Raw genomic sequence first — 57,106 nt, 5'->3', positions numbered from 1 at the left:
CATCGCCGAGGCGCAGGGGGCGCCGGTCGCCGCGGTCCGCGACGCCGTCATCGGGCAGAACGCGACGACGCTGGTCGAGCGCTTCCTCGACCCGACGGAGATCGCGTCGCTCGTCGCCTACCTCGCGAGCCCGCTGGCCTCGGCGACGAACGGCGCCGCCCTCCGCGCCGACGGCGGGGTGCTCACGACGACGACGTGACCCCGGGGCGGCCGCGCGGCCCCCGGCGGCGGCCACGGCGGCGGCCACGGCGGCGGACCGCGGCCGTCACGGTGCGGGCGTGATCGTGACCGGGGCCTCGGCGCTCGTCTCGTCGCCGCCCGTCGACGCGACCCGCAGCGTCGCAGGGCCGACCGCGAGGTCGTCGGGCAGGTCGAACGTGCCGCTGACCGTGGAGCGGGGGCCGGTCGGCTCGGGGCGCCCGAGGACGACCGACTCGCCGCCGGCGATGCTGACGAGGCTGACGGTGACGTCCTCGGCGGCGCGGTTCGTGCCCCCGGTGTCCTCACAGGTCTGCGTCATCCACTCGACCGAGAGCTGCACCTCTCCCCCGGGCTCGAGGAGCGAGTCGCCGAGCTCGATCGTCGGGGCCGCACACGACGCCGACGCGCCGCCCGTCGCCCCGCCCGCGCAGGCCGTGAGGGCGAGCCCGGCCACGAGCAGGCCGCCGAGGGCCGCGACCGCACGGTGCCACGTCGTCTCCATGCCCTCATCCGACCACGACCACGCCACCGCCGACGTCACGATCGCGTACCGACCTGCGGCCGCCGTCAGACGAGACCACGCCGCCTCGGCACGACGAGCGGCGTCCCCGTCACCGGGTCGGGCACGACGACGCACGGCAGGTCGAACACGCGCTCGACGAGCTCGGCCGTGAGCACCTCGGCCGGGCTGCCGGTGACGACGACCTCCCCGTCGCGCATGACGATGAGGTCGGTCGCGTAGCGCGCCGCCTGCGCGAGGTCGTGCAGCACCGCGACGACGGTCGTGCCACGGGCGTGCAGCCGGGCGAAGAGGTCGAGCAGGTCGTACTGGTGCGCGATGTCGAGGAACGTCGTCGGCTCGTCGAGCAGCAGCACCGACGTCTGCTGCGCGAGGGCCGTGGCGACCCAGACGCGCTGCCGCTGGCCGCCCGAGAGCTCGTCGACCGGCACGTCGACGAGGTCGGTGAGGTCGGTCTCGGCGAGGGCCGTCGCCACGGCGTCGCGGTCGGCCTCCGACCACTGGCGGAACAGCCCCTGGTGCGGGTACCGGCCCCGCGAGACGAGCTCGCCGACCGTGATGCCCTCGGGGGCCTGCGACGACTGGGGCAGCAGCCCGACCGTGCGCGCCGCCTCCTTCGCGGGCACGCGGGCCAGGTCGCGGCCGTCGAGCAGCACGCTGCCCGACCGGGGCGTGAGGAGGCGTGCGAACGCCCGCAGGAGGGTCGACTTGCCGCAGGCGTTCGGCCCGACGATCACGGTGAACGAGCCGTCGCGGACGCTCGCGTCGATCGACTCGGAGACCGTGCGGCGCTCGTAGGCGAGGTGGGCGCCCCGGGCCTCGAGGCGGGGCGCGCCCCCCTCGCCCGGGGTGGTCGGGTGGATGTCGGTCACGGTGCCCTCCGGCTCTCTCCGACGAGCAGGACGACGAGGTACGCCCCGCCGATGACCAGGGTGACGAGCCCCACCGGCACGGGGTTCGCGGCGACGTGCTGCGCGACGACGTCGGCGACGAGCAGCAGCAGGGCCCCGGTCGGCGCAGCGGCCGCGAGCGGCACCCCGGCCGACCGGGTCAGGCGGCGGGCCAGCTGCGGCGCGGCGAGCGCGACGAAGACGATCGGCCCGGTGCTCGCCGTCACGACCGCGGTCAGGGCGACCCCGACGACCACGAGCGCGAGGCGCGACCGTTCGGTGCGGAGGCCGTGCGACCGGGCCACGTCGTCGCCGAGCTCGAGCTGCCGCAGGGGCCGGGCGAGCAGCGCCGTCGCCGCGCCGAGCACGACGAGCAGCAGGGCGGCGGGCACGAGCTCCGACCAGCCGACGAGGGCGAGCGAGCCCGCGCCCCAGAACGAGGCGGTGATGGCGACCTCGGTCTGGGCGCGCAGCAGCAGCCAGGTGTTGACCGAGTGCAGCACGGCCGTGACGCCGATGCCGACGATGATGAGGCGGAGCCCCTCGACTCCCCCGCGGTACGCGAGCAGGTAGACGACGAACGCCGTGACGAGCCCGCCGAGCAGCGCGCCCCCGGCCGTGCCCACCGACGAGGTCGCGCCCGAGACGATGACGACGATCGCGCCCGTGTACGCCCCGGTCGAGAAGCCGATGACGTCGGGCGAGCCGAGCGGGTTGCGGGTCAGCGACTGGAAGACCGCGCCCGACGCCCCGAGCGCCGCCCCGAACGCGAGCGCGGCGAGCACGCGGGGCAGCCGCCAGCCGAGCACGATCGTCGAGGCGAAGCCGTCCTGGCCGGTGAGGGCGCGCACGACCTCGAGCGGCGACAGCGGGTAGTCGCCGAGCCCGAGCGCGACGACCGCGGCGACGACCGCCAGCACGGCGACCGCGATCGTCGCGAGGCGTCGACGGCGTCGCGGGCTCCGCACCCCCGACGAGGAGGCGCGCGTCGACACCGCGCTCACCGCGCGCTCCCGGGGCGGCGGCGCGCGATCGCGATCAGCACCGGTGCGCCGACGGCGGCCACCACGAGCCCGGCCGCCAGCTCGCCCGGGGGCGCGACCACGCGGCCGACGACGTCGGCGAGCAGGAGCAGCACCGGCCCGAGGACCGCCGACAGGCCGATGGTCCACGGCTGGCTCGCGCCCACGACGCCGCGGGCGAGGTGCGCGACCATGAGGCCCAGGAAGGCGACCGGGCCCATGACGGCGGTCGCGCCTCCGGCCAGCAGGGTGACGACGACGAGGGCGACGACGCGCACGGTCGGCACCGAGACGCCCACCGACGACGCGTGGTCGTCGCCGAGGGCGACCGCGTCGAGCGGCCGCGAGGCGACGAGCGCGACGACGACGCCGGCGACGACGAACGGCGCGACCGTGGCGACGGGCGCCCAGCCGCGGTCGGCGAGCGAGCCGACCTCCCACGCGCGGACGGCGTCGAAGCGGCGCGGGTCGGCGAGCACGATGGCCGAGGTGACGCCGCTCAGCACGGCGCCGAGCGCGAGCCCGGCCAGAGTGAGGCGTGCGGGGCTGCCGCCCGACCGCCCGGCCCCGCCGATCAGCGACACGGCGACCGTCGCGAGGGCGGCGCCGGCGAACGACGCCCAGACCCAGCCCGACGGCGCGGTGACGCCCGCGAAGCCGACGGCGAGCGACACGGCGAAGGCGCTGCCCGAGGTGACGCCGAGGATCCCGGGGTCGGCGAGCGGATTGCGGGTGACGGCCTGCGCGACCGCGCCGGCGACCCCGAGGCCGGCACCGGCGACCAGGGCGGCGGCCGTGCGCGGCAGGCGCAGGTCGAGCACGGCGGTGACGTCGGCCGCGGACGCGCCCGACCCGTCGGCGCCGCCGGTCACGATCCGCACCACGGCGTCGAGCGGCACGGGGCGCGCGCCGACCGCGAGGCTGAGCAGCACCGCCACGACGAGCAGCCCGAGCGCGGCGAGCAGCCAGGCGAGGCGGGCGGCGGCCCGACGACCGCCCGATGCCGACGCCCCGGCCCGGACGACGCCGGGTGGGGTGGAGGTCGCCATGCCCATTAGCTTAGGCTAACCTCACCTGGGTCTCCGCCTCGTGCGGACGGCCCCTCCCCCAGCACGACCGACGGCCGGCCCGGCCCCGTCGACCCTCCCTGCCCCCGACCCCTCGAGGACCTCATGCGCACCCCCGTCAAGCTCGCCGCCGTCCTGGCCGTGGCGACCCTCGCCCTCACCGGCTGCTCCGCCGGCGCCCCGTCCTCCGACGCCCCGTCGGGGTCGGCCGCCCCCGCCGCGACCGACTCCTTCCCGCTGACCGTCGACACGAAGTTCGGCGAGGTGACCGTCGACCAGCAGCCCGAGCGGGTCGTCGCGCTCGGCTGGGGCGACGCCGAGACCGCGCTGGCGCTGGGCGTGCAGCCGGTGGGCGCCTCCGACTGGCTGGCGTTCGGCGACGACGCGGACGGCGTCGGCCCCTGGGCGCAGGGCCTCTACGACCGGTCCCCCGAGATCATCGGCACGCTCGACCCGTCGTACGAGGCGATCGCGGCCCTCCAGCCCGACCTCATCCTCGACACCAAGGGCTCGGGCGACCAGGACCGCTACGACCGCCTCTCGAGCATCGCGACCACCGTCGGCGTGCCCGAGGGCGGCGACAACTACCTGACCGACTTCGAGGACCAGATGGAGCTCGTCTCCTCCGCGCTCGGCCTGTCGGCGGAGGGCGACCGCCTCGTCGACCAGAGCGAGGCCGAGGTCGAGGCCGCCGCCGACGCCCACCCCGAGTGGGACGGGAAGACGGTCACCGCCGCCACGAAGACCAGCGAGGGCTGGGGCGCCTACGTCGAGGGCTCGGAGCGCGTCGGGCTCCTCGAGGACCTCGGGTTCGAGCAGAACCCCGGCATCGCGGCCCTGCCGGCCAACTCGGGCGGCTTCTCGGTCACCATCTCGTCCGAGCAGCTCGACGTGATCGACGCCGACGTCATCGTCGCCTTCCCGATCTACATCGACACGACCGAGATCACGGACGACCCGCAGTGGCTCGCCCTGCCCGCCGTCGAGGCCGGGCACGACGTCGTCATCGACGGCGACGTCTCGTCGGCCTACTCGCTCGGCACCTCGCTCTCGCGCACCTATGCCCTCGAGGAGCTCGTGCCGCTGCTCGAGGCGGCGACGCAGAGCTGACCGTGACGACCCTGCCGACCGAGCCCGCCCGCCCCGAGCGCGCCCCGCGGGCCGCCCGCAGCCAGCACGTGTTCGTCGTCGACCGCACCGAGCGGCTCAGCCCGCACCTCATGCGCGTGCACCTCGGCGGCGAGGCCGTCGACGGGTTCCTCGAGGCGGGCGCCGAGCAGCTCGAGGCGACCGACGCGTACGTCAAGCTGCTGCTGCCGCGCCCCGGCTCGTCGCTCGTGCCGCCGTTCGACCTCGACGCGCTGCGCACGCGGGTCGCCGCCGACGAGCTGCCGGTGCGGCGCACCTACACGATCCGGTCGGTCGACCGAGCTGCCCGCACGATCGCGATCGACTTCGTCGTGCACGGCGACGTCGGGGTGGCGGGCCCCTGGGCCCTGGCCGCGCGGCCGGGCGACCTGCTCGCGACGTCGAGCCCGGGCGGGCTCTGGCGTCCGTCGGCCGACCCGGCCGTGCCCGACCTGCTGCTCGGTGACGACTCGGCCCTGCCGGCGATCGCCGCCGCCCTCGAGCGGATGCCCGCCGGGGCCACGGGGCTCGCCCTCGTCGAGGTCGAGGGCCCGGCCGACGAGCTCGCCCTCGAGCACCCGGAGGGCGTCGAGCTCCGCTGGCTGCACCGCGGCGACGCGGTGCCCGGGACGCTCCTGCTCGAGGCGCTCCGCGCCCTCGACGTGCCGACCGGGCCGGTCGTCGTCTTCGCGCACGGCGAGCGCGGGATGGTCAAGGAGGCGCGGGTCGTCCTCCACGACACGTGGCGCCTGGACCGCGCCTCCCTCTCGATCTCGGCGTACTGGGCGCTGGGGCGCGAGGAGGACCGCTTCCAGGCCGAGAAGCGCGAGCCGGTCGGGGCCATCTTCGCCGACTGACGCTCGGTAAGCTGTCGCGGTGAGGTTCTGCACGCGGTGGGAGGTCTCGGGCCGGTGGTTCGAGGTCTGTCTCTTCGACGACCACTTCCTCTACGCGACGAGACCGGTCTCCAGCGCCGACGAGCCCGAGTTCGTCCGGGTAGGGCACGACTGCATCGCCGGCATCGACACCGTCGATCGCGGCGCCCTGACCGAGGTCACGCTCACGACGACGTCGGGCACGAGCGAGACCGTGCCGTGCCCGCGGGCCGTCGCGGCGGCGCTGCTGACGCGATGGACGAACCGGCCGGGCGCGGAGGGCGCGCGCGGCGGCTCCGGGCCCGCCGACGCCTAGGCCGCGCCGACCTCGAGCTCGCCGACCTCGGCGCCCTCGACCCCAAACGCGATGCGCCGGTTCGCGACCTTCTCGCTGAAGAACCGGTCGTGCGACACGACGACCACCGCGCCCGGGAAGTGGACGAGCGCGCGCTCCATGACCTGCGTGCTCGCCATGTCGAGGTGGTTCGTCGGCTCGTCGAGCAGGAGCACGGACGCCCCCGACAGGAGGCACTGCGCCATCGCGACCCGAGCCCGCTGACCGCCGGAGAGCGCCCCGATTCGCTGCTGCAGCTCGGCGTCCGAGAACTGGAACATCGCCAGGAAGCGCCCGACCGACTTCCGCGTCGCGGCGAACGCGAGGCTGTCGGGCATCGCGTTCACCGAGTGGGTCACGGTGTCGGCGTCGTCGAGGTCGGCGAGCACCTGGTTGTACGAGACGACGCGGGCGCCGCCCGCCCAGTCGACACGGCCCCGGTCGGCGCGCTCGGTGCCCTCGAGCACGCGCAGCAGCGTGCTCTTGCCGCTGCCGTTGGCGCCGACGACCACGACGCGGTCGCGACGGCGCAGCTCGAGGGTGAGGTCGTCGAAGAGCGTCTTGTCGCCGTAGGCCTTGCCGAGCCCCTCGACGCGGCAGAGCACGTCCTTGACGTGCAGGCCGCCGTAGATCTCCGTGATGATCTGGTCGACCGGGCGCGGGGTGCGCTGCTTCTTGATCTTGGCGAGGTCCTTGGTGAGCCCGCTGCCGCCTCCGGCCTTCGCCGAGCGTGCGGCCTTGGCGGCCTCGCGGCGGTCGGAGATGCCCTCCGACTCGAACGCGAGCAGCTCGGACTCGTGGGCGAACTGCGACTCGAGCGTCTTGAGGCGGAACTGCTTCTGCACGACGTACTCGGCGAAGGCGCCCGGGTACTCGTGCAGGTGGTAGTTCTCGACCTCGACGATGCGCGTGACGACCGCGTCGAGGAACTGCCGGTCGTGCGACACGACGATCGCCGCGCCGCGGAAGTCGCGGAACCACTGCTCGAGCCACTCGACGCCGGCCACGTCGAGGAAGTTGGTGGGCTCGTCGAGCAGCAGCACGTCGGGCTCCTCGAGGAGGATCTTCGCGAGCGCCGCGCGGTTGCGCCAGCCGCCGCTCAGCGCCTCGATCGGGCTCGTGCGGTGGGCCTCGTCGAACCCGAGGACGGTGAGGGCGGTGTCGATGCGGCGCGGGTACTCCCAGCCGTCGAGGCGGTCCATCTCGCCGAACAGCTCGCTCTGCCGCTCGATGAGGCGCGTCAGCTCGTCGCCTTGGTCGGGGTCCACCGCCGCGACCGCGATGGCCCCGTCGATCTCGGCGAGCTCGCCCTCCATCGCGCGGACGTCGTCGAAGAGGCCCTGCAGCACCTCGGTGACGCTCATCGTGCCGTCGAGCTCGCTGAACTGGGAGAAGTAGCCGAGCCGCAGCCCGTCGTCGACGCTGACGATGCCCTCGTCGGGCTGCACCTGGTCGAGCACGAGCTTGAGCAGCGTCGACTTGCCCGAGCCGTTCCGCCCGATGAGGCCGACGCGGTCGCCCTGCTCGAGCCGGAAGAACGCCTCGCGGAGGACGGGGCGCTGCTCGAAGCGCACGGTGACGTCGTTCAGTCGGATCAGGCTCATGCCCACCAGTCTCGCAGCGACCCGGCGGAACACCGACCGGGCCTCGTGCGTTGCACCCCCCGGAGCCGGGGGCGCACCGCACCGGGTGCGTCGTCGCTCCGAAGAGGAGGCACCATGACAGACGATCTCGGCAGCACCCCCGACTACGAGGCGACCCCCGAGGCCCTCGCCCGGCTCACCGCCCTCCAGCGGCGCGTGACGCAGGGCGGAGGCACCGAGCCCGCGTTCCGCAACGAGTACTGGGACACGCACGAGCCCGGCATCTACGTCGACGTGGTCTCGGGCGAGCCCCTGTTCGCCTCGACCGACAAGTTCGACAGCCGCACCGGCTGGCCGAGCTTCACCCGTCCGATCGACGCCGACACCGTCGTCGAGACCCGCGAGGGCCTGTTCTTCGCGCGGCGCACCGAGGTGCGGTCGTCGGGCGCCGGCAGCCACCTCGGCCACGTCTTCCGCGACGGGCCGACCGCCACGGGCGGCCTCCGCTACTGCATCAACTCGGCGGCCCTCCGCTTCGTCCCCCACTCCGAACTCGAGACCGAAGGATACGGTTCCCTCATGACGCTCTTCTCCCCTGAGTCCACCCCCGCCCCCAGCGGAACGACCGAGACCGCGATCCTCGCGGGCGGCTGCTTCTGGGGCGCGCAGCAGCTCCTCCGCCGCCGTCCGGGCATCGTGTCGACGCGCGTCGGCTACTCCGGCGGCACGGTCGCGAACGCGACGTACCGCAACCACGCCGGCCACGCCGAGGCCGTCGAGATCGTCTTCGACCCCGGCCTGACCTCGTACCGCGAGATCCTCGAGTTCTTCTTCCAGATCCACGACCCGTCGACGAAGGACCGCCAGGGCAACGACATCGGCGACAGCTACCGCTCGGCGATCTTCTACACGAGCGACGAGCAGCGCGAGACGGCCCTCGACACCATCGCCGACGTCGACGCCTCCGGCCTGTGGCCCGGCAAGGTCGTCACCGAGGTCGCCCCCGCGGGCGACTTCTGGGAGGCGGAGGAGGAGCACCAGGACTACCTCGAGAAGCAGCCCGGCGGCTACACGTGCCACTTCGTCCGTCAGGGCTGGGTGCTGCCGAAGCGCGACCAGGTGGCGGCCGGCTGACGCCTCCCCGTACGACGCGACCCGCACCTCCTCCTCTCGATCGCTCGAGGCGGGGAGGCGCGGGTCGTCTGGCATCAGGACGCCTGCGCCGGGCAGGCGCCCGCGTCAGCGGCGCACGGGGACGACCTTCGACGTCGCCTCGGCCTGCGCGCGGCGCGACAGGGCGATGTCGACGACCGGTGCCAGCAGGAGCCACAGGATCGCGAGCGTGACGATGACGGAACCGAGGACGATGAGGGCGATGATGAAGGTCTCCACCCGACGATCCTCCCCGGTGGCGGGGCCGTGGCACAAGGCGACGCGGCGGACCCCCAGGCGGTCGTGACCTGGGGTGCTCGCGCCGCCGGGGCCCGGCCACGGGTCAGGCCTGCTGCAGCTTCTCGATCAGCTGGGCCTTCGTGAGGCGCGAGACGCCGGCGACGCCCTTGGTGCGCGCGAGGGAGCGCAGCGCGACGAGGGTCTGGGCGTGCAGGTCGAGGTGCTCCTCGTGGCCGGCGGCGTCCGTGACCGTGGTCTCGTCGGCGTGCGGCAGCGGGGGCGTGTAGGCGGCACGCGCCGGCGTCGGGGGCGTCGAGGTGGAGGTGACGACCGACTTCTGGGCCACCTCGGCCTGCACCTGCGAGGCCGACTTGGTGGGCTTCGGGGCCGAGGCCGCTGCGGGCGCCGGGGCCGCGCCTCCGGCGGTGGCGGTCTTGACGACCTTGCGGGTCGCCTTCTCGGCCTGCTTCACCCCGGAGCGGGCGGCGTCGACCGCGTCGTCGAGCGCGGCGCGAGCCTTCTTCGTCGACTTCGCGCCGTCGGCCTTGGCGAGCGACTTCGCGGCGGACGCGACGTCGTCGAGGGCCGCGGAGACCGCGTCGAGGGCCGAGTCGACGGCCTTGCGTCGCTTCTTCAGGTCGGCGGCGGTGCTCGCGGACTCGGTCTTCTTCGTGCTCTTCTTCTTGTCGGCCACGGGGACTCCTCTGCTCGGGTGGGCGGTGCGGGTCGCCTCAAGCCTGGCACCGGGGGCGCAGGGAGCTCGGAGGAGGCTCGCAGGCACCGCGCGGCCCGGACCCAGTCGCGCAGGGCTCGGCTGCGCCCGACCCTGCCTCGGCGCGACGGGGTCGGCTCAGCCTTGCCAGTAGGCCCGGATGGCGTCGATGACGCCCTCGGCCTGGCGACGACCGGCCTCGGCCGCGGCCTGCCGGGTCGCGCCCGACAGCGAGTTGGGGCCGAAGGCGGCGAGGCTCTCGGCGTCGGCCTCGACGACGAAGGCCGGGCGGCCGGCGTCCTGGCGGGTGGCGACGACGCCGGGCAGGGTGGGCCCGAGCGGCGACTGGGGCAGCTCGGGGCCGCACGAGAGCACGAGCACGCGGTCGGCGGCGTCGGCGACGTCGGCGTTGGTGCCCGAGCGCAGGCCGCCGTCCATCGTCGCGCGGCCGTCGACCTCGACGGTCGGCCAGACGAGCGGCACGGAGCAGCTGGCCGCGACCGCGACGTGCAGGGGGACGCCGGAGGCGCGGGTCAGCACCCGGAACTCGCCGTCGGTGGCGTCGATGGTGCAGACCGCCAGCTCCCCCGCGGGCCAGGCGGCGTCGGCACCGAAGCGCTCGCGCATGGTCGTGACGAGCTCGGGCTCGTCGCCGACGACGGGCACCTGGCGGGCGACGGCGCCCAGGCGGGCGCGGGCGTCCTGCTCGCCCTCGGCGCCGGCGATGGCCTGCGTGATGCGGTCCATGAACGACTCGCTGTCGAGGACGGCCTCGGGGGTGGACCCGGCCGGCACGGGCACGAGGTGCTCGGCGTACGCGTCGGCGATGCCGCCGAGACGGAGGGTGGTGCCGACGACCGAGCCGGCCGACGTGCCGACGACGAGGTCGGCGTCGCCGAGCGGGATGCCGGCCTCGAGGAGGCGCGCCAGCACGCCGACCTCCCACGCGATGCCGGTGATGCCTCCGCCGCCGAGGACGATCGCGGTGCGGGGGCCGACCGGGGCGTCGGCGGTGGTCTCGGTGGCGGTGTCGGTCATGGGGGCCTCCTCGGGCACGGTGGGGAACCGGCCCACGCTACGACCCCGCCGACGCCCGGCTCCCAGGTCGCTCGGAGGGCGCGGCGTCCGTCGCCTCGCCGACCTCGTCGCCGTGCCTCAGTTGTTGAAGCGGAACTCCACCACGTCGCCGTCCTGCATGACGTACTCCTTGCCCTCGATGCGGGCCTTGCCGGCCGAGCGCGCCTCGGCGATGGAGCCCGTCTCGACGAGGTCGTCGAAGGAGATGACCTCGGCCTTGATGAAGCCCTTCTCGAAGTCGGTGTGGATCACGCCGGCGGCCTGCGGGGCCTTCCAGCCCTTGCCGATGGTCCAGGCGCGGGTCTCCTTCGGGCCCGCCGTCAGGTAGGTCTGCAGGCCGAGCGTCTCGAAGCCGATGCGGGCGAGCTGGTCGAGGCCCGACTCGTCCTGGCCGGTCGACGAGAGCAGCTCGGCGGCGTCCTCCGGGTCGAGGTCGATGAGCTCCGACTCGATCTTCGCGTCGAGGAAGACCGCCTCGGCCGGGGCGACGAGGGCCGAGAGCTCGGCCTTCTTCGCGTCGTCGGTGAGGATCGACTCGTCGACGTTGAAGACGTAGATGAAGGGCTTGGCGGTGAGCAGCCCGAGCTCGCGGATCGGCTCGAGGTCGACGCCGGAGGCCGAGAGGGCCTCGCCGCGCTGCAGCGCCTCCTTCGCGGCCACCGCGGTCTCGTGCACGAGCGGCTCGACGCGCTTGAGGCGGAGCTCCTTCTCGTAGCGCACGAGCGCCTTCTCGACGGTCTCGAGGTCGGCGAGGATCAGCTCGGTGTTGATCGTGCCCATGTCGCCCTCGGGGTCGACCTTGCCGTCGACGTGCACGACGTCGGGGTCGACGAAGCCGCGGACGACCTCGGCGATGGCGTCGGCCTCGCGGATGTTCGCGAGGAACTTGTTGCCGAGCCCCTCGCCCTCGCTCGCGCCCTTGACGATGCCGGCGATGTCGACGAACGACACGGGGGCGGGAAGGGTCTTCTCCGAGCCGAAGAGACCGGCGAGCACCTGGAGGCGCGGGTCGGGCAGGTTGACGATGCCCACGTTGGGCTCGATGGTCGCGAACGGGTAGTTCGCCGCCAGCACCTGGTTCTTGGTCAGGGCGTTGAACAGGGTGGACTTGCCGACGTTGGGCAGTCCGACGATCGCGATAGTGAGAGCCACGGTCGACCATCGTACCGGGGCGCCGCCGCCCGGCGATGTCGGGGGCCCGTGAGACCATGGCCCGATGCCCATCGACTTCACCGCGATCGACTTCGAGACCGCGAACTCGAGCAGCGCGTCGGCCTGTTCCGTGGGTCTCGTCAAGGTGCGCGACGGGGTCGTGGTCGACAAGGTCGGCTGGCTGATCAAGCCCCCGGCCGGGCACGACGCCTTCCTCGAGTGGAACACCCGCATCCACGGCATCCGCGCCGACGACGTGGTCGACGCCTTCGAGTGGCACGAGCAGTTCGACCTCATCGCCGACTTCGCGGGCATCGACGTCTTCGTCGCCCACAACGCCGGCTTCGACATGGGCGTCATCAAGGGCGCCTGCGCCGCCACCGGCGTGACTCCCCCGTCGTGGGCCTACCTCTGCAGCCTGCAGGTCGCCCGCAAGACCTACGCGCTCGACTCGTACCGCCTCCCCCTCGCCGCGGCGGCCGCCGGCTTCACCGGCTTCTCGCACCACGACGCCCTCGCCGACGCCGAGGCGTGCGCCGCGATCGTGGTGCACGCCGCCCAGGTGCACGGCGCCGACGACCTTCGGCAGCTGGCCGACACGGCCCGCGTCGGCATGAAGCGCCTCACGCCCGCGGCGCCCGTCGCCGAGCCCGGGTCCGGCCCCGCCCCGGCGCCGCGCCGCCGCGTCGTCTTCCGCTGACCCACGGCAGCGCCCCGCGAGGGTGCCGCTCGATGTCGGTGGGCGCTGACACACTCCTCGCATGACCCCTCCGCTCGTCGTCGTCATCGCCCTCGTCTCGCTCGCCCTCGGGCTCGCCCTCGGCGTGCTCGTCGCCCGCACCCGGGCCGTCGAGCAGGCCGGGCGCCTCGCGGCCGACGCCGCCGCCGAGCGCGCCACCGCCGCGGGCCTGCGTGAGCGCCTGGTCGAGCTCGACGAGCTCCACCGCCGCCAGACCGCGGGGCAGGAGGCGCGCCTCCAGGAGTTCCAGGACCGCCTGCGTGACGTGCGCATCGCCGAGGCCGAGCGCGACCGCTCCGACGGTCGCGTCATGACGGCCCTCAGCCCGGTGGCGCAGAGCCTCGCCGCCGTCCAGGCGAAGGTCGCCGAGCTGGAGGAGCAGCGGGCGCACCAGTACGGCGCCCTGAGCGAGCAGCTGCGCGTGGCGAGCGCGTCGGAGGAACGGCTGCGCGGCACGGCCGAGTCGCTCGCGTCGGCGCTCCGCTCGAACAGCACCCGCGGCGTCTGGGGCGAGACGCAGCTGCGCAACGTCGTGCAGGCGGCCGGCCTCGTCGAGCGCGTCGACTTCGACGTGCAGACGAGCATCACGAGCGACGCCGGCGCCGGCCGGCCGGACATGGTCGTGCACCTGCCGGGCGGCAAGAACATCGCGGTCGACGCGAAGGTGCCCTTCACGGCCTTCCTCGAGGCCAGCAGCATCCCCGCCACGGCGACCGGGGAAGAGGGCGCGCGACGCGACGCGCTCGTGAAGCAGCACGTGAAGGCGCTCCGGGCTCACGTCGACGCCCTGTCGGCCAAGACCTACTGGGCCGGTCTCGAGTCGTCCCCGGAACTGGTCATCGCGTTCATCCCGAGCGAGTCGCTCGTCTCCTCCGCGCTCGAGGCCGACCCGTCGATCATGGACTACGCCTTCCAGAAGCGGGTGGCCCTCGCGTCGCCGGTCACGTTGTGGTCGGTGCTCAAGACCGTCGCGTTCAGCTGGCAGCAGGACGTCGTCACGGCCGAGGCCAAGACGCTGTTCGACCTCAGCCGCGAGCTCTACGGGCGGCTCTCGACGATGGCGGGCCACGTCGACAAGCTCGGCCGGTCGCTGCGGGGGTCCGTCTCCGACTACAACCGGTTCGTCGGGTCGCTCGAGCGCACCGTGCTGCCCTCGGCCCGCCGCCTCAGCATGCTCGACGAGTCGAAGACGCTCGCGGCCCCGGGGCTGATCGACGACATCCCCCGCGACCTCACCGCCCCCGAACTGACGACCGCCCTCGACGACGACCGGGAGAGGTCGTCGGCGGGGGCGCTCGACGGTCGCTGAGGACTGGGCTCAGGCGTCCTCGCCGTACCACTTCGAGACGAGGTGGTCGGCCTCGACGCGACGGATGGTGCCCGAGTGCGAGCGCAGCACGATGCTCGACGTGCGGATCATGCCCTGCTTGCGCTTGACGCCCGCGACGAGCGCGCCGTCGGTGACACCGGTCGCGACGAAGTAAGCGTTGTCGCCCTTGACGAGGTCGTCCTGGTCGAGCACGCGGTCGAGGTCGTGACCCGCGTCGATCGCCTTCTGGCGCTCCGCGTCGTCCTTCGGGGCCAGGCGCGTGAGGATCAGGCCGCCGAGCGCCTTCACGGCGCAGGCCGTGATGATGCCCTCGGGGGTGCCGCCGATGCCGACGCACATGTCGATGCGCGAGTCGGGCCGGGCGGCGTTGATGCCGCCGGCGACGTCGCCGTCGAGCAGCAGCCGGGTGCCGGCGCCGGCGGCGTGGATCTGCTGGATCAGGTCGGCGTGACGGGGACGGTCGAGGACCGCCACCTGGATGTCCTCGACCGACAGGCCCTTCGCGTCGGCGAGGGCGCGGATGTTGTCGCCGACCGGCTTGTCGAGGTCGATGACGCCGATGCCCTCGGGGCCGGTGACGATCTTGTCCATGTAGAAGACGGCGCTGGGGTCGAACATGCTGCCGCGGTCGCTGACCGCGATCACCGAGAGGGCGTTCATGCGGCCGGCGGCGGTGAGGCTCGTGCCGTCGATCGGGTCGACGGCGATGTCGCAGGCGGGGCCGAAGCCGTTGCCGACGTGCTCGCCGTTGAACAGCATCGGCGCCTCGTCTTTCTCGCCCTCGCCGATCACGACGACGCCGTCGAAGGCGACGGTGCCGAGGAACTTGCGCATCGCGTCGACCGCGGCGCCGTCGGCGGCGTTCTTGTCGCCCTTGCCGATGAAGGGGGCGCTGCGGATGGCGGCTGCCTCGGTCGCCCTCACCAGCTCCATGCCGAGGTTGCGGTCGGGGTGCGTGTACAGGTTTCCGGAGGACGAGTCAGCCATCCCTGAAGCATAGCTCTCGCCCCCTTCTGCGAACGGCCGTCATGCGATATGTTTGCGGATCGGATGAGGCATTCATGCCTCCTGGAAAGGACCACCATGAGACTCCCCCGTCCCCGGGCGGCCGCCGTCGCGGCGTCGTTGCTGGCGGCCGCCGGCCTCGTCGCCGTCGACGCCGCGCCCGCCGCAGTCGCCGTGTCGCCTGCCGCGACCGACCTCCGCATCGCCGTCGCGGTCACCTCCGACGGCCTCGGCCTCTTCACCGACGACGACCGGCCGGGCGGTGACAGCTCCGGTCGCAACGGCATCGTGCGCACGGCCGACTCGATCGTGTACGCCGTCACGGTCGGCACCACCGACGGCCAGGCGGCCGACGGGGGCTTCGACGCCGTCGCGCCCGAGGGCATGACGTGGTCCCGGCTGCCCGACGAGTGCCTCCCCGGCTCGGTCGTCTCGGGCCGCGACCTCCGCTGCGAGCTCGGCACCATCACGAGCGGCGCCCGCACGGTGAGCGTCGTGGGCACCGCCTCGACCTCGCTCACCCACGGCACCCTCCTCCGCCCGGCCGTGACCGCCGACGCCGAGGGCGTCGGCCCCGTCGAGGCCGTCGTGCCCGCCGTGACGGTCTCGGCCGCTCCTCGCTTCGACCTCTCGATGAACCGGGTGCTGCCCGTCTTCAGCGCGGCCGTGGGACCCGACGGCACGAGCCCGGGCTTCCGCATCGTCTACCCGATCCTCATGCACTTCGAGTCACTGGCCGAGGACGGCGGGCTGCTCGGCTACGAGCGCCTGCGCGACGGCATCAGCTTCGTCGACGACGTCTCGCGGATGTACGGCCGAGAAGACAGCCCGGCGGTGCTGCTGCCCGTCGACGGAGCTCCGGCGTGCGGCGTCAACACCGGTCAGATGCCCACCGCCCCGGGCGGCAGCGGCGGCGGCGAGCGCGCCGTCGTCGACACCGGCACCGTGACCTGCGAGCAGAGCGCCCCGGGCGAACCGGTGACCGTCCAGATCCGCGGCACCGACACGAGCATGGCGTCGACGCCGACCAAGAACGTCTCCGGGGGCCCGATCCCCGGCGGCGTCGAGCCGTACGTGGTCTCGGGCTACGTCAGCCTGTGGGTCCCGCAGCCTCCCGAGAGCACGTCGTTCACGGCCCGCAACGTCTACCGCGACCTCGACGCCACGTCGGTCAGCGGGCGGGCGAACTACGACGGCGAGGGCGAGCCCCTCGCCAACAACGTCGCCGACCGCAACATCAGCGACAAGCCGGGCGTCACCGGCTCGCAGAGCTACGCCGGGTGGGACACCGCGTCGCGGTCGTCGTTCCCCCTCTCCGGCAAGAACGACGAGCCCTACGTCACGCCCGGGCAGACCCTGCTCGCCACCACGACGCTGAACAACCGCGGCACCGCCGACTGGACCGGCACCGTCGTGTGCAGCGTCTTCGACAACTCCGTGCAGCGGCTGCGGGAGAGCAGCCCCGGCTCGTGGGCGGCGTCCAACCGCCCCGGCACGACCGGCCGCCCGCAGTTCGCCGCGTTCGACGGCTCCGACCCCGAGCGGGCGAAGGAGCAGACCTGTGAGGACGACGACCTCGCCTGGTCCGAGGACCCCCGGCAGGTCGAGGGCGGGCCGTCCGCCGTCGGCGCCGTCCGTTGGACCTACGACCACCCCGCCACCGTCTCCCTCGGGTTCCACGTCCACCTGACCGCCTCGTCCCGGCTCGAGAACTACACGCGCATGCGCACCTTCGCCAGCCTCCGCACGGCCCCCGACGGCGAGTGGGTCCACACCCCGGGCGACGCGCACAGCGCCAACAGCGCCTGGTCCGACTTCCTGACGGTCACGAGCAACACCGCCCGCATCCGGAGCGCCGTGGTCGACCCGGGCCACGACGCCCACGACACCCCGGACGAGACCAGCTTCGTCACGGCGGGCGGCACCATCCGGTACGCGCTCTACCCCTCCGTCACGAACGCCTCCGACGACGAACTCCCCGAGACGGTCGTCGTCCGCGACGTGCTGCCGGCCGGGGCGGCCTACGTCGACGGCTCGGGCTCGCTCACGCCCACGATCGACGAGGTCGAGGTCGACGGCGTCACCCGCCAGCGCCTCACCTGGTCACTCGAGCGCGTCGACGTCAACGACGACCTCCCTCCCCTCACCTTCGACGCCCGGTTCGTCCGCGCCGTCGTGGGGGCCGAGGCGATCAACACGGCGACGATCGAGTCGAGCCGCGACGTCTCCGCCGAGGTGAACCGGACGACGCACCGGGCCCTGCGCGTGCTCGCCGGCAGCGGCTTCGACGCCCGCGAACGGGTCGACGCCCCCGTCCACGTGGTCGGCGACCGCGTCGTCCTGACGCTCACCTACGGCAACGTCGGGTCCGAGGCCCTCGAGTCGACGTCCCTCATCTCGGTGCTGCCCTTCGACGGCGACGCCGCCGGCACGACGACCGCTGCGCGCCCGAGGCTCGACGCACCGGTGGTCGCGGACGGGTCGGAGACGGTGCTGTACACGTCGGCCGAGTCCGCGAGCGTCTCCCACGACCCGGCCGACGCCTCCAACGCTCCCGGAGGCCGCACCCGCTGGTGCACCGAGGCCGAGTTCGGCGCGCCGGGCTGCCCGCGTGACCTCGCGGCCGTGACCGCGGTGCGCGTCGACCGCAACGTCGCCGTCCCGAGCGGGGGCGAGGTCGAGCACGACCTCGTCCTCGTCGGCGGAGACGGTCAGTCCGACGGCGACGTGTGGGCGTCACGCTTCGCGATCCGCGTCGCCGGCATCGACCTGACGGCCTCGTCCGAGGTCGTGACCAGTCGCGCCGTGGCGGGTTCGGTCGGCCACACGGTGTGGACGGACCTCGACGGCGACGGCCTGCAGGGCACCGACGAGCCCGGTCGCCCCGCACACCCCGTGCAGCTCTCGGGCACCGACGACCGTGGCGAGCCCGTCTCCCGGTCGACCGAGACCGACGCCGAGGGCAGCTACTCGTTCACCGGACTCCGCCCCGGCAGCTACGACGTCGCGTTCGGCACCGTGCCGGGCGGGTGGACCGTCAGCCACGTCGGTGACGACGACGCCCTCGACTCCGACGTCGACGAGACCGGCACGGCGAGCGTCGTGCTCGAGCGCGTGACGGGCGATGCCGGCGAGACCGTCGACGTCGACCGCGACGACCACGTCGACGCAGGTGCCCTCCCCGATCCGGACGGCCCCGGCGAGCCGGGCGACGGGTCGACTCCCGCACCGCCCACCCCCGGCGATGCCGGCACCGGCACCGGCACCGGCCCCAGCAGCGACGTCGCTGGCGCTGGCACCGTGGCGACGCCCCGCCGTCTCGCCTTCACCGGCGCCGGGGTCGCCGGGCTCGGAGTGCTCGCCGCCGCCCTCCTCACCCTCGGGGTCATGGGCGTCCTGCGTCGGCGAGCGGTCGCGCTCGTCCCGACGGACGACTGAGCGGTCCGGGGAGCGGGGCACCCCGCCTCGCTCCCCTGGCGGGGCCGATCTCGACGAGGTCGGCCCCGCCGCCTTCCTGGGCAGCGCGTCGCAGGCGCTGACTAGTCTGATCGGAAGCCTGAACGCGATGATCGAAGGAGATGCAATGCCCGTCGCCACCCCCGAGCAGTACGCCGAGATGCTGGACAAGGCGAAGAAGAAGGGGTTCGCCTACCCCGCCGTCAACGTCTCGTCGTCCCAGACGATCAACTCGGTCCTCCAGGGCCTCACCGAGGCCGGCAGCGACGGCATCATCCAGGTCACGACCGGCGGCGCCGACTACTTCGCCGGTCACACCGTCAAGAACCGCGCCGCGGGCGCCATCGCCTTCGCGAAGTTCGCCACGGAGGTCGCCAAGAACTACCCGATCACGGTCGCGCTCCACACCGACCACTGCCCCAAGGACGCCCTCGACGGCTTCGTCCTCCCGCTGATCGCCGCCTCCGAAGAAGAGGTCAAGGCGGGCCGCAACCCGCTCTTCCAGTCGCACATGTGGGACGGCTCGGCCGTGCCGCTCGACGAGAACATCTCGATCGCAGGAGAGATGCTCAAGCGCACCGCCGCCATCAACGCCATCCTCGAGGTCGAGATCGGCGTCGTCGGCGGCGAGGAGGACGGCGTCGAGCACGAAGGCACCAACGACGCGCTGTACACGACCGTCGGCGACGTGACGCGCGTGGTCGAGGCCCTCGGCCTCGGCGAGAAGGGCCGCTACATCGCCGCCTTGACCTTCGGCAACGTCCACGGCGTCTACAAGCCCGGCAACGTCAAGCTCCGTCCCGAGCTGCTCGGCGAGATCCAGCAGGGCATCCAGGAGCGGTTCGGCACGGCCGAGAAGCCCCTCGAGCTCGTCTTCCACGGCGGCTCTGGCTCCTCCGACGCCGAGATCAGCGAGGCCGTCTCGAACGGCGTCGTGAAGATGAACCTCGACACCGACACGCAGTACGCGTTCAGCCGCTCGATCGCCGACACCGTGCTCAAGAACTACGACGGCTTCATCAAGGCCGACGGCGAGGTCGGCAACAAGAAGCAGTACGACCCCCGCGCCTGGGGCAAGGTCGCCGAGTCCGCCATGGCCGCCCGCGTGGTGGAGGCGACCCGGCAGCTCGGCTCGTTCGGTCAGTCGGGCAGCTGACCCGCGCCTCCTCGTCGGACGACGACGGCCCCGCAGCGAGTCGCTGCGGGGCCGTCGTCGTCGAGGCTGCTGGTCTAGCCGGCGCCGGAGTCGAGGATCGCCTGCACGAACGCGGGGTCTGCGAGGAAGATCGAGAAGACGAGCACGAGCTGCACCACCGACACCACGATGCCGGCGACGAGGGGCACGAAGAAGGTGACCTTGCCGGCGCGCAGGCGGCGGAGCGTCCACCAGATCATGAGGGCGAAGACGACGACCGACACGATCGCGATGGTCGTGCCTGCCCGCTGCAGGTCGGCCTCGCCCGAGAACGACGACACGTCGTACCCGCCCCGACGGAGCGTGTCGAGCAGGGTCGTCGAGAACCTCGGCACGAGCACGAGGGCGCTGACCACGTTGTACACCGCGAGGCCGAGCAGCACGAAGGTGACGACGCGGTCCACGCGGCGGCCCGTGCTGACCGGAGCCGCGGCGGTGCCGGGGCGGGAGGTCGACGCGTCCTTGCCGATGAGAGTCGGGACGTCGGCCGGCCCCTCGCGAGGAGGCGCGGGGTCGGGGACGGGGCTCACCCACCCCTCGGGGGCGTACTCCCCGTACCGCGGCGCAGGCCGAGGGTCGCGACGGGGCGTCGACTCCGGTCGGGGGTCGGTCACCGGACGCGACCGCCGAGGGCGCGGGAGTCGGCCTGCCCGCTCTGGTCCTTGCGGAGCTCCTTGGGCAGCGAGAACATGAGGTCTTCCTCGGCCGTGACGACCTCGGCGACGTCGATGTAACCCGCGTCCGCGAGGTCGTCGAGGACCTCCTTCACGAGCACCTCGGGGACGGAGGCACCCGAGGTGACGCCGACCGTCGCGACGCCGTCGAGCCACTCCTGCTGGATCTCGCTGGAGTAGTCGACGCGGTAGGCGGCCTTCGCGCCGTGCTCGAGCGCGACCTCGACGAGGCGCACGCTGTTGGAGCTGTTCGCCGACCCGACGACGATGACGAGCTCGGCCTCGGCGGCGACCTTCTTGATGGCGACCTGACGGTTCTGCGTGGCATAGCAGATGTCGTCGCTCGGCGGGTTCTGGATGGAGGGGAAGCGCTCGCGCAGCCGGCGGACGGTCTCCATCGTCTCGTCGACGCTCAGCGTGGTCTGCGAGAGCCAGACGAGGTTCTCCGGGTCGTCGATGACGAGGTCGTCGACCTCGGCCGGGTTCTGGACGAGCGTGGTGCGGTCGGCCGCGTGGCCCATCGTGCCCTCGACCTCCTCGTGGCCCGCGTGGCCGATGAGGATGATGTGGCGGCCCTGCGAGCCGAAGCGGACGGCCTCGCGGTGCACCTTGGTGACGAGCGGGCAGGTCGCGTCGATCGCCTGCAGGCCGCGGTCGGCGGCGCCCTTGACGACGGCCGGGGAGACGCCGTGCGCGCTGAAGACGACGTGCGAGCCCTCGGGGACCTCCTCCACCTCGTCGACGAAGATCGCGCCCTGGCTCTCGAGCGTCGAGACGACGTGGACGTTGTGCACGATCTGCTTGCGCACGTAGACCGGAGAGCCGTAGTGCTCGAGCGCCTTCTCGACCGCGACCACCGCCCGGTCGACGCCGGCGCAGTACCCGCGAGGCGCCGCGAGCAGCACCTTCTTCGCCCCGGTGACGGGGGCATCCCTTAGCCTGTTACGCACCGCGGGGACGCGCGGTGTCGGGAGGTCGACGGCGATGGCGCCGTTGGTGATGTGAGCCACCCGTCGAGTCTAAGGGCGCGGACTGGCCACCCACTGGGAGGCGCCGGTCTCGCCGGCCGTCGCCGCGCCTCCTCGTCCCGCCTCGTCGTCCCCGCCGACCGTCCGCCCACGACCACCGGAGCCGCATGACCATCGTCCCCCCGCCGCCCACCGCCGAGTCGCCCTGGCCCGTCGGCCTGCTGGCCGCCAAGGTGCGCGACTGGATCGACCGCCTCGGCACGGCGTGGGTCGAGGGCGAGATCACGCAGTGGAACGTCTCGGGCGGCAACGTCTACGGCAAGCTGCGCGACCTCGAACAGGACGCCACCGTGTCGTTCTCGATCTGGTCGAGCGTCAAGTCGCGCGTGCCGTCCGACCTCAAGCAGGGCGACCGGGTCATCGCGGCGGTGAAGCCGAACTACTGGGTCAAGGGCGGCTCGCTCACGATGCAGGTCTTCGACATGCGCCACGTCGGCCTCGGCGACCTGCTCGAGCGGCTCGAACGGCTCCGTCGGCAGCTGACCTCGGAGGGTCTCTTCGCCCCCGACCGCAAGCGTCCGCTGCCCTTCCTGCCGCAGTGCATCGGGCTCGTGACGGGCAAGGACAGCGACGCCGAGAAGGACGTCCTCCGCAACGCGCAGCTGCGCTGGCCGTCGGTGGCCTTCCGCGTCGTCCACGCGGCCGTGCAGGGCGACCGGTCGGTCGGCGAGGTGACGGCGGCGATCCAGCGGCTCGACGCCGACCCCGAGGTCGACGTGATCATCGTCGCCCGCGGCGGGGGCGACTTCCAGAACCTGCTCGGCTTCAGCGACGAGGGCCTCGTGCGCGCCGTCGCGGCCTGTACGACCCCCGTCGTCTCCGCGATCGGGCACGAGGCCGACCGGCCGCTGCTCGACGAGGTCGCCGACCTCCGGGCGTCGACGCCGACCGACGCCGCCAAGCGCGTCGTGCCCGACGTGACGGAAGAGCTCTCGCGGGTGCAGCAGGCCCGGGCGCGCATCCGCATGCGGCTGACGAACCTCGTCGCGACCGAGATCGACCGGCTCGACCAGGTCCGCAGCCGCCCGGTGCTCGCCTCCCCGCAGACCCTCGTCGACGTGCGGGCCGACGAGGTCGTCCGGGCCGTCGCGCGCGGCGAGGAGCTGCTCGGGCGCGCCGTGGAACGGGCCCACACGCGCGTCTCCGAGCTGACCGCCCAGCTGCGGGCCCTCTCGCCGCAGGGCACGCTCCGCCGCGGCTACTCGATCGTGCAGCTGCCGTCGGGCGCCGTGCTCCGCGACCCGGCGGAGGCGCCCGAGTCCACGCCGCTGCTCGTCACCCTCGACGGAGGCGCGGTGGGGGCCGTCAGCACGGGCGCCCCCTCCCCAGGCTCCGCCCCCTCCCCCGCCTCCCCCGGCCCCGCGACGGCTGACGCCGCCGCCAGCTCCGCTCGTTAGGATCGAACCCGTGGACAAGACCTCTCCCGACACCGGCTCGACGCCCGCCGACGTCTCCGCGCTCAGCTACGAGCAGGCACGCGACGAGCTCGTGCAGGTCGTCTCCGAGCTCGAGCAGGGCGCCTCCACCCTCGAGCGGTCCCTCGCCCTGTGGGAGAGGGGCGAGGCCCTGGCCCGACGCTGCGAGGAGTGGCTCATGGGCGCCCGCGAGCGCCTCGAGGCCGCCCGACGGCAGGTGCCCGCCGAATGACCGAGCAGGCCCCTCCTCCCCGGCCGTCGAAGCCGCCGCGCGTCGTCGCCGAGCTCGGTCGACCCGAGACGCCCGACGAGACCGCACGGCGCAAGGCCGAGAACACCCGCAAGCACTACGCCAACCAGACCGCGGTGAACCTGACGCTCTCGATCGTGGCGTCGCTCGCGGTCGTCCTCTTCCTCGTGCTGGTGGTGGTGCGTCCCGACGGCACCGTCAACCGGCAAGAGATCGACTACCGGGCGGTCGCGCAGAACGCCGAGGCCAGCGTGTCGGTGCCCCTGGCCGCGCCCGAGCTGCCCGGCGGCTGGACCTCCAACCGGGCCGAGATCGACACCGGCGCTGCCGACGGCGTCTCGACCTGGGACGTGGGGCTCATCACCCCGGCCGAGCAGTACATCGCGATCCAGCAGGGCATCGACGCCAACGACACCTGGGTCAGCAACGCCGTCGAGGCGCAGCCCTCGACGGGCGAGACGACGATCGCCGGCCTCGACTGGCGCGTGTACGACCGACGCGACGCCGACGACCCGGGCAACTACGCCTACTCGCTCACCACGACCGTCGGCGAGAGCTCGTACGTGCTGCACGGCACGGCCGACGACGCCGAGTTCGAGACCCTCGCCACGGCCCTGGCCGAGCAGATCGCCGCCGAAGAAGAGAGCTGAGCCGTGTCCGCACCCGACGCCGCCCCGACGACCGCCCCCGACGTGACGACGACCCCGGTCGCCGCCGCGCCGGTCGACCGCCTGACGCCCGGTGAGGCCTGGCAGCGCATGAGCGACGGCAACGAGCGCTTCGTCGCCGGCGCCCCGCAGCACCCCCACCAGGACGCCGACCGCCGCTCGCTGCTCGCGGGCGGACAGACGCCCGTCGCGGCCCTCTTCGGCTGCGCCGACTCGCGACTGGCCGCCGAGATCATCTTCGACGTCGGGCTCGGCGACCTCTTCGTCGTCCGCAACGCCGGCCAGGTCGTCGGCGACACGGTGATCGCGTCCCTCGAGTACGCCGTGTCGGTGCTCGACGTGCCGCTGATCGTCGTGCTCGGCCACGACAGCTGCGGGGCGGTCGCGACGGCCATCGACTCGATGACCTCGACCGCGCCTCCCGGGTCGCGCTTCCTCGGCGACCTCGTCGACATGATCGTGCCGTCGGTGCGCCGGGCCACGATCGACCTCGAGCCCGGGGCGACGCTCGACCCGCGCTCGGTCGGCAAGCTGCACATCGAGGCCTCGGTCGAGGCCCTCATCGGGCGGTCGGCCCTCATCGCCACCGCCGTCGCCGAGGGTAGGTTGGCGGTCGTCGGGGCCAACTACGCCCTCGCGTACGGCCGCGTCGACGAGTCCGTCGTCGTCGGCAGGCTCTGACCCGTCAGCTCTGACCCGTCCGGCCCGACGCCGGCGACCACCACACCACCTGCGAGACCGCAACGAACGCGCCCCACGAGGGCCATGGAAGGACGATGACGTCGTGACCACACCGGAGTACCGCATCGAGCACGACACGATGGGCGAGGTGCGGGTCCCCGCGTCCGCGCTCTACCGTGCCCAGACCCAGCGGGCGGTCGAGAACTTCCCGATCTCGGGCGCCGGCCTCGAGCCGGCCCAGATCGTCGCCCTCGCCCGCATCAAGCGCGCGGCCGCCGTCGTCAACGGCGAGATGGGCATCGTCGCCCCGGCCCTCGCCGACGCGATCGTGGCCGCGGCCGACGCCGTCATCGGCGGCGAGCACCACGACCAGTTCCCGGTCGACGTCTACCAGACCGGCAGCGGCACCTCGTCGAACATGAACATGAACGAGGTGCTCGCGACCCTGGCCGGCACGGTCGACGGCACGGCCGTGCACCCGAACGACCACGTGAACGCCTCGCAGTCGTCGAACGACGTCTTCCCGACCTCGGTGCACGTCGCCGTCACGGGGGCCCTGCTGCACGACCTCATCCCCGCCCTCGAGCACCTCGCCGAGTCGCTGGAGCGCAAGTCGACGGAGTGGGCCGAGGTCGTCAAGTCGGGTCGCACCCACCTGATGGACGCCACGCCCGTCACGCTCGGCCAGGAGTTCGGCGGCTACGCCCGCCAGATCCGCCTCGGCGTGGAGCGGGTCCGCTCGACGCTCCCCCGCGTCGCGGAGGTGCCGCTCGGCGGCACGGCCACGGGCACCGGCATCAACACGCCCGTGGGCTTCCCGCAGCGAGTCATCGCCGCCCTCGCCGCCGACAGCGGCCTGCCGGTCACCGAGGCGGAGGACCACTTCGAGGCGCAGGGCGCCCGCGACGCCCTCGTCGAGGCCTCGGGAGCGCTGCGCGTCATCGCCGTCAGCCTCACCAAGATCAACAACGACATCCGCTGGATGGGCTCGGGCCCGAACACGGGCCTCGGCGAGCTGCACATCCCCGACCTGCAGCCCGGGTCGTCGATCATGCCGGGCAAGGTCAACCCGGTGATCCCCGAGGCCGTGCTCATGGTCGGCGCGCGGGTCATCGGCAACGACGCGACCATCGCGTGGGCCGGGGCGTCGGGCGCGTTCGAGCTCAACGTCGCGATCCCCGTCATGGGCACGGCCCTGCTCGAGTCGATCCGCCTCCTCTCGAACGGCGTCCGTGCGTTGGCCGACAAGACCGTCGACGGCCTCGAGGCCAACGTCGAGCACGCCCGCGCCCTCGCCGAGTCGTCGCCGTCCATCGTGACGCCGCTCAACCGCGTCATCGGCTACGAGGCCGCCGCCAAGGTCGCCAAGCACGCCGTCGCCCAGAAGCTGACCGTCCGCGAGGCGGTCGTCGACCTCGGCTTCGTCGAACGGGGCGAGGTCACGCTCGAGCAGCTCGACTCGGCGCTCGACGTGCTGAGCATGACGCACCCGGGCTGACCTCGACGGGCCCTCGGGCCGACGCACCACCCCCCGGACGACGCGGGACCGGCCGGCAGGCGGGTCCCGCGTCGTCGTCGTCCACCTGACGTCCTGACCGCCCGGCCGGTGTGGCGTCACCGGACGCCCGACGTCGTCGCGAACACGTCGGCGGCCGCGGTCACCGCCGCCGCGGTCCAGAACGCCGCGAGGAGCACGGGGCCGAACGGGACGCCGGGGTCGGCACCGACGGCCTGCCCGCCCTCCCCGTCACCCACCACGCCGCGGTCGCCCCCGACCGCCCGACGCCGGATCTCCCACCCGCCGACGAGGCCGGCTCCGACGCCGACCGCGGCGCCGAGCACCAGCGTGGCCCCGGGTGAGAGCACGGCCGCAGCGGCCGTCAGCACGACTGCGAGCTTGGCGTCGCCCATCCCGAGACCGCCCCCCGCGGCGAGGACGACCGCGACGGCGGCCGCCGTGGCCACGGCGACCACGGCAGCCGCGGACCCGGGCGGCAGCGCGCCCGGGGACCGCCCCGCCGCGTGCGGCACGACCCGGAGGACGATCCCGAGCACGACCGCGGCGCCGGCGAGTCCGACGAGCCGGTTCGGCAGCCGCCGGTGCCGGAGGTCGGAGCGCACGAGCCCGGGCGTCACGAGGGCGACGCCGGCCAGCACGGCGACGGGGGCCGAGGCGCCGCAGGCGACGGCCAGGGCGGAGGGGACGTGAGCGGAGACGGCGAGAGCAGATGCGACGAGGGCGGATGCGACGAGGAGGATCATCGTCCGACCCTGCCCGGCCCCGCGGGCGTCGCCCCGAGGTGCTCGCCGCGACGGGGACGACGGACCCCGAGGCGCCCGTGGGGAGGGACGGGACGACGCGAGGAGGCGCGGATCGGCTGACCCGCGCCTCCTGCGCTCGCGCCTCGCTCGCCTCGCGCCCCTCGCCGGCGCCTCGCCGGCGGTCGACGCGCGGCGACCCCGCTAGTTCAGCTCGTTCGTCTCGAGCAGCTGGGTCACGAGGGCTGCGATGGCGCTGCGCTCGGACCGCGTCAGGGTGACGTGCCCGAAGAGCGGGTGTCCCTTGAGCGTCTCGATGACCGAGGCGACGCCGTCGTGGCGCCCGACGCGCAGGTTGTCGCGCTGCGCCACGTCGTGGGTGAGCACGACCCGCGAGTTCTGCCCGATGCGGCTGAGCACGGTGAGCAGCACGTTGCGCTCGAGCGACTGCGCCTCGTCGACGATCACGAAGGCGTCGTGCAGCGAACGGCCGCGGATGTGGGTGAGCGGCAGCACCTCGAGCAGCCCCCGCTCGACCACCTCGTCGAGCACGTTCTGCGAGACGAGGGCGCCGAGCGTGTCGAAGACGGCCTGGCCCCAGGGGTTCATCTTCTCGCCGGCGTCGCCCGGCAGGAAGCCGAGGTCTTGGCCGCCCACCGCGTAGAGCGGCCGGAACACCATGATCTTCTTGTGCTGCTGCTTCTCGAGCACCGCCTCGAGGCCGGCGCACAGGGCGAGGGCCGACTTGCCCGTGCCGGCGCTGCCGCCGAGCGACACGATGCCCACCTCGGGGTCGAGCAGCAGGTCGATGGCGAGCCGCTGCTCCGCCGAGCGACCGTGCAGGCCGAAGACGTCGCGATCGCCGCGCACCAGGCGGGCCTCGCCCCGGGCCGTGACCCGGCCGAGCGCCGACCCGCGGTCGGAGTGGAGCACGACGCCGGTGTTGACCGGCACGTCGCCCAGGGCGCGCGAGCTGATCTTCTCGGTCTCGTAGAAGGTCGCCATCTGCTCGCTCGAGACGTCGAGCGAGAGCTGGCCGGTGTAGCCGCTGTCGACGACCTGCTCGGCCCGGTACTCCTCGGCGGCGAGGCCGACCGACGCGGCCTTGACGCGCAGCGGCAGGTCCTTCGAGACGACCGTCACGGCCAGGCCGTCGTTCGCGAGGTTGCAGGCGACGGCGAGGATCCGCGAGTCGTTGTCGCCGAGCTGCAGCCCCGAGGGCAGCACGCTCATGTTCGAGTGGTTCAGCTCCACCCGGAACGACCCGCCCTGGCCGACCTCGACCGGGAAGTCGAGCCGGTCGTGCTCCACCCGCAGGTCGTCGAGGAGGCGCAGGGCCTGACGGGCGAAGTAGCCCAGCTCGGGGTCGTGCCGCTTGCCCTCGAGCTCGCTGACGACCACGACGGGCAGCACCACGTCGTGCTCGGCGAACCGGAACAGCGCCTGGGGGTCGGAGAGGAGCACCGACGTGTCGAGCACGTACGTGCGCTGGGCCACCGACGACGCGGCCACCCGCCCCGTCGTGCTCGTCGTGCGGGGCTGTTGGGTCTGAGGGTTGTCAAGCGCGGTCACGACCACTCCATCTCCGAGCGCCTGAACGCTCGGTACCTTCGGCTGAGACGGCCGCGGAGCAGTTGCGAGGCGAACTTTCGTGGCCGGCTCGACCGGGCGCCTTGCCCGGTGAGGCGAACCTACGACGCGCCGCCGACATCCGCGACCCGTGTCGCGCCGTGTCGTGTGACGATCGCGTGAACAGGCCTCAGGTCGTGGTCGAGACCTGGGCACGGCCGGTGAGGGCGTCCCCCGGGCACCGCCGCCCGCTCAGTACGTGGCGGCGCTGCTGAACGAGGTGAAGGCGGCCCGCAGCATGTCGAACGAGTCGTCGTCGTTCGAGACGTGGGTGCTGACGCGCACCGTCGCGTCGCGCACCGTGACCGTCACCCCGTGGTTGATGAGCGACGCGGTCAGGGTGGTCATGTGCTGGCGCTCGGGCTCGAGCACGACGAGGCCAGCTCGCTCGGACTCGTCGCGCGACGACACGACCGGCACGGCGAACTCGTCGGCGAGGTCGATGACGCGGGCCGCGCGGTCGGCGACGGCGGCCGCGATCGTGGGCACCCCCACCTCGACGACGCCCTCGATCGCCGTCGCCAGGCGGGCCTGCGCGATGGGGTCGGGGTTCGTCACCTGGAACGCCCGCGCGCCCTCCGCCGGCGGCACGGGCCCGTCGTAGCGGCCGCCGAGGGTCAGGTCGGCGCCCGCCACCCCGCCGAACACGGGGATCAGCTCGGCGGCCGCCCGCTCGCTCAGCGCGAGGAAGCCCGTTCCCCACCCGGCGCGCAGCCACTTCTGCCCGCCGGCCACGACGACGTCGGCCAGCGACCAGGGCGCGTCGACGACGCCCATGCCCTGGATCGCGTCGACGATCAGCAGGCGGTCGCCGATCACCTGGCGGATGCCCTCGAGGTCGGCCAGGTACCCCGTGCGGTAGTCGACGGCGCTCACCGCGACGGCGACGGTCGAGTCGGTGAGGTGCTCCTGCACCAGCGCGGGCGTGACGGCGCCCCAGCTCGGCTCCATCCAGCGTGGCTCGACGACGCGGAGGGCCGAGGAGGCGCGCGTCACCGCGAGCGGGAGGCTCGGGTACTCGAAGGGCGACAGCAGCACCTGCCCCGTGAGCCCGAACATCGTGTGCTGCAGGCCGGCGCTGGCGTTCGGCTGGAAGACGACCTGGTCGGTCGGGAAGCCGGTCAGGGACGACACGGCCCTGAGCACGCGCCCGGCCTGCTCGTCGAGGGCCACCTCGGAGCCGAAGCGCGAGCGCGCCTGCAGGTCGACGAGCCCGCGCTGCTCGTCGGCGACGGCCGTGGCCATCGGGCCGAAGCGGCCGAAGTCGAAGTAGCCGGGCTCGTCGGCGAAGCCGGCGGCGAACTCGTCGATGGTGGTCACGGTCGGCTCCTCGGGTGGGTGGGTCGGGGTCCACCGTACCGGGGCACGGCGATCCGGGGCCTCGCCGGGCCCCGTCGCGACGCGGGGACGCGCGGCGGGCGGTCGGGCGTCGGGGGCGTCAGCCGCCGTAGCGGCGGTGCCGGAGGGCGAAGTCGCGGACCGCCCGGAGGAAGTCGACCTCACGGAGGTCGGGGTAGAACGCCTCCACGAAGTAGAACTCGCTGTGGGCGCTCTGCCAGAGCATGAAGTCGCTGAGCCGCTGCTCGCCGGACGTGCGGATGACGAGGTCGGGGTCGGGCTGGCCGCCCGTGTAGAGGTGCTCGGCGATGAGCTCCGGCGTCAGGACCTCGGCGAGCGCGTCGAGCGTGCCGCCCGCGGCGTCGTGGGCGCGGACGATGCTGCGCATGGCGTCCGCGATCTCACGCCGCCCGCCGTAGCCGACCGCGAGGTTGACGTGCAGCCCGGCGTGGTCGCGCGTGCGCGCCTCGGCCCCCTCGAGCGAGGCGCAGAGCTCCGCGGGCAGGTCGTCGGTCGCCCCGACGTGCTGCACCTTCCAGTCGCGCTGACGCGAGAGCTCGTCGGCGACGTCGCCGATGATGCCGAAGAGCTCGGTGAGCTCGGCCGACTCGCGGTTGCCGAGGTTGTCGGCCGAGAGCAGGTAGAGGGTGACGACGCGGATGCCGATGTCGTCGCACCAGGTGAGGAACTCGCTGATCTTGGCGGCCCCGGCCCGGTGGCCGTGCGCCGCGGTCTCGAGCATGCGCAGCTTCGCCCAGCGCCGGTTGCCGTCGACGATCATCGCCACGTGGTGGGGCACCTCGGCGCCCTCGAGCTCGCGCCGCAGGCGGCGCTGGTAGAGACCGTAGAGGACGCCCCCGGCGAACGGGGAGGACCAGCGGGGTTTCACGTGCCTACGGTAGCCCACCGTGCGAGCGGAGGATTCCCAGCGGTGCCGCGCGGCGCCTCCCCTACGCTCGGGGCATGAGCTCACCCGTGCCCGGCGCCGCGGCCTCCGACGGCGGGACCGACCTGCCGTCCCTGCCGCTCCTCGAGGACGCCCTGTCGTACCCGCACATCGAGCGCAAGCCCACCTGGCGCGGCTGGCTCCACGCCGGCACGTTCCCCGTCGCGATCGCCACGGGCGTGGTGCTCGTCAGCCTCGCGCAGGGCGTCGGGGCGACCTGGGCCTGCGCCGTCTTCATGACGACGTCGCTGCTGCTCTTCGGCATCTCGGCCACGTACCACCGCTTCCCGTGGAGCCCGGGGGCGAAGATCTTCCTGAAGCGGCTCGACCACTCGAACATCTTCCTGCTCATCGCGGGCACCTACACGCCCATCGCCGCCATCGCGCTGCCGCCCGGCAAGTCGACCCTGCTGCTGGTGATGGTCTGGACGGCGGCGGCCTTCGGCATCGCCTTCCGCGTCTTCTTCATCCACGCGCCGCGGTGGCTCTACGTGCCGCTCTACGTGCTGATGGGCGTCGGGGCGCTCGGGTTCTTGCCCGACCTCGTCGCCGCGAGCGTCGCCATGACGGTGCTCGTGCTCGTCGGCGGCCTGCTCTACGTCGTCGGGGCCGTCTTCTACGCGATCAAGCGGCCGAACCCGGCCCCGGGCCGCTTCGGCTTCCACGAGCTGTTCCACGCCTGCACGGTCGCGGCGTACCTCTGCCACTGGAGCGGCATCCTCGTGCTGGCCCTCCACGCGCCCACCTTCTAGCGGCGGTCGGCATCACGCTCAGCGCTCAGCGGTCGGCGTCCGGCTCCCGGGTGCCCCGGTCGTCGCCGGGCCTCTCGTCGCCGGGCCGCATCTCGTCGTCGATGCCGGCCGACGCCTCGGCCGCCTCGGCGCGCTCGGCCTCGATGCGCTCGCGCACCTCGCCCCGGTAGCGCGTCCGGCGCACGCGTCGGGTCATGTCGACGATGATCAGCACGGTCGCGATCGCGACGAACGCGATCGCGACGAAGCCCCAGACGCCGGGCGTGACGTCGACGTCGGGCACCGTCGAGGGCGGCAGCGTGGCGTCGGGCGTGGACTGCTGGGCGAGGAGGCGCGTGGTCGCCTCGACGACCGCCCCCGTCACGAGGCCCATCAGCGCAGCGCCCCGACGAGACCCGTGTCGGGATCGACGACGCCCGCGAAGAGGTCGGTCTCGGGCGTCTCCGACGTGACGCGCGACTCGATCAGCTGGAAGTCCTCCGTCGGCCAGGCCGCGACCTGGAGGTCGTTCGGCCAGAAGAAGAAGGCGCTGTCGAGCGGGACCTGGCTGGCGTGCGCGCGGAGGGCGGCGTCGCGCACCGGGAAGAAGTCGGACGCCGGCACGTGCGTCGTAACGAGGTCGGGCCGGTCGCCGAAGCGCTCGAGCATCTCCGTGAGCCGCTCGATGAGGTCGGACTCCGGGTCGTGCACGCGCAGGTAGGCGATCATGGCGGAGATGCGGCCGGTGCTGAACATGCGGTCGTAGTAGACCTTGTCGATCTGCCAGGGCTCGCCCGCGGTCGGGTAGCGGGCGGGGTCGGCCGCCGCACGGAACGCCTCCATCGACACCTCGTGGGTGCGGATGTGGTCGGGGTGCGGGTAGCCGCCGTTCTCGTCGTACGTGACGAGGACCTGCGGGCGGAAGCGTCGGATGACGGCCACGAGCGGCTCGGCGCTCGTCTCGACCGGGATCGTCGCGAAGCCGTTGACGGCGACGGCCTCGCCCTCGGCGGGCAGGCCGGAGTCGGCGTAGCCGAGCCACAGGTGGTCGACGCCCATCGCCTCACGGGCGCGGGCCATCTCGTGCACGCGCAGGCCGGCGATGTCGCGCTCGGCGTGGTGACGGGCCTCGAGGGCCTCGTTGAGCACGGAGCCCTGCTCGCCCCCGGTGCAGCTGACCACCAGCACCTCGACGCCGAGGGAGCGGTAGAGGGCGTACGTCGCCGAGCCCTTGCTGGACTCGTCGTCGGGATGGGCGTGGACGGCCAAGAGGCGCAGGGTCACGGGTTCCTCACAAATCGTGCAGGGCAGACGTTGCTACCCTCGCACCAGGATAAACGGACGGAGTCGAGCGTGGCGTCCAAGCCCCCGGCAGCACTACCCTCCGCCGCACCCGCGGCGGAGGGGCCGAGCGCGCCCGTCGACGACCCGGCCTCCTCCCGGCTCGACGCCCGGTACGGCCGGTCGCCCGGCTCGCGCCGCCGCGGGAAGGTGACCGCGATCGCCGTCGCCGCCTCGTTCGTCGTGGTCTTCGCCGCCTGGGTCGTCTTCGCCGCCTTCGACGGCTCGGGCTCGAAGCTCGAGTCGACCGACGTCGGCTACACGCAGACGAGCGACCGCAGCCTCGACGTGCAGTACACGATCAGCGTCGCGCCCGGCACGCCGGTCAGCTGCGCCGTCCAGGCGCAGAGCGAGAAGTTCGCCATCGTCGGCTGGAAGATCGTCCACCTGCCCGCCGCGACGCAGCACTCGACGACCTACACGACGTCGCTCGTGACGTCGGAACCGGCCGTCACGGGCTTGATCTACGAGTGCTGGCTTCCGTAGACTGACCCGATCACCACGAGACCGGCCGATCGGCCGGTCTCCTTTTTTCGGTGGGCGCGCCTCGACCGGGCCGCGACCCTCGCAGACGCGGGACGGGTCGCCGGACACGGGCGGACCCCCACGGACGGAGACACCATGAGCAACGACAACGCCACCACGTGGCTGACCACCGACGCCCGCGACCGGCTGCAGGCCGAGCTCGCCACCCTGAGCGGCGAGGGCCGCGCCGAGATCGTGGGCCGCATCGAGGCCGCCCGCGAGGAAGGCGACCTCAAGGAGAACGGCGGCTACCACGCCGCGAAGGACGAGCAGGGCAAGATCGAGGCGCGCATCCGCACGCTCACCAACCTGCTGAAGCACGCCACCGTCGGCGAGTCCACCGCCGCCGACGGCATCGTCGGCCCCGGCACGGTCGTCACCGCGACGATCGCGGGCGACCCCAGCACCTTCCTGCTCGGCAACCGCGAGATCATCGCGCCCGGCAGCGACCTCTCGGTGTACAGCGAGACCAGCCCGCTCGGCGAGGCCATCAACGGCCTCAAGGTCGGCACCTCGACGAGCTACACGGCCCCCAACGGCAAGGAGATCGCGGTCGAGATCACCGCCGTCGAGACCTACACGCCGTAGCAGCGGCGACGACGCCCGTGGCCGCTGCCACGGCCGCCGCGAGCACGACAGGAGCCCCCGTCCGATCGGACGGGGGCCCCTGTCGTGGTGCGGCGGCGGCTCAGAAGTCGACGTTCGGCTGGAAGCCCGCGTCGCGGAGGCGCTGCAGGACCTCCTCGACGTGGTCCGGCCCGCGGGTCTCGACGCTGATCTCGAGCTCGACCTCGCTGATCTGCAGCCCCCTGCCGTGCCGTGTGTGCAGCACCTCGACCACGTTCGCGTTGGCGTCGGACAAGATCTCGGAGACCCGGGTGAGCTGCCCCGGCCGGTCGGGCAGCCCGACGCGCAGCTTGAGGTACCGGTCGGCGGCGGCGAGGCCGCGCCCGATGATGCGCTCCATCATCAGCGGGTCGATGTTGCCCCCGCTCAGCACGACGACGGTCGTCCCCAGGTCGCGGACCTGCTCGGTCAGCACCGCCGCGACGCCGACCGCCCCCGCCGCCTCGACGACGAGCTTGGCCCGCTCGAGCATGACGAGCATCGCCCGCGCGGTGTCGTCGTCGCCGACCGTGACGACCTCGTCGACCGTCTCGCGGACGATCTCGAAGTTGAGCACGCCCGGCTTGGCGACCGCGATGCCGTCGGCGATCGTCGGCAGGGCCTCGATGTCGGTGCGGATGCCGCGCTTCATCGAGACGGCGTAGGGCGCGGCGTTCACGGCCTGGACCCCGATCACGCGGATCTTCTTGCCCGTGATCGCCGACGACTGCTTCAGGGCGCTCGCGACGCCCGAGATGAGGCCGCCGCCGCCGATCGGCACGATGACCGTGTCGACGTCGGGCACCTGCTCGAGGATCTCGAGGCCGACCGTCCCCTGCCCCGCGACGACGTCGGGGTGGTCGAACGGCGGGATGAAGACGGCGCCCGTCGACGCCGCGAACTCCTTCGCGGCCACGAGCGACTGCTCGACCGCGTGTCCGCTCAGCACGACGTCGGCGCCGTAGTCGCGGGTCGCCTGCAGCTTCGGCAGCGCGACCCCGACCGGCATGAAGATGGTCGCGGCGATGCCGAGCTCACGGGCGGCGAAGGCGACGCCCTGCGCGTGGTTGCCCGCCGACGCCGCGACGACGCCGTGCGCGCGCTCCTCCGCCGTCAGCTGCGTCAGCCGGTTGTACGCGCCCCGGATCTTGTACGAGCCCGTGCGCTGCAGGTTCTCGCACTTGAGGTACACCGGCGAGCCCAGCACGTCGGCCAGGAAGCGGGAGCTCTCCATCGGGGTGACGCGGGCGACCTTCGAGACGCGGCCCCGCGCCTCCTCGATCTCGGCCAGGGTGGGTCCGGCGAGCGTGGTCTCAGACATCGGCGGCCTTTCTCGGGGAGGGGGCGTCGGGCCCGGCGGGGCGCGGCAGGTCGCGCCAGCGGCCGCTCGCGACGTAGCCGACCATGACGTTCAGCACGGCGACGACGGGCACGGCGAAGAGGGCGCCGGGGATGCCGGCGAGCAGGGCGCCCGCCGCGACGGCGAAGACGACCCCGAGGGGGTGGACCTTGACGGCACCGCCCATGACGAACGGCTGCAGGACGTGGCCCTCGATCTGCTGCACGACGATCACGACGGCGAGCATGAGCAGGGCGACGACCCAGCCGTCGTAGACGAGCGCGACGACCACGGCGATCGTGCCCGTGGCCACGGCGCCGACGACCGGCACGAACGAGCCGAGGAAGACGGCGATCGCGATCGGCGCGACCAGCGGCAGGCCCAGGAAGAGCGCGCCGAGGCCGATGCCGACCGCGTCGACGGCGGCGACGAGGATCTGCACCTTGACGAAGTTCGTGAGCGTCAGCCACCCGGCTCGACCGGCCCCGTCGACCGCGGTGCGCGCCCGGCGCGGGAAGATGCGGACGACCCAGGCCCAGATGTCGCGCCCGCCGACGAGGATGAAGATCGTCGAGAACAGCACGAGCACCAGGCCCGCGCCGACGTGGCCCGCCGTCGCCCCGACCGACAGCGCGCCGCGGAGGAGGGGCTGGCTGTCCTGCTGCAGGGCCGCCACGGCGTCGCCGAGGTAGCCGTTGAGCTGCGCCTCGGTGAGGTGGAGCGGGGAGGCGAGGAGGACGTCCTTGAGCTCGACGTACGAGGCCACCGACCGGTCGCGGAGCGCCGGCCAGCCGTCGATGATCTGCAGGACGACGAGGTACAGGAGCCCGACGACGACCACCACGAAGCCGACGAGGCTCACGACGACGGCGAGCCAGCGCGGCCAGCCGTGGCGCTGCAGCCACGACGACAGGGGCACGAGCAAGGCCGACACGAGCAGCGCGACCATGAACGGGATCACAATGATGCGCAGCTGGATGACCAGCCAGACGAAGACGGCGAGCACCCCGACGACCGCCAGCAGGCGCCACGACCAGGCGCCCGCGATCAGCATGCCGCGTGGGACGGCAGGGTCGGCGGCGGGTGCCGGGAGGCCCTCGGGGCCGGGCGGGGACGACGCGGGGTCGACGACGGCGGCGCGGTCGCGCGAGGGCCTCCGGAGCCGGATCATGCGCTCAGTGTAAGTGGCCGCGCGGGGTGTGACGCCCGCCCTCGCATGCCTCCCGGGGCATGTGCCTCGTCGCCGGCGGCGGCGGTCCGGCGTCGGCGGCGACGGCCGGGGAGGCGCGGGTCGGCCCCGCCTGTCGGTGGCCGTCGCTAGGGTCGTCCCGTGCCCCGTGACAGCCTCTCCCCCGCCCAGGCGCGACGCGTCGCGCTGACGGCCCAGGGGCTCGGCCGTGCCGCTGTCGCCGGCACCGTGGGCACGCGCCAGCTGAACGGCCTGGTCGACCGGCTCGGCCTGCTGCAGATCGACTCGGTGAACGTGTTCGAGCGCAGCCACTACCTGCCCGTCTTCGCGCGCCTCGGCGAGTACGACCGCGGGGCCCTCGACCGGCTGACCCTGGCTCCCCCGGGCCGGTACGTCGAGTACTGGGCCCACGAGGCGGCGCTCGTGCCCGTCTCGAGCTGGCCGCTGCTCCGCTGGCGCATGGACGACCACCGACGGCGGGCCCACGCCGACGACGGCTCCTGGCTGGCGGCCAACCCCCGCATGGCTCGCTGGCTCCTCGACGAGCTGAGGGAGAAGGGCCCCCAGCCCGCGAGCCTCGTCGAGCACGACGCGAACGTCCGCACCGGGCCCTGGTGGGGCTGGAGCGACGTGAAGCGCGGCCTCGAGTCGCTCTTCCGCGTCGGCGACGTCGTCAGCGCGGGGCGACGCCGCTTCGAGCGCGTCTACGCGCTGCCCGAGCAGGTCCTGCCGCGCGAGGTGCTCGACGTCGAGATCGGTCGCCACGACGCGCACGTGCAGCTGGTGGCCCATGCGGCCCGGGCGCACGGGGTGGGCACCGCCTCCGACCTCGCCGACTACTTCCGCCTCAAGGCCGTCGACGTCGGACCGGCCCTCGCCGAGCTGCGCGACCAGGGCGTCGTCGTCCCCGTCACCGTGCCCGGCTGGTCGGCGGCCGCCTGGCTCCACCGGGACGCGGCGGTGCCGCGCTCGGTGCGGGCCGACGCCCTCCTCTCGCCGTTCGACCCCGTCGTCTGGTACCGCCCGCGGGCCGAACGCCTCTTCGGGTTCCGCTACCGGATCGAGATCTACACCCCGGCCCCGAAGCGGGTGCACGGCTACTACGTTCTGCCGGTGCTGCAGGACGACCAGCTCGTCGCCCGCGTCGACCTCAAGAGCGACCGCCAGGCCGGGGTGCTGAGGGTCCAGGCGTCGTGGCACGAGCGCGACCTGCCGGTCGACGTCGACCGCCTGGCCGGCCTGCTCGACCGCGCCGCGGCCTGGCAGGGCCTCGACCGCGTCGAGGTGGTGGGTCGTGGCGACCTCGCCGACGAGCTGGCCCCGGCGGTCCGGGCGAGCGCGGGGCCGGGGCCGGGGTCGTCGGGGCCGGGGTCAGACCCGGACGACGAGGTCGAGCCCGCTGGCGCGGACGACTAGAACTGCACCCGCGGCGGCTCGGCGATCGACGACGGCTCGGAGACCTCGAAGAAGTCACGCTCGGCGAACTGCGACTTGCGGGCGTAGACCGACCCCGGGAAAGAGCGACGCTTCGTGTTGAACTCGCGGACCCCGCCGTTGTAGGAGCGCCGGGCGCCCTGCAGGGCGTCCTCCGAGTCGACGAGCTCGGTCTGCAGCGCGAGGAAGGACTGGCTCGCCTGCAGCTGGGGGAAGGAGTCGGCCACGGCGAAGACGGCCTTCAACGAGGTCTGCATGTGCGCCTCGGCCGCCGAGGCCTCGGCGGGCGTGCGGGCGGCGACGGTCTCGTCACGGGCGACGACGACCTGCTGGAAGGCCGCCTTCTCGTGCCCGGCGTAGCCCTCGACGGCCTCGACGATGCGCGGGACGAGCTCGGCCCGTCGCCTCAGCTGCGCCTCGATGCGCTGCCAGGACTCGTCGACCCGGTGCGCCCGACCGGCGAGCGACTTGCGGGCCGACCAGAGGACGGCTCCGACGATGACGGCCACCACGACGACGATGCCGACGACGATGAGGGCGTTGATGAGGGCCGGTTGCATGGCGTGGGACTCCTTGGGGATCTGACCGTCGACCCCGGCCGCACGGCCGCTCAGGGGACGTCGTCGGGTCGTCTCGGTCCGAGGGACACTATAAATGTGCCGGGTGGCACCTTGGCGGTGACTGGGTGTTCTCGCAGCCGGCCGACGCCCGCCCGCCGGGCGACCGAGGCGGACATCGTCCGCGCAACCGATTGACTTGTCCCCCGCGACCGTGCTGAATGGGTGACAGTGCTCGATCTCCTGACCCTGCCCCCGTCGCGGTCCTCGGCCTCCGCCGCCGGTCGCGCGGGTCGGCGCGCCGTGACGGCACGCCGATCGGCCCACGCCGTCGCCGCGGTCGTGCTCGCCCTCGTCCTCGCGGCCTCCGGCGGCGCCCTCGCCGCCTCCGCCGCGGGCGCGCCGACGCCCACGCCGTCGCCCGCCCTCGGCGCCCCCTCCCCCACGCCCGACCCGACCGTCGCCGAGCCGACCGTCGCCCGTGTCGCCGACAGCGCCACCGGCACGGTCAGCGTCGGGGGCACCGCGCAGCCCGGCGCCCGGGTCAAGGTCGCCCTCACCGGCGACGGCAGCTACCGCGCCCTCTGCGACGGCGTCGTCACGGGCGTCGACGGGCGGTGGAGCTGCCGGGCCGCCGTCCCGAGCGGTGCCGACTGGACGGCCGTCGTGCGCGACCTCGACCACCCCGACCTCGCCGACGTCTCCTCATCCGCCTTCTCCGTGCTCGCGCCGCCGACCGTCGACGGCGGCCTCCTCGTCGGGGCGAAGCTCACCGGCACCGCCTTCCCCGGCGCGACGGTGACCGTCACGAGCTCCGCCGGCGCCCGGGCGACCACGACCGCCGCCGCCGACGGCTCCTGGGTCGCCGTCCTCCCGGCCGACGCCTTCCCCACGGGCAGCCCGACCATGACGGCCAGCCAGTCGTCGAGCGCGGTGCCCGCCGTCCCCACGTCGGCCGCCTCGGCCCGGGTCTCGGTGCAGATCGACCGGGCCGCCCCGGCGGCACCGGTCGTCGTCAGCCCCTCGCCCGGTCAGCGGGTCACGACCCAGCCCGTCACGTTCGCAGGGACCGGCGACGAGGGCGCCCGAGCCACGGTCTACGTCGACAGCTCCCCCGTCTGCCAGTCCACCGTCGTCTCCGGTCGGTGGTCGTGCCGCTCGGAGGGCTCGACCTTCCCGACCGGCAGTCGCGTCGTGCAGGCGTCCCTCGTCGACGCGGCGGGCAACTTCGGCCCGCCGTCGGCGGCCTTCTCGGTGACCGTGGGCGGAGCGACCGCGTCCGCCGCGCCTCCCGTGTCGGGCCCGACGCCCTCGCCGACCCGGTCCCCGTCCGCCACGCCGCCTCCGCGACCGACCCCCGGGCCCACCGCGCCCGTCGAGCCCGGCCCGAGCGCCACCGCCGCTCCGGGCGTGCCCGGCGCCCCCTCCGACGACGGGGGCGACCACGGGGCAGGAGGCGCGGGAGGCGTCCCGTCCACCGGCGGCGGGACCGAGGGCGGCTGGGCCACGGCCACGACCTTCGGTCGTGACCTGCCGACGCTCTCGCAGACCCTGGGCGGCCCGTCCTGGCCGCTGGCGGCGCTCGTCGGCCTGGCCTTCGTCGCGCTCGTCGTGGGACCGGCGCGCCTCGCCGCTGGTGCCGTCCGGGGCCGCGGGCGTCGGTCGCCCGGCGCCGTGATCACCGGTCGGAACCGCGGGGTCGAGCTGCCGACCTCCTTCAGCGGCGGCACGATCGACCTCCGCGTGGCCGTGGGCGCCACGATCGTCGCGGGCGCGGCCGTCACCGCCCTCGCCGCCGGCGTCGACGACCAGGTGCAGTACGCCCGGCTGTTCGCGGGCATCGCCCTCGGGCTCATCCTCCTCAACGGCCTCGCGGTCGTCCTGCCGACCGTGCTCGTCGCGAAGCGCCTCGGCCGCGCCGTGCGGGTGCGCGTGTCGCCGGGGCTGCTGCTGGCGGCCGTCGTCGCGTGCACGGCCACGCGCCTCCTCTCGCTCGATCCTCCGCTGGTGCTCGGGGCCCTGCTCGTGGGCACGCTCACGGTCGCCGCGACGACCGACGCCGACGCACGCCACCCGTCGCACTCGACCGCTGATCTGGCGCGACCGACGGACGAGCCTGCCGCCCGCGAGCAGGGCATCGCCGCCCTGGCTCAGCTCGCCGCGCTCATCGCCCTGCCGTTCGCCGCCTGGATCGTGCACGGGCTCGTCGCGGGCTCGGGCTTCTGGGCGCAGCTCGGCCGAGAGACGCTCGCCACGGTGTGCCTCGCGGGGCTCGGCTCGCTCGTCGTCGCGCTGCTGCCGGTCGGGCCCCTGCCCGGCCGGCGCGTGTGGGGCTGGTCTCCCGTCACGCTGGTCGGGGTCGCCGTCGTGGGCGTCACGGTCGCGGCGGTCGTGTTCATCGGCGACCCGGCCTCGGCCTTCCCGCTGCCGACGCTGCTCGCCGCGTGCCTGGTGGGGGCACTCGCCGCCGTGGCGGCGTGGCTGTGGGTGCGGGTCGTGGAGCCGGCCCGCGACGACGCCTAGCCCTGCCTCGCTGACGACTGTCGTGCCGCCGTGCCCCCGCACGGGGACGAGGCGAAGCATCGTCGGGCCGCTCGGGTTCGAGTCCCTGTGGGGGCCGGAGGACGCCCTGGCGTCCGGAGTGCCCTGGCGTCCGGAGTGCCCTGGCGTCCGGAGTGCCCCCGCACGGGGACGAGGCGAAGCATCCTCGGGCCGCTCGGGTTCGAGTCCCTGTGGGGGCCGGAGGACGCCCTGTGGCGTCCGGAGTGCCCCCGCATGGGGACGAGGCGAAGCATCGTCGAGCCGCTCGGGTTCGAGTCCCTGTGGGGGCCGGAGGACGCCCTGGCGTCCGGAGTGCCCTGGCGTCCGGAGTGCCCTGGCGTCCGGAGTGCCCCCGCAGGGACTCGAACCCTGATCTCAGCGATTTTAAGTCGCTTGCCTCTATCCATTTGGGCCACGGGGGCGCCCCGGTCAGCCTACGAGAAGCGCCCCCTCGGCGCACGACGACGCCCGCCCGCTGAGGCAGCGGACGGGCGTCGTCGTGGTGGGGTCGGGACGTTACTCGGCGGTCGCCTTGTCGGCGGCGGGGGCCTTCTCGTCGACGGGCGCCTCCTGGGCCTTCGTCGTCGTCGCGCGCTTGCGCGCAGGGGCCTTGCGAGCGGGCTTCGAGGCCGCGTCGCCCTCGGCCTTCGCGCCCTCGTCGTCGACGGGGTTCGCGTAGGCCGGTCCCGGCTCGCCGGCGGGCTGGCCGATCTCGGGCGCGGGGGCTGCAGCCGGTGCAGCCTCGGCGACGGGCGGCTTGGGGCGCGACGCGAACTTCTCGAAGGCCGCACGGGGCTTCTCGCGGTCGTCGAGCGAGACGATGTCGCGACCGAGCCACATGTTGTTCCACCAGCCGGTGACGACCCGGAACTTGCGCTCGAACGACGGCATCGCCATGCCGTGGTAGCCACGGTGGGCGGCCCAGGCCGGGAAGCCCTTGAGCACGATCTTGCCGCTCTGGAAGACGCCGGTGCCGATGCCGAGGCCCGCGACGGCGCCGAGGTTCTCGTGCTTGTAGTCGGTCGTGCTCTCGCCGCGCAGCGACGCGGTGATGTTCTTGGCGAGCTGCTTGCCCATGCGCACGGCGTGCTGCGCGTTCGGGACGCACATGCCGCCGACGCCCTTGCCGGTGAGGTCGGGAGTGGCTGCGACGTCGCCGCAGGCCCAGGCGTCGGGGACGACGGTCTCGCCGTCGACGATGCGCAGGTCGGGACGGACGGTGATCCGGCCGCGCTCCTCGAGGGGGAAGTCGGTCGAGCGGACCATGGGGTTGGCCATGACGCCGGCCGTCCAGACGATGAGGTCGGACTCGAACGACTCGCCCGTCGACAGCTCGATGAGACCGCCCACGGCGGACTTGAGCTGCGTGTCGAGGTGGACGGTCGCCTGGCGCTCGGCCAGGTTCTTCAGCACCCAGTGGCTGGTCTCGAGCGACACCTCGGGCATGATGCGGCCCATCGCCTCGACGAGGTGGAAGTGCGTGTCGTCGATCGTCAGAGTCGGGTACTTCTTGAGCAGGTCGCTGGCGAAGCTGCGCAGCTCGGCGAAGATCTCGATGCCGGCGAAGCCGCCGCCGACGACCGTGACGGTCAGCAGGCGGTCGCGCTGCGGGCCCGCGGGCAGGTTCGCGGCCGCGGCGAAGTTCGTGAGGAGCTTGTCGCGGATCGCCGCGGCCTCCTCGATGGTCTTGAGGCCGATGGCCTCGTCGGCTACGCCGGGGATCGGGAAGGTGCGCGAGACGGCGCCGGCGGTCATGACGACCTGGTCGTACTCCATCGTCCAGGCGTCGCCGACGGCGGGCGTGATGGTCGCGGTCTTCGTCGCGTGGTCGACCTTGGTGACGGCGGCCGTGACGACGGTCGTCTTCTTGAGGTGGCGACGGAGCGAGACGACGGCGTGACGCGGCTCGATCGACCCCGCGGCGACCTCGGGGAGGAAGGGCTGGTACGTCATGTAGGGCAGCGGGTCCACCACGGTGACCTCGGCCTCGCCCGCGCGCAGCCACTTCTCGAGCTTCCAGGCGGTGTAGAAACCGGCGTAGCCGCCGCCGACGATCAGGATTCTGGGCACGGTGAACGATCTCCTTGTGGTGGGGTTGTCGCGACGACTTTACCCTCGGTCGTGCCGTCGCCTGAACTGACGGGCTGCACCGACCGCGATCACGACCATAGCGCCCCCGAAGACGCCGAACACGATCAGCGGGATGCCCGTCGACCTCATCGTCTCGACGGTCGGCAGCAGCGCGGAGAGCCGCTCGCCCTCGCGCGTCTCGGGCGTGGGCACCGGGGCCGGGCCCTCGGGCAGCACCGACGCCGCGGCCGAGGGCTCGGGGGCGGCTGCTCGACGGTGCAGGGTGATCCACGCCTGCAGGTCGCCCATCGGGTTCGCCGACACCGACGGCACGGCCCGCGTGACCGCCGCGGCGGCGTCGACGAGCCCGTAGCCGTAGAGCGGGTCGGGACGCGACGAGCCCTTCGGCGTCGCCGTGGAGACGACGCGGTTGATGACGTCGTCGGCGTCGAGCTCGGGGTGCGCGCTGCGGACCAGCGCCACGATGCCGGCGACGAGGGGCGTGGCGCCGCTCGTGCCGTTCCAGCTGTAGTGCACGTCGCCGGGCCCGACGCCCACGAGCCCCTCGCTGGGCGCCGCGACGCCGATGGAGATGCCCTGGCTCGAGGCGTCGAAGCTCGCGGTCCCCGACCGGTCGACCCCGGCCACGGTGAGCACTCCCGGCATCGTCGCCGGCGCGCCGACCTCGGTCGTGCCGCTGCCCCGGTTGCCGGCGGCGGCGACCACGACGACGTCGTTCTGCATCGCGTAGAGGAACGCGTCGTCCCAGCTCGTCGGCCAGTCGAGCGTGTTGCGCGTCAGCGACATGTTGATGACGTCGGCCCCGTTGTCGACCGCCCAGCGGACCGCCTCGGCGATCTGCGTGTCCGAGTCGACCGCCGCGGTGCCGAAGCCCACGGAGACCGACAGCAGCGACGCCTCGGGCGCGACGCCGACGACGCCCTCCCCCGAGCCGGTGCCGCGCCCGGCGAGCATCGATCCGACGAGGGTGCCGTGCGCCGGGTCGTCCGTGCCCACCGGGGTCTGCCCGTCGGCGGCGCCGACCCCGCTGACGTCCGTGCCTCCCACGACGGCGCCCTGCAGCTCGCGCACGGACCCGTCGACGCCGGTGTCGATGACGGCGACGGTGACCCCCGCCCCGCGCGTGGTCTGCCAGGCCTGCTCGATGCCGTAGTCGGCGAGCCAGTACTGCTGGTCGCGGATGGCGTCGGCCGACGCGGGCACGCCGGGCACGACGACCAGCGCGAGCGCCGCGAGGGCGGTGGCGCCCGCGGCGACCGTCGCGCGACCGCGCCCCACGCCGCTCAGGAGACCCGGCCGGAGGCGCGGGTCGCGTCGTCGGCGTCGCCCGCCAGCCAGTCGGGGCACCGGCACACGTCGGGGCTCCAGGCCGCGCGGGCCAGGGCGAGGTCGCCCACGGGGTTCACCCCGGGGCCGGCCGCCAGCGAGTGCCCGACCAGCGCGTGGAGGCACTTGACGCGCTCGGGCATGCCGCCCGCGGTCACGTGCGCGATCTCGTCGACGTGCTCGACGCCCTCGCGATCGTCGAGGTAGGCCTCGTGGGCGCGGTGGTAGCCGGCACGGAGCTCGTCGTCGGCGGCGAGCTGGTCGGTCAGCTCGGCCATGACGCCGGTCGCCTCGAGGGTCGACACGGCCGCCGTGGCCCCCGGGTGGCACAGGTAGTAGAGCGTCGGGAAGGGCGTGCCGTCGCCGAGCCGGGGCTTCGTCGACACGACGGTCGGCGAGCCGCACACGCAGCGGGCGGCGATGCCGATGACGTCGCGAGCGGGGCGGCCCAGCTGCGCGGTGACGATGCGGACGTCGTCGTCGGAGACGGGGTCGAAGGGAGGGGTCGTCACGGGGTGCCGCCTGTCGGGGAGGAGGACGGCACCGGGGCGCCGCTGATGTCGGGGGCGACCAGCTCGGTCGCGGGGGCGTCGCTGAGGCCGGCGTCGAGGACGGACGACGTCATCGCCGCGACCCAGTCGACCTGCGGCATCTGGAGCGTGTCGCTGATCGGCGCGGCACCGGGGCCGGCGTCGTCGGCGCTGTCGCCCATCACGAGGTAGCTGTACTCGCCGGGGTAGACGTAGAGCAGTCGGTCTCGGGCCTGTGCCTCGATGTAGGCCGGGTCGCTCCAGCGCGCGACGTCGCCCTGGAGGGCGTCGACGTCGTCCTGCTGGTCGACGACCTCGTCCTGCAGGGCGGCGATCTGCTGCTGCTGCTGGATCAGGGTCTTGAGCGACGGCGCGAGCACGACGACGAACAGCACGAGGATCACGAGCATGAGCAGGCTGAAGCCGGAGAAGCGGAGGCTGCGGAGCCACCCGCCGGTCACGGTCTCGGTCGCCGGGAGCGTCACCGGCACACGTCGGTTCTGGGACTCGCGAGGCATGCACCCGAGGGTAGACGACGCATCCGACACCGCGGTCACGGAACGCCGAGAGGCCCGCTCCCCCGGAGGGGGAGCGGGCCTCTCATGCGCCGGCGGGGCCGGCGGGGCGCTGCCTACGCGGAGAACCGCGGGAAGGCCGAGTGGCCGGCGTACACGGCGGCGTCGCCGAGCTCCTCCTCGATGCGGAGGAGCTGGTTGTACTTCGCCACGCGCTCGCTGCGGGCCGGGGCACCGGTCTTGATCTGGCCGGCGTCGGTCGCGACGGCGAGGTCGGCGATCGTCGTGTCCTCCGTCTCGCCCGAGCGGTGCGACAGGACGGTCGTGTAGCCGCTGCGCTGTGCCAGCGAGACGGCGTCGAGCGACTCGGTGAGGGTGCCGATCTGGTTGACCTTGACGAGGATCGAGTTGCCGGCGCCGGCCGCGATGCCGCGGGCGAGCCGCTCGGGGTTCGTGACGAAGAGGTCGTCGCCGACGATCTGCGTCTTCGAGCCGATCTCGCTGGTCAGGTGCGCCCAGCCCTCCCAGTCGTCCTCGTCGAGCGGGTCCTCGATGGTGACCAGCGGGTAGGCCGAGACGAGGTCGGCGTAGTAGCCGGCGAGGAAGGCGGAGTCGCGCTTCTCGCCCTCGAAGGTGTACGAGCCGTCGGAGTAGAACTCGCTCGACGCGACGTCGAGGCCGAGCGCGATGTCCTTGCCCGGGGTGAAGCCGGCCTTGGTGATGGCCTCGACCAGCAGGTCGAGCGCGGCGCGGTTGCTGTCGAGGTTCGGCGCGAAGCCGCCCTCGTCGCCGAGGCCGGTCGAGAGGCCCTTCGACTTCAGCTCGCTCTTCAGGGCGTGGTAGGTCTCGGCGCCCCAGCGGAGCGCGTCGGCGAACGACGTGGCGCCGATCGGCAGGATCATGAACTCCTGGATGTCGACGTTGCTGTCGGCGTGCGAGCCGCCGTTGATGACGTTGAGCATCGGAACGGGCAGCGTGTGCGCGTTCGGGCCGCCGAGGTAGCGGAAGAGCGGCAGGTCGGCCGAGTCGGCGGCGGCGCGGGCCACGGCCAGCGAGACGCCCAGGATGGCGTTGGCGCCGAGGCGCGACTTGTTCTCGGTGCCGTCGAGCTCGATCATGGCGGCGTCGACGAGGCGCTGGTCGGTGGCGTCGAGGCCCTCGACCTCGGGGCCGATCTCGTCGATGACCGCGGCGACGGCCTTGAGCACGCCCTTGCCGAGGTAGCGGCTCTCGTCTCCGTCACGGAGCTCGTAGGCCTCGAACGCTCCGGTCGATGCTCCCGACGGGACTGCCGCTCGCGACACCGTCCCGTCGTCGAGCAGGACCTCGACCTCGACCGTGGGGTTGCCCCTCGAGTCGAGGATCTCACGGGCGCCTACGGCGTCGATTGCTGCCACGGGTGAACTCCTTCAGTAGTCGTCAGGTCTTCGGGACGCGAGGTCCAGGGTCGATCCTAGCCGCGCCTCCGGCCCTCGTCGCGAGGCGGGCCCCCGGGGCCCGCCGGCCGTCCGCCCCGCGGCGGGTCAGTCGCCGACGGGACGGATCGAGAGGTCGGCGGCCGCCTCGCCGCCGCGGACGCTCGCGAAGCGGCGGAAGCCGGCGGCGGCGAGCCCGTCGAGCTGGTTCGAGAGGTTCTTGGCCCGCTTCACGAGACGCACCCGCGACTCTCCCGCGGCCAGCAGCTCGCGCTGGAGCGAGACGAGCTCGACCGCGGGAACGCCCCGGTCGTGGACGAGCGCGAGCCCGTCGTCGTCGTGCTCGCCGAGCTCGACCAGGTCGACGATGCGCTCGAAGCCCAGCGAGAATCCCGCCGCCGGCACGTCGGTGCCGAGGAAGCGGCCGATCATGCCGTCGTACCGCCCGCCGCCGCCCAGCGAGTAGGCGAAGTCGGGGTGCGCCACCTCGAAGATCGTGCCGGTGTAGTAGCCCATGCCGCGCACCAGGGTCGGGTCGAAGACCAGGGTCGCCGTGGGGAGGGCCGCCCGGAGGGCGAGCAGGTCGCCGAACGCCTCGCGGTCGAGCCAGGCCGGAGGCGCGGCGTCGGTCACCGACTGCCAGGTCGCCTCCCCCAGCTGCCCCAGCTGCGCCGCCAGGTCGCCGCCCTCGACGCCGAGGGCGGCGAGCTGGGCGACGACGCCCTCGACCCCGATCTTGTCGAGCTTGTCGAGCTCGACGAGGGCCCGGTCGGTCAGCTCGGCGGGCACGCCCCAGTGCGCCAGGACGCCGAGGAGCACGCGGCGGTCGTTGACGCGGATGGTCGTCTCGGTCAGGCCGAGCTGCGCGAGGACCGCCGTGGTGGCCGAGATCAGCTCGATCTCGGCCAGGGGCCCGGCCTCGCCGAGGATGTCGATGTCGCACTGGACGAACTGGCGATACCGGCCCTTCTGCGGCTTCTCGGCCCGCCACACGGGCGCCACCTGCACGGCGCGGAAGACCGTCGGCAGCTCGCCGCGGTGCGAGGCGTAGAACCGGGCCAGCGGCACCGTGAGGTCGAAGCGCAGGCCGAGGTCGGCCAGGTCGAGGGGCGAGCCGGCCGCGCGCAGCGCCTCGACGTCGAGGCCGCGGCGGAGCACCGCGAAGACCTGCTTCTCGTTGTCGCCGCCGAGGCCGGAGTGGAGGTACTCGGTGCCCTCGACGACCGGGGTCTCGATCTCGTCGAAGCCGAACGACCGGTAGACGTCGCGGATCGTCGACAGCACCCGCTCGCGTCGACGCTTCTCGGCGGGCAGGAAGTCTCGCATCCCGCGCGGCGGGGTCACGTGTGAGGGCATCTGCCCATCATCCCAGAGCCGCGGGCGGCCTCGACGGCCGGTGCCGGAGACCGCACGAGGAAGGCCTTGTGGTCCATGTGACATTCCATGTACCGTGAACGAGTCGTCGTCGTGGATCGGGTTGCACGCCGCCGACGCAGGCGCCCTCCCTTCCCTGCGGTGAGGGGGCCGAGGCGGGTCAGCTGCCCAGCAGCTGACCCGCCGCACCACCGGCGCACCCCATCAGTCGCCGGGGCGGCACACGAGGGACGGAGGGCGAGACACCAGCACCCCGGAGGGGCACGGACGGAGGGGCACGGAGACGTGACCGAGGGCGTGCTCGAGTGGTGCTGCTACCGGGCCAGCGTCGGCACCTTCGAGACGAACGACTCGAGATGGGTCTTGAACGCCGTCGAGACGGGCTTGACGTCGCGGCCGACGACAGCGTCGTACTGCAGGCCGTGCAGGCCGTCGACGAACGCGCGAGCCTCGGTCTTGGCCCGGGCGGCGGGCACGCCGCGGGACGTCAGCCACGCCGTCACGAACTCGTGCCACCGCGAGACCGCCCCCCGAGCCGTGCCCTCGTCGTCGGCGGCCACGACCTCGAGCAAGGCGGCCTCGAACGCGAGGCGCTGCATGTCGCGGCCTCGCTCGCTCGACGCCTCGGCCCACAGCTTGCCGACGTGCTTCGAGAACGCCGCCTCGTCGAGACCGGCGGGGTCGACCTCGAGCAGGGCGTCGTTGCGCCCGACGACGGCGCGGACGATCTCGCCGATCAGCTGGGCGCGGTTGCCGAAGTGGTAGACGAAGACGTAGGTGCTGACGCCGAGGGCCTCGGCGAGGGTGCGGAACGACACGGTGGCGAGGGAGCGACCGCGGAGGTGCTCGAGGATCTGCCCGAGCAGCTCGGGCTTGCGGGTCGGATCAGGTCTGCGAGGCATCGGAGCCCCTCCTTCGCACGGACGAGTCGGCACAGCCCTGCGCCTCACCGACAGCCATGTCGCACCATAACAGACGTCTGTGCTGGCCGACCGGCGAGGTCGAGTCGCCCGCAGCGTGCTCCGCTGGGCGAGATCCTGGAAGACCGACGTTGACATTTCACCACGTGAACCTCTACATTTAATGAGTCGGTGGTCGCGTCCCCCGGATCTGATCCTTCGAGGGCCTAGGTCGCCGACGACACGTGATCACGGTTCGTCCGCGCTGCTGGCCCAGGTCCGGCGCGATCGAGCTGCACGTGGGCGACGCCTCGTCGTTCGGGTCGGTGAGGCGCCGCGATCCGCCGGGGTGTCAGTCGTTCGGGTCGACTGGCACCCCGGCCCTTCTCTCCGAGCTGGGCCCTGTCGCTCCGCTACCCCGTGGTGCCGTTCTCGGTGGCTCGCAGCGCGGTCTCCCGCTCGCGGACGGCCCGGCGCACCGCGCGTTCCGCGTCGATGCCCTCGGGGCCCGCGGCGTCCATCGCGGCGTCCATCGCGGCGAGCACGGAACGCCCCCAGGCCAGCTCGCCGTCCGCTGCGCGGGAGGCCAGGGCGTCCCCGACGGGCAGGTGCCCCGCCGCCGCGCGCCGGTCGTCGATCTTGGCCGCGCGGGCGAGCGCGGGCAACCCCACGGCGATGCCGTCGTAGGCGCTCCGGCGCGAGGACTTCTCGACCCGTTTGGCCTCCGACCAGAGGCGGACGACGTCGCCGAGGTCGTCCGCGGTCTCGCCCCCGAAGACGTGCGGGTGCCGGCGAACGGCCTTCTCGGCGACGTCGCGGACGACGTCGGCCAGGTCGAAGGCCGCCTGGTCCTCCCGGGCGGCCAACGCCGCATGCAGCACGACCTGGTAGAGCACGTCGCCGAGCTCCTCCCGCCGGTCGGCGGCGGAGCCGACCTCGATGGCCTCGACCAGTTCGAACGACTCCTCCACGAGGTACGGCACGAGCGACTCGGGGGTCTGCGCCCGGTTCCACTCGCAGCCGCCGCGCTCCGCGAGCAGGGCCTCGACGACCCCGACCAGCCCCGCGAGCTCGTCCGCTGCACGTCTCGCGACGGGGCCTCGTGCGTCGTCGTCCACCGCGCCTCCTCGTGTCGGTCCGCTCCCGGTGCGGTGCCGTACCATCGAGCGTAGGCGTGTCGGGAAGTCTGGTCGACGACCCCGTCGTCGACCCCTGAAAGGCCTCCGTGAGCCTGCTCCGATCCGAACGTGCCTCCGCCGTCATCCTGCTGGGGGCCGCGCTGCTCGGCCTCGTCCTCGCCAACAGCGCGCTGGGGCCGGGGCTGCTCGACCTCCGTGCGGCGCACCTCGCCGTCCCCCTGCTCGGCCTCGACCTGTCCGTCGCGCACTGGATCAGCGACGGGCTGCTCGCCGTCTTCTTCTTCGTCGTCGCGGTCGACCTCAAGCACGAGCTCGTGGCCGGTGAGCTCGCCTCGCCGAGCCGGGCGCTCGTCCCGGCGATCGCGGCCGTCGGCGGCGTCGTCGTGCCCGCCGGCCTCTACCTCGCGGTCACGGCGGGGACGCCGTTCACCGGCGGCTGGCCGATCCCGACCGCGACCGACATCGCCTTCGCCCTCGGTGTGCTGGCGCTCTTCGGGCGGGGGCTGCCGAGCGGCATCCGCATCTTCCTGCTGGCGCTGGCGGTGCTCGACGACCTGATCGCCATCGTCATCATCGCGGTGTTCTTCACGCAGGGCACCGAGCTCGGCTGGCTCCTCGCGGCCGTCGTCGGGGTCGCCGCCACGGCGCTCGCCGGTCGGCTGCTCGGTCGCGGCGGGACCTCGGGTCGCGCAGCGGTCGCACTCGTCATCGTGCTGGCCGTCGTCACCTGGTACCTCGTGCTGCAGAGCGGCGTGCACGCGACCATCGCGGGCGTGGCCGTCGGCCTCGTCCTCCCCCGGCGCCCGGCCGGTCGCGCGAAGCACGCGCTCGAGCCCGCCGTCGCCGGCGTCGTGCTCCCGCTCTTCGCGTTCTCGGCCGCGGCCGTGGTCGTGCCGTCGGTCGGGGTCTCCGAGCTGCGCCCGGCGTTCTGGGGCATCGTCCTGGCGCTGCCCGTCGGCAAGCTCGTCGGCATCACGCTGTTCGGCGGCATCGCGGCGCACGTGGCCCGCTCGCCCGCGAGACCGACCCTGCGGCTCGCGGACGTCGCCCTGGTCGGCGTCCTCGGCGGCATCGGCTTCACCGTGTCGCTGCTCATGAACGAGCTGGCCTTCGCCCGCTCGCCCGAAGTCGTCGACGAGGGCACCCTCGCCGTGCTGATCGGGTCGGGCGTCTCGGTCGTGGCGTCGGTGGTGGTGGTCAGCTCGCAGGCGCGGAGGCATCGGCGGCGGGCCGCGGCACCTCGGCCGAGTAGATCGCGCTCATCAGCTGCTCGACCCAGCTGATCAGCTCGCCGTCGGGCAGCGCCTCGCCGTGGCGACGAGGCAGCGGCACGCTCACCGAGTTCGTCTGGCCGAACCAGCGCGACCCCGGGTACATGCGCTGCAGCCGCACCTGCATGCTGTCGGGCAGGTCGACCCCGGCGACGCGGAGGTTGCTGCCCATGACGACGACCTCGCTGAGGCCCGCCTTCACGGCCGCGCGCCGGAGGCGTGACACCTCGATGAGGGCGAGGACCGACTCGGGAGGCGTGCCGTACCGGTCGGTGAGCTCGTCGAGCACCGAGTCGATCTGCTCGTCGCTCGACGTCGGCGAGCTCGCGGTCGACAGCTTCTGGTAGGCCTCGAGCCGGAGGCGCTCGCTCTCGACGTACTCCTCGGGGATGTGCGCGTCGACCGGCAGCTCGAGCCGGAGCTCGGTCTGGCCCTCCGCCACGTCGCCGCGGAACGTGCCCACGGCCTCGCCGATCATGCGCAGGTAGAGGTCGAAGCCGACCCCGGCGATGTGGCCCGACTGCTCGCCTCCGAGCAGGTTGCCGGCGCCGCGGATCTCCAGGTCCTTTAGGGCGACCTGCATGCCGGCCCCGAGCTCGTTGTTGGCCGCGATCGTCTCGAGCCGGTCTTGGGCGGTCTCGCTGAGCGGCTTCTCGGCGTCGTAGAGGAAGTACGCGTAGCCCCGCTCGCGACCACGTCCGACGCGACCGCGGAGCTGGTGCAGCTGGCTGAGCCCGTACTTGTCGGCGCGGTCGATGATCAGCGTGTTCGCGTTGGCGATGTCGAGACCGGTCTCGATGATGGTCGTCGAGACGAGCACGTCGAACTTGCGCTCCCAGAAGTCGACCATGACCTGCTCGAGGGTCGACTCGGCCATCTGGCCGTGCGCCACGGCGACGCGGGCCTCCGGCACGAGCTCGGCGATCTGCGCCGCGACGCGGTTGATGCTCGACACGCGGTTGTGCACGTAGAAGATCTGCCCCTCGCGGAGCAGCTCCCGACGGATCGCCGCGGCCTTCTGCCGGTCGCTCTCGGGACCCACGAACGTGAGGATCGGGTGGCGGTCCTCCGGCGGGGTCGCCAGGGTCGACATCTCCCGGATGCCCGTGACCGCCATCTCGAGGGAGCGCGGGATGGGTGTCGCCGACATCGCGAGGATGTCGACGTTGGTCTTGAGCTTCTTGAGGGCGTCCTTGTGCTCGACGCCGAATCTCTGCTCTTCGTCGATGATGACGAGCCCGACGTCTTTGTAGACGAGGCTCTCGCTCAGCAGGCGGTGCGTGCCGATGACCATGTCGACCGTCCCGTCGGCGAGGCCAGCGATCGTCTCGCGGCTCTCCTTCGCGCTCTGGAACCGGCTGAGGCTGCGGAGGTGCACGGGGAAGCCGGCGAAGCGGTCGGCGAACGTGTCGGTGTGCTGCTTCACGAGCAGCGTGGTCGGCACGAGCATGACGACCTGCTTGCCGTCCTGGATCGCCTTGAAAGCGGCCCGCACGGCGACCTCGGTCTTGCCGTAGCCGACGTCGCCCGAGAGCAGGCGGTCCATCGGGATCGGCCGCTCCATGTCGGCCTTGATCTCGTCGATCGTCGTCAGCTGGTCGGGCGTCTCGGCGAACGGGAAGGCCTCCTCCAGCTCACGCTGCCACGGGGTGTCGGGCGGGAAGGCGTGGCCCTTCGACGCCATGCGCGCCGAGTAGAGCTTCACGAGCTCGACCGCGATGTCACGGACGGCGCGACGCGCCTTGCTCTTCGCCGAGGCCCAGTCGCTGCCGCCCATCTTGCTGAGCGTGGGGGCCTCGCCTCCGACGTAGCGGCTGAGGAGGTCGAGCTGGTCGGTCGGCACGTAGAGCTTGTCGCCCGGGTAGCCGCGCTTGGACGGCGCGTACTCGAGCACGAGGTACTCGCGGCTGTTCTTCACGGCGTTCTTGCCGCCGGAGCTCACCTCGCGGCTCGTCAGCTCGAGGAACTTGCCGATGCCGTGCGTCTGGTGCACGACGACGTCGCCCGTCTTGAGCTGCAGCGGGTCGACGACCGCCTTGCGGCGGCTGGCCAGTTTCTTGACCTGACGGGAGTCGTAGTTCGCCGACCGGCCGTAGAAGTCGCTCTCGCCGAGCACGGCGATCTTCGCCTCGGGCAGCTCGAAGCCGGCCTCGACGCCGCCGGCGACGAGGTGGACGACGCGCGGCTCGAGCTCGTCGGGCAGGGCGTCCTCGAGGCGCGCGGCGACGCCGCGCTCGGAGAGCACGTCGCGGGCACGCTCGACGAGGCCGGTGCCGCGGGCCGTGACGACGACCCGCCAGCCGTCGTGCACGCGGCCGACGACGTGCTCGAGCGCGCCCTCGGCGTGCCCGCTGAAGCTCGGGACGGGGGCCGCGTCGACCCGGACGTAGTCGCCCGCCGACTGCGCCGCCTCGTCGTCGGTGAGCACCTCGCCCGAGTCGAAGCCGCTGACGGTGAACCAGGCACGATCGCCCGCCGACTCGCGCAGCTCGCGGAGCGTGATGAAGTCGCCGGCGTCGAGGTCGATGGGGGCCTCGGCGCCCGCGGTCGCGGCGCTCCACGCCGCGGAGAGGAACTCGCGGTTCGTCTCGGCCAGGCTCTGGGCGCGCGAGTTCACGCGCTCGGGCGACAGGACGGCGACGGAGGCGCCGGCCGGCAGGTAGTGCGTCAGCGGCACGAGGCCGTGCACGAGCGCGGGCGCCAGCGACTCCATGCCCTCGACGGGGATGCCCTCCGCGATCTTGGCCAGCATCTGCGCCAGGCTCGGGAACTCGTGCTGCATCTCGCGCGCGCGCTGACGCACCTGGTCGGTGAGCAGCATCTCGCGGCTCGGCGGGAGCTCGACCGAGGGCACCTCGCCGTCGAGGCTGCGCTGGTCGGCGACGGAGAAGCGCCGGATCTGGTCGACCTCGTCGCCGAAGAAGTCGACGCGGACCGGGTGCTCGGCCGTCGGGGCGAAGACGTCGAGGATGCCGCCGCGGACGGCGAACTCGCCCCGCCGGGTGACCATGTCGACCCGGGCGTAGGCCAGGTCGACGAGACGACCGGCGATCGCCGAGAGGTCGTGGCCACGGTCGCCGACGACCAGCGACACCGGGTCGATGTCGGCGAGGTTGTCGGAGAGCGGCTGCAGCGCGGCCCGCACACCCGCGACGACGACGATCGGCCGCACCTCGGCGGGCGACGCCTCGGCCTCGGCGGCCCAGGCCGCGAGCCGCCTCAGGGCGTGGATGCGTTTGCCGACCGTCTCGGCGCCGGGGCTGAGGCGCTCGTGCGGCAGGGTCTCCCACGCCGGGAACTCGATCACCTCGGCACCGGGCACGTAGCTCGCGAGCGAGCCGCGGACGGCCTCCGACTCGCGACCCGTGGCCGTCACGACGAGCATCGCCTGGGGGCCCTCGCGGCGGGCGAGCAGCCCGGCGAGCAGGGGGACGCGCAGACCGTCGACGAGACTGAAGTCGGTGCTGCGACCTGCCCTCTCGAGGGCAGCAGAGAACGTGGAGGCGCGCGAGAGCGCCGGGATCAAGCCCGCGAGTATCACCCGACAAGGCTACTTGGCACCACCGACAACGGGCTCGCCGTTCGCTGAGCGCGAGGCCGGACAGGACCGGGCTGAGCCCGGAGGCCGTCGGGCCGTCAGGCCTTCGAGGTGTGGAACTTGAGCTGCGCGGCGGTCAGGCCGTCGGTGGCGATCATCTCGACGGCGTCGGCCGCGTCGGCGAGCAGGACCGGCAGGTCGCGCCGCTCGGTCGACGAGAAGTCGCGCAGGACGAAGTCGGCGGCGTCCTGTCGACCCGGGGGGCGGCCGATGCCGACCCGCACCCGGGTGAAGTCGTTCGATCCCGCCGCGGCGATGATGTCGCGCAGGCCGTTGTGGCCGCCGTGGCCGCCGCCCTGCTTCAGCTTCACCGTGTCGAAGTCGATGTCGAGCTCGTCGTGGACGACGATCAGCCGTGAGACGTCGAGGCCGTAGAACCGCAGCAGCGCCGAGACCGGGCCGCCGGACAGGTTCATGAAGCTGTCGGGTGCCGCCAGCACGAAGCGGGGGCCGCCCGGGACGAGGCGGCCCTCCGCGACGCGCGACGGGGTGCGGTGCTTCGTGAAGCGGGCCGACATGCGGCCCGCCAGCTCGGAGAGCACCATCTGCCCCACGTTGTGCCGGTTGCCGGCGTAGCCGGGCCCGGGGTTGCCGAGCCCGACCACGAGCCACTGCGAGTCGTCCACGGGGTGTTCCTCCTCGGGGGACGCAGCGGCGCTGACGGACGGTCGTGGGGCGGTGGAGCGGGTGTTACTCGGAGCGCTCTTCGTCCTCGATCGAGGGCACGTCGCCCTCGGCCTCGGCGGCCTCGCCCGACTCGTCGTCGACGGCGTCGGTGGTGAGGTCGAGCTGGGGCACCGACACGCTCGTGACGAGCGTCTCGGGCTCGGTGACGAGCGTCGCGCCGGACGGCAGGACGACGTCGGAGGCCTGGACCTGCGCGCCCTCCTCGAGGCCCTCGATTGACACGACGACCGACTGCGGGATGTCGGTGGCCGACACCTCGAGCGAGATGACGTTGAGCTCGACGACGTGGATCGTCCCGGGAGCCGACTCGCCCTCGATGTGAACGGGCACGTCGACGGTGACCTTCTCGCCCTGGCGGACGACGATGAGGTCGATGTGCTCGATGACCTGCTTCACCGGGTCGCGCTGGATGTCCTTGACGAGGGCGAGCTGCTGGGTGCCCTCGATGTCGAGGGTGATCAGCGCGTTCGAGCGACGCGTGATGAGCATCGTCTCGTGGCCGGGCAGGGTGACGTGCTGGGGGTCGGTGCCGTGGCCGTAGATGACCGCGGGGATCTGGTCCTTCGCGCGGATCTTGCGGGCCGCGCCCTTGCCGAAGCTGGTGCGGACGAGAGCGGACAGGGTGGTGTCGTCAGCCATGGGTGTCTCCGTTTCTGCGGGCCTGGCGGCCCGGGGGTGTGTGGGTCGATGTCAACTCGAACGCAGATCGCGTGAGGAGGGACCTCGCAGCAGTGGGGACGAATGTCACGAGACCGAGTGCCTGCCTACCGCGTCGATAACGGATGCCGGAGCATCCCTCGCCGAAGTCGTCACCCAGGCTACAGGTCGCCCGGGCGTGTCGCCAACCCGCCGGCGCGGGCCGACGGCGGCGGCGGACCGGTCAGCGCCCGCCGAGCCGGGCGAGCGCCTCGGCCACGATCTCGTCGGGCCCGGCCGACACGTCGACGCCGAAGCCGGGCTCGTCGTCGCCGAGCGGCTCGAGGGTCGCGAACTGCGACTCCATCAGCCCGGGCGGCATGAAGTGCCCCTTGCGGGCCTTCTGGCGCTCGGCGACCAGCTCGCGCACCCCCGTGAGGTGGACGAACCGGAGGCGCGGGTCGCCGCCCCGGAGCACGTCGCGGTACGAGCGCTTCAGCGCCGAGCACGCCACGACGACGCCGTCCGTGCCGGCGTCGCGGATCCGCTGCGCCACGATCTCGAGCCAGGGAGCACGGTCGTCGTCGTCGAGGGCGTGGCCGGCCGCCATCTTGTCGCGGTTGGCCTGCGGGTGCAGGTCGTCGGCGTCGACGAACGGCACGCGGGCCGTCCGGGCGAGCAGCTCGCCGACGGTGGACTTGCCGGAGCCGGACACCCCCATGACGACGACGGGCGGGATGGACGCGGGCAGCGGGGTCTCGGGCACGGGGACCTCTCGGTGTCGGGGACGGCGGCG

53 protein-coding genes and 1 tRNA gene (1 of these 54 only partly in view) are annotated in these 57,106 nt (G+C 73.3%); 20 read left to right on the top strand and 34 right to left on the bottom strand.

The annotated features are described in order from the left end of the window. A protein-coding gene (locus EDF38_RS11385) for an SDR family NAD(P)-dependent oxidoreductase (protein ID WP_123355517.1) crosses the window boundary here: on the top strand, positions 1-199 show its 3' end. It extends 593 nt beyond the left edge of the window; the window shows 199 of its 792 coding nt (coding positions 594-792); the start codon falls outside the window, past its left edge; its stop codon occupies positions 197-199. 66 nt (positions 200-265) lie between these two features. Here the strand turns inward: EDF38_RS11385 and EDF38_RS11375 are convergent, their stop codons facing one another. The 4 genes from EDF38_RS11375 to EDF38_RS11360 all read right to left on the bottom strand — a co-directional run bounded on the left by EDF38_RS11375 (position 266) and on the right by EDF38_RS11360 (position 3,682). Beyond that, positions 266-703 carry a hypothetical protein gene (locus EDF38_RS11375; protein ID WP_123355516.1) on the bottom strand — a complete coding sequence of 146 codons (438 nt, stop codon included), beginning with the start codon at positions 701-703 and terminating at the stop codon, positions 266-268. A 65-nt stretch (positions 704-768) separates the two neighbouring features. After that, positions 769-1,593, bottom strand: coding sequence for an ABC transporter ATP-binding protein (locus tag EDF38_RS11370; protein ID WP_199734706.1), 825 nt, complete (start codon positions 1,591-1,593; stop codon positions 769-771). Further along, positions 1,590-2,615, bottom strand: a complete 1,026-nt coding sequence (locus EDF38_RS11365) for an iron chelate uptake ABC transporter family permease subunit (protein ID WP_123355515.1) — start codon at positions 2,613-2,615, stop codon at positions 1,590-1,592. Before EDF38_RS11365 ends, EDF38_RS11370 begins: the two co-directional genes overlap by 4 nt. After that, positions 2,612-3,682, bottom strand: a complete 1,071-nt coding sequence (locus EDF38_RS11360; protein WP_123355994.1) for an iron ABC transporter permease — start codon at positions 3,680-3,682, stop codon at positions 2,612-2,614. The genes EDF38_RS11365 and EDF38_RS11360 overlap by 4 nt, the downstream gene beginning before the upstream one ends. 123 nt (positions 3,683-3,805) lie before the next feature. Between EDF38_RS11360 and EDF38_RS11355 the strand changes: the two genes are divergently transcribed. Genes EDF38_RS11355 through EDF38_RS11345 form a run of 3 tightly spaced genes read left to right on the top strand, consistent with a single transcriptional unit; the run spans position 3,806 to position 6,019 of the window. Then, positions 3,806-4,810, top strand: a complete 1,005-nt coding sequence (locus tag EDF38_RS11355) for an iron-siderophore ABC transporter substrate-binding protein (protein ID WP_123355514.1) — start codon at positions 3,806-3,808, stop codon at positions 4,808-4,810. Between the two features lie 2 nt (positions 4,811-4,812). Further along, positions 4,813-5,685 (top strand): siderophore-interacting protein, encoded by an 873-nt coding sequence (locus EDF38_RS11350; RefSeq protein WP_233572399.1) that lies wholly within the window; start codon positions 4,813-4,815, stop codon positions 5,683-5,685. Positions 5,686-5,704: 19 nt separating this feature from the next. After that, positions 5,705-6,019: a hypothetical protein gene (locus tag EDF38_RS11345; protein WP_123355513.1), complete on the top strand. Its 315-nt coding sequence runs from the start codon at positions 5,705-5,707 to the stop codon at positions 6,017-6,019. Here EDF38_RS11345 and EDF38_RS11340 read toward each other — a convergent pair. Further along, positions 6,016-7,641 carry an ABC-F family ATP-binding cassette domain-containing protein gene (locus EDF38_RS11340; protein ID WP_123355512.1) on the bottom strand — a complete coding sequence of 542 codons (1,626 nt, stop codon included), beginning with the start codon at positions 7,639-7,641 and terminating at the stop codon, positions 6,016-6,018. The genes EDF38_RS11345 and EDF38_RS11340 overlap by 4 nt on opposite strands. Before the next feature lie 114 nt (positions 7,642-7,755). Here EDF38_RS11340 and EDF38_RS11335 point away from each other — a divergent pair, with 114 nt between their 5' ends. Beyond that, the gene (locus EDF38_RS11335) at positions 7,756-8,754 is read left to right on the top strand and encodes a bifunctional methionine sulfoxide reductase B/A protein (protein ID WP_123355511.1); all 999 of its coding nucleotides are present in this window, start codon (positions 7,756-7,758) and stop codon (positions 8,752-8,754) included. A gap of 105 nt (positions 8,755-8,859) precedes the next feature. Here the strand turns inward: EDF38_RS11335 and EDF38_RS15930 are convergent, their stop codons facing one another. The 4 genes from EDF38_RS15930 to ychF all read right to left on the bottom strand — a co-directional run bounded on the left by EDF38_RS15930 (position 8,860) and on the right by ychF (position 11,953). Further along, complete coding sequence (locus EDF38_RS15930; RefSeq protein WP_158613365.1) at positions 8,860-9,012, bottom strand: hypothetical protein; 153 nt, start codon at positions 9,010-9,012, stop codon at positions 8,860-8,862. 103 nt (positions 9,013-9,115) lie between these two features. Beyond that, positions 9,116-9,706, bottom strand: coding sequence for a Rho termination factor N-terminal domain-containing protein (locus EDF38_RS11330; RefSeq protein WP_158613364.1), 591 nt, complete (start codon positions 9,704-9,706; stop codon positions 9,116-9,118). A 156-nt stretch (positions 9,707-9,862) separates the two neighbouring features. Beyond that, positions 9,863-10,762: a patatin-like phospholipase family protein gene (locus EDF38_RS11325; RefSeq protein WP_123355509.1), complete on the bottom strand. Its 900-nt coding sequence runs from the start codon at positions 10,760-10,762 to the stop codon at positions 9,863-9,865. Between the two features lie 117 nt (positions 10,763-10,879). Then, on the bottom strand, positions 10,880-11,953 hold the full coding sequence (gene ychF / locus EDF38_RS11320; RefSeq protein WP_123355508.1) for a redox-regulated ATPase YchF: 1,074 nt from the start codon (positions 11,951-11,953) through the stop codon (positions 10,880-10,882). A 64-nt stretch (positions 11,954-12,017) separates the two neighbouring features. Between ychF and EDF38_RS11315 the strand changes: the two genes are divergently transcribed. Together EDF38_RS11315 and EDF38_RS11310 are read left to right on the top strand one after the other, a co-directional pair. Further along, positions 12,018-12,653, top strand: a complete 636-nt coding sequence (locus tag EDF38_RS11315; protein WP_123355507.1) for an exonuclease domain-containing protein — start codon at positions 12,018-12,020, stop codon at positions 12,651-12,653. A 61-nt stretch (positions 12,654-12,714) separates the two neighbouring features. After that, entirely contained in the window at positions 12,715-14,001 is a 1,287-nt protein-coding gene (locus tag EDF38_RS11310; RefSeq protein WP_123355506.1) for a DNA recombination protein RmuC, read from the top strand. Positions 14,002-14,010: 9 nt separating this feature from the next. Here EDF38_RS11310 and glpX read toward each other — a convergent pair whose 3' ends face one another. Continuing rightward, positions 14,011-15,009, bottom strand: coding sequence for a class II fructose-bisphosphatase (gene glpX / locus EDF38_RS11305; RefSeq protein ID WP_123355505.1), 999 nt, complete (start codon positions 15,007-15,009; stop codon positions 14,011-14,013). 96 nt (positions 15,010-15,105) lie between these two features. Here glpX and EDF38_RS11300 point away from each other — a divergent pair, with 96 nt between their 5' ends. Continuing rightward, on the top strand, positions 15,106-18,465 hold the full coding sequence (locus EDF38_RS11300) for an SdrD B-like domain-containing protein (protein WP_123355504.1): 3,360 nt from the start codon (positions 15,106-15,108) through the stop codon (positions 18,463-18,465). 145 nt (positions 18,466-18,610) lie between these two features. Further along, entirely contained in the window at positions 18,611-19,639 is a 1,029-nt protein-coding gene (gene fbaA / locus EDF38_RS11295; RefSeq protein ID WP_123355503.1) for a class II fructose-bisphosphate aldolase, read from the top strand. A gap of 74 nt (positions 19,640-19,713) precedes the next feature. Here the strand turns inward: fbaA and EDF38_RS11290 are convergent, their stop codons facing one another. Both EDF38_RS11290 and EDF38_RS11285 read right to left on the bottom strand, forming a co-directional pair. After that, on the bottom strand, positions 19,714-20,292 hold the full coding sequence (locus EDF38_RS11290; RefSeq protein WP_123355502.1) for a DUF6264 family protein: 579 nt from the start codon (positions 20,290-20,292) through the stop codon (positions 19,714-19,716). After that, entirely contained in the window at positions 20,289-21,362 is a 1,074-nt protein-coding gene (locus EDF38_RS11285; RefSeq protein ID WP_370275627.1) for a 4-hydroxy-3-methylbut-2-enyl diphosphate reductase, read from the bottom strand. The genes EDF38_RS11290 and EDF38_RS11285 overlap by 4 nt, the downstream gene beginning before the upstream one ends. Before the next feature lie 125 nt (positions 21,363-21,487). Between EDF38_RS11285 and xseA the strand changes: the two genes are divergently transcribed. The 5 genes from xseA to EDF38_RS11260 all read left to right on the top strand — a co-directional run bounded on the left by xseA (position 21,488) and on the right by EDF38_RS11260 (position 25,892). Continuing rightward, positions 21,488-22,777, top strand: coding sequence for an exodeoxyribonuclease VII large subunit (gene xseA / locus EDF38_RS11280; RefSeq protein ID WP_123355501.1), 1,290 nt, complete (start codon positions 21,488-21,490; stop codon positions 22,775-22,777). A gap of 10 nt (positions 22,778-22,787) precedes the next feature. Beyond that, entirely contained in the window at positions 22,788-23,027 is a 240-nt protein-coding gene (locus tag EDF38_RS11275; protein WP_123355500.1) for an exodeoxyribonuclease VII small subunit, read from the top strand. Continuing rightward, positions 23,024-23,695, top strand: coding sequence for a DUF4245 domain-containing protein (locus tag EDF38_RS11270; RefSeq protein WP_123355499.1), 672 nt, complete (start codon positions 23,024-23,026; stop codon positions 23,693-23,695). The genes EDF38_RS11275 and EDF38_RS11270 overlap by 4 nt, the downstream gene beginning before the upstream one ends. 108 nt (positions 23,696-23,803) lie before the next feature. Next, positions 23,804-24,394, top strand: coding sequence for a carbonic anhydrase (locus EDF38_RS11265; protein WP_123355988.1), 591 nt, complete (start codon positions 23,804-23,806; stop codon positions 24,392-24,394). Positions 24,395-24,497: 103 nt separating this feature from the next. Then, a complete protein-coding gene (locus EDF38_RS11260) occupies positions 24,498-25,892 on the top strand; it encodes a class II fumarate hydratase (protein ID WP_123355498.1) in 1,395 nt (464 codons plus the stop codon). 116 nt (positions 25,893-26,008) lie between these two features. Here the strand turns inward: EDF38_RS11260 and EDF38_RS11255 are convergent, their stop codons facing one another. The 4 genes from EDF38_RS11255 to EDF38_RS11240 all read right to left on the bottom strand — a co-directional run bounded on the left by EDF38_RS11255 (position 26,009) and on the right by EDF38_RS11240 (position 30,509). Continuing rightward, the gene (locus tag EDF38_RS11255) at positions 26,009-26,656 is read right to left on the bottom strand and encodes a prepilin peptidase (RefSeq protein ID WP_123355497.1); all 648 of its coding nucleotides are present in this window, start codon (positions 26,654-26,656) and stop codon (positions 26,009-26,011) included. Positions 26,657-26,857: 201 nt separating this feature from the next. Next, on the bottom strand, positions 26,858-28,165 hold the full coding sequence (locus EDF38_RS11250) for a PhoH family protein (RefSeq protein WP_233572444.1): 1,308 nt from the start codon (positions 28,163-28,165) through the stop codon (positions 26,858-26,860). 309 nt (positions 28,166-28,474) lie between these two features. Continuing rightward, complete coding sequence (locus tag EDF38_RS11245; RefSeq protein ID WP_123355496.1) at positions 28,475-29,602, bottom strand: aminotransferase class V-fold PLP-dependent enzyme; 1,128 nt, start codon at positions 29,600-29,602, stop codon at positions 28,475-28,477. A gap of 118 nt (positions 29,603-29,720) precedes the next feature. After that, complete coding sequence (locus EDF38_RS11240; protein WP_123355495.1) at positions 29,721-30,509, bottom strand: isoprenyl transferase; 789 nt, start codon at positions 30,507-30,509, stop codon at positions 29,721-29,723. A 74-nt stretch (positions 30,510-30,583) separates the two neighbouring features. On the opposite strand from EDF38_RS11240, the gene EDF38_RS11235 reads away from it, so the two are divergent. Then, on the top strand, positions 30,584-31,318 hold the full coding sequence (locus EDF38_RS11235; protein ID WP_123355494.1) for a hemolysin III family protein: 735 nt from the start codon (positions 30,584-30,586) through the stop codon (positions 31,316-31,318). Between the two features lie 25 nt (positions 31,319-31,343). On the opposite strand, the gene EDF38_RS11230 is transcribed toward EDF38_RS11235, so the two are convergent. Together EDF38_RS11230 and mca are read right to left on the bottom strand one after the other, a co-directional pair. Then, positions 31,344-31,691 (bottom strand): hypothetical protein, encoded by a 348-nt coding sequence (locus EDF38_RS11230; protein WP_199734704.1) that lies wholly within the window; start codon positions 31,689-31,691, stop codon positions 31,344-31,346. Next, on the bottom strand, positions 31,691-32,581 hold the full coding sequence (gene mca / locus EDF38_RS11225) for a mycothiol conjugate amidase Mca (RefSeq protein ID WP_199734702.1): 891 nt from the start codon (positions 32,579-32,581) through the stop codon (positions 31,691-31,693). Before mca ends, EDF38_RS11230 begins: the two co-directional genes overlap by 1 nt. A gap of 69 nt (positions 32,582-32,650) precedes the next feature. Between mca and EDF38_RS11220 the strand changes: the two genes are divergently transcribed. Then, positions 32,651-33,124, top strand: a complete 474-nt coding sequence (locus EDF38_RS11220) for a DUF4307 domain-containing protein (RefSeq protein WP_158613363.1) — start codon at positions 32,651-32,653, stop codon at positions 33,122-33,124. Between the two features lie 135 nt (positions 33,125-33,259). Continuing rightward, on the top strand, positions 33,260-33,751 hold the full coding sequence (greA, locus tag EDF38_RS11215; protein ID WP_123355492.1) for a transcription elongation factor GreA: 492 nt from the start codon (positions 33,260-33,262) through the stop codon (positions 33,749-33,751). Positions 33,752-33,851: 100 nt separating this feature from the next. Here greA and ilvA read toward each other — a convergent pair whose 3' ends face one another. Both ilvA and EDF38_RS11205 read right to left on the bottom strand, forming a co-directional pair. Then, a complete protein-coding gene (ilvA, locus tag EDF38_RS11210; RefSeq protein ID WP_123355491.1) occupies positions 33,852-35,090 on the bottom strand; it encodes a threonine ammonia-lyase in 1,239 nt (412 codons plus the stop codon). Beyond that, complete coding sequence (locus tag EDF38_RS11205) at positions 35,083-36,279, bottom strand: AI-2E family transporter (RefSeq protein WP_123355490.1); 1,197 nt, start codon at positions 36,277-36,279, stop codon at positions 35,083-35,085. The genes ilvA and EDF38_RS11205 overlap by 8 nt, the downstream gene beginning before the upstream one ends. 159 nt (positions 36,280-36,438) lie before the next feature. On the opposite strand from EDF38_RS11205, the gene EDF38_RS11200 reads away from it, so the two are divergent. Next, on the top strand, positions 36,439-37,713 hold the full coding sequence (locus EDF38_RS11200; RefSeq protein WP_123355489.1) for a winged helix-turn-helix domain-containing protein: 1,275 nt from the start codon (positions 36,439-36,441) through the stop codon (positions 37,711-37,713). On the opposite strand, the gene EDF38_RS11195 is transcribed toward EDF38_RS11200, so the two are convergent. Then, positions 37,710-38,291, bottom strand: a complete 582-nt coding sequence (locus EDF38_RS11195) for a LemA family protein (protein ID WP_370275626.1) — start codon at positions 38,289-38,291, stop codon at positions 37,710-37,712. The genes EDF38_RS11200 and EDF38_RS11195 overlap by 4 nt on opposite strands. 300 nt (positions 38,292-38,591) lie before the next feature. Here EDF38_RS11195 and EDF38_RS11190 point away from each other — a divergent pair, with 300 nt between their 5' ends. Next, on the top strand, positions 38,592-40,811 hold the full coding sequence (locus EDF38_RS11190; protein WP_158613362.1) for a hypothetical protein: 2,220 nt from the start codon (positions 38,592-38,594) through the stop codon (positions 40,809-40,811). A gap of 365 nt (positions 40,812-41,176) precedes the next feature. Here EDF38_RS11190 and EDF38_RS11185 read toward each other — a convergent pair. The 9 genes from EDF38_RS11185 to EDF38_RS11145 all read right to left on the bottom strand — a co-directional run bounded on the left by EDF38_RS11185 (position 41,177) and on the right by EDF38_RS11145 (position 50,097). Beyond that, positions 41,177-41,251, bottom strand: a tRNA-Leu gene (locus EDF38_RS11185). 94 nt (positions 41,252-41,345) lie between these two features. Then, the gene (locus EDF38_RS11180; protein WP_123355487.1) at positions 41,346-42,899 is read right to left on the bottom strand and encodes an NAD(P)/FAD-dependent oxidoreductase; all 1,554 of its coding nucleotides are present in this window, start codon (positions 42,897-42,899) and stop codon (positions 41,346-41,348) included. 39 nt (positions 42,900-42,938) lie between these two features. Beyond that, positions 42,939-44,198, bottom strand: a complete 1,260-nt coding sequence (locus tag EDF38_RS11175; protein WP_233572398.1) for a S8 family serine peptidase — start codon at positions 44,196-44,198, stop codon at positions 42,939-42,941. Positions 44,199-44,203: 5 nt separating this feature from the next. Then, positions 44,204-44,758, bottom strand: a complete 555-nt coding sequence (locus EDF38_RS11170) for a DUF501 domain-containing protein (RefSeq protein WP_123355486.1) — start codon at positions 44,756-44,758, stop codon at positions 44,204-44,206. Beyond that, positions 44,755-45,294 carry a septum formation initiator family protein gene (locus tag EDF38_RS11165; protein ID WP_123355485.1) on the bottom strand — a complete coding sequence of 180 codons (540 nt, stop codon included), beginning with the start codon at positions 45,292-45,294 and terminating at the stop codon, positions 44,755-44,757. Before EDF38_RS11165 ends, EDF38_RS11170 begins: the two co-directional genes overlap by 4 nt. Positions 45,295-45,407: 113 nt before the next feature. Continuing rightward, positions 45,408-46,688, bottom strand: coding sequence for a phosphopyruvate hydratase (gene eno, locus EDF38_RS11160; protein ID WP_123355484.1), 1,281 nt, complete (start codon positions 46,686-46,688; stop codon positions 45,408-45,410). A 126-nt stretch (positions 46,689-46,814) separates the two neighbouring features. After that, positions 46,815-48,062, bottom strand: coding sequence for a histidine--tRNA ligase (hisS, locus tag EDF38_RS11155; protein WP_123355483.1), 1,248 nt, complete (start codon positions 48,060-48,062; stop codon positions 46,815-46,817). A 332-nt stretch (positions 48,063-48,394) separates the two neighbouring features. Further along, positions 48,395-48,982 carry a TetR/AcrR family transcriptional regulator gene (locus EDF38_RS11150; protein ID WP_123355482.1) on the bottom strand — a complete coding sequence of 196 codons (588 nt, stop codon included), beginning with the start codon at positions 48,980-48,982 and terminating at the stop codon, positions 48,395-48,397. Positions 48,983-49,392: 410 nt separating this feature from the next. Further along, positions 49,393-50,097, bottom strand: a complete 705-nt coding sequence (locus tag EDF38_RS11145) for a MazG nucleotide pyrophosphohydrolase domain-containing protein (RefSeq protein ID WP_158613361.1) — start codon at positions 50,095-50,097, stop codon at positions 49,393-49,395. A gap of 107 nt (positions 50,098-50,204) precedes the next feature. On the opposite strand from EDF38_RS11145, the gene nhaA reads away from it, so the two are divergent. Beyond that, on the top strand, positions 50,205-51,401 hold the full coding sequence (gene nhaA, locus EDF38_RS11140) for a Na+/H+ antiporter NhaA (RefSeq protein ID WP_123355480.1): 1,197 nt from the start codon (positions 50,205-50,207) through the stop codon (positions 51,399-51,401). On the opposite strand, the gene mfd is transcribed toward nhaA, so the two are convergent. The 4 genes from mfd to EDF38_RS11120 form a co-directional block, all read right to left on the bottom strand. Continuing rightward, entirely contained in the window at positions 51,316-54,930 is a 3,615-nt protein-coding gene (gene mfd, locus EDF38_RS11135) for a transcription-repair coupling factor (RefSeq protein ID WP_123355479.1), read from the bottom strand. The genes nhaA and mfd overlap by 86 nt on opposite strands. A 95-nt stretch (positions 54,931-55,025) precedes the next feature. Further along, complete coding sequence (gene pth, locus EDF38_RS11130; protein ID WP_123355478.1) at positions 55,026-55,613, bottom strand: aminoacyl-tRNA hydrolase; 588 nt, start codon at positions 55,611-55,613, stop codon at positions 55,026-55,028. Positions 55,614-55,677: 64 nt separating this feature from the next. Next, positions 55,678-56,313: a 50S ribosomal protein L25/general stress protein Ctc gene (locus tag EDF38_RS11125; protein ID WP_123355477.1), complete on the bottom strand. Its 636-nt coding sequence runs from the start codon at positions 56,311-56,313 to the stop codon at positions 55,678-55,680. A 241-nt stretch (positions 56,314-56,554) separates the two neighbouring features. Beyond that, positions 56,555-57,076 (bottom strand): gluconokinase, encoded by a 522-nt coding sequence (locus EDF38_RS11120; RefSeq protein WP_233572397.1) that lies wholly within the window; start codon positions 57,074-57,076, stop codon positions 56,555-56,557. Between the last annotated feature and the right edge of the window lie 30 nt (positions 57,077-57,106).

The organism is Frigoribacterium sp. PhB160, from assembly GCF_003751785.1.
In the GTDB taxonomy this organism is placed as follows: Bacteria; Actinomycetota; Actinomycetes; order Actinomycetales; family Microbacteriaceae; genus Frigoribacterium.
This window is presented reverse-complemented; position numbering and strand designations above follow the sequence as displayed.

Coding starts and splice junctions, on each gene's coding strand:
- EDF38_RS11375 (WP_123355516.1), bottom strand. CDS start 703: ATGGAGACGACGTGGCACCGTGCGGTCGCGGCCCTCGGCGGCCTGCTC.
- EDF38_RS11360 (WP_123355994.1), bottom strand. CDS start 3,682: ATGGCGACCTCCACCCCACCCGGCGTCGTCCGGGCCGGGGCGTCGGCA.
- EDF38_RS11355 (WP_123355514.1), top strand. CDS start 3,806: ATGCGCACCCCCGTCAAGCTCGCCGCCGTCCTGGCCGTGGCGACCCTC.
- EDF38_RS11340 (WP_123355512.1), bottom strand. CDS start 7,641: ATGAGCCTGATCCGACTGAACGACGTCACCGTGCGCTTCGAGCAGCGC.
- EDF38_RS11335 (WP_123355511.1), top strand. CDS start 7,756: ATGACAGACGATCTCGGCAGCACCCCCGACTACGAGGCGACCCCCGAG.
- EDF38_RS11325 (WP_123355509.1), bottom strand. CDS start 10,762: ATGACCGACACCGCCACCGAGACCACCGCCGACGCCCCGGTCGGCCCC.
- EDF38_RS11315 (WP_123355507.1), top strand. CDS start 12,018: ATGCCCATCGACTTCACCGCGATCGACTTCGAGACCGCGAACTCGAGC.
- EDF38_RS11310 (WP_123355506.1), top strand. CDS start 12,715: ATGACCCCTCCGCTCGTCGTCGTCATCGCCCTCGTCTCGCTCGCCCTC.
- glpX (WP_123355505.1), bottom strand. CDS start 15,009: ATGGCTGACTCGTCCTCCGGAAACCTGTACACGCACCCCGACCGCAAC.
- EDF38_RS11300 (WP_123355504.1), top strand. CDS start 15,106: ATGAGACTCCCCCGTCCCCGGGCGGCCGCCGTCGCGGCGTCGTTGCTG.
- fbaA (WP_123355503.1), top strand. CDS start 18,611: ATGCCCGTCGCCACCCCCGAGCAGTACGCCGAGATGCTGGACAAGGCG.
- xseA (WP_123355501.1), top strand. CDS start 21,488: ATGACCATCGTCCCCCCGCCGCCCACCGCCGAGTCGCCCTGGCCCGTC.
- EDF38_RS11270 (WP_123355499.1), top strand. CDS start 23,024: ATGACCGAGCAGGCCCCTCCTCCCCGGCCGTCGAAGCCGCCGCGCGTC.
- EDF38_RS11265 (WP_123355988.1), top strand. CDS start 23,804: ATGAGCGACGGCAACGAGCGCTTCGTCGCCGGCGCCCCGCAGCACCCC.
- EDF38_RS11255 (WP_123355497.1), bottom strand. CDS start 26,656: ATGATCCTCCTCGTCGCATCCGCCCTCGTCGCATCTGCTCTCGCCGTC.
- EDF38_RS11235 (WP_123355494.1), top strand. CDS start 30,584: ATGAGCTCACCCGTGCCCGGCGCCGCGGCCTCCGACGGCGGGACCGAC.
- EDF38_RS11230 (WP_199734704.1), bottom strand. CDS start 31,691: ATGGGCCTCGTGACGGGGGCGGTCGTCGAGGCGACCACGCGCCTCCTC.
- greA (WP_123355492.1), top strand. CDS start 33,260: ATGAGCAACGACAACGCCACCACGTGGCTGACCACCGACGCCCGCGAC.
- ilvA (WP_123355491.1), bottom strand. CDS start 35,090: ATGTCTGAGACCACGCTCGCCGGACCCACCCTGGCCGAGATCGAGGAG.
- EDF38_RS11205 (WP_123355490.1), bottom strand. CDS start 36,279: ATGATCCGGCTCCGGAGGCCCTCGCGCGACCGCGCCGCCGTCGTCGAC.
- EDF38_RS11195 (WP_370275626.1), bottom strand. CDS start 38,291: ATGCAACCGGCCCTCATCAACGCCCTCATCGTCGTCGGCATCGTCGTC.
- EDF38_RS11165 (WP_123355485.1), bottom strand. CDS start 45,294: ATGCCTCGCGAGTCCCAGAACCGACGTGTGCCGGTGACGCTCCCGGCG.
- hisS (WP_123355483.1), bottom strand. CDS start 48,062: ATGCCCTCACACGTGACCCCGCCGCGCGGGATGCGAGACTTCCTGCCC.
- EDF38_RS11150 (WP_123355482.1), bottom strand. CDS start 48,982: ATGCCTCGCAGACCTGATCCGACCCGCAAGCCCGAGCTGCTCGGGCAG.
- EDF38_RS11125 (WP_123355477.1), bottom strand. CDS start 56,313: ATGGCTGACGACACCACCCTGTCCGCTCTCGTCCGCACCAGCTTCGGC.